The following is a 57,017-nucleotide window of genomic DNA, read 5'->3' on the forward strand; positions in this document are numbered from 1 at the left end:
TTCGCGGCGGAGGTGCGCGACCGTGATCGAGTCGAGAATGCCCGCGAGCGGCGGGGTCACGAGCTCGCCGTCGAGGTCGACGACCACCCCCGACGTCGGCCCTTCCAGGATGTTCCCGCTCGGCGAGACGAAGATCGCGTCATCGGCCCCGTTGGCGGCGGCGTAGCGACCCGCTGCCATGTTGACGCCGTAGCTCAGCGTCTTCGCGCCGGGCAGGAGCCACGGCAGGGGCGCGATCTCGTCGCCCTCGAAACCACGGTCCAGCAAAAGCACCCGCACCCCGGCGCTGCGCTGGCGCACGACCGCGGGGGAGAGTGGAAAGGCCAGTGCCCAGCCGCCCGGCCCGCCGGCGTCGGGCGGGTCGAGCTCGGACCCGGGTCCGCGCCCCACATCGCGACCGCGCGTCTGGACGATGCGCACGAGCGCCTCCTGCGCATCGGCCCACGGCCACGCGCCGAGCACCGCGGCGATGGCGCGGCGATAGCCCGCCGCATCGGGAACGGGGAGCGAGAGCAGCTTCGCCGACGCGGCGAGCCGCTCGAGGTGGGGCTCGAGGTCGCGCGGCTCGCCGTCGATGGCGAGCAGCGTCTCGAAGACCCCGTCGCCCCGCACGACGCCGAGATCGTCGGCGTGAACGATCGGCGTCGCCGGGTCGATCAGCGAGCCGTCGAGGAGGGCGAGCAGCCGGGATGACGTGACCATGCCGCAAGGGTAGGCCGCGTTCCTGCCAGCGCGGCGCCGGTGTGCGGCGAGGGCGCCGCGACAGGGGTACGATGTCGCGCACGGGCGATGATCCGCGATCAACGGGGAGCCTCCGGAAGAACGGCGCACCGCGCCAAGTAGACCCGGACGGGGCAGGCCCGTCACAGCCGGCGAACGAGCGGTCGCGCGCACGGGCAGTGCGCACGGCAATCGGGGTGGTACCGCGTGAGCGGCCCGGAAGCGGGCGGCGAGCGTCCCCGGAAGAGAACTCCCTCTCCCTGAGACCCGTCCCGATCCACCGACCGATTGCGAACGCCATGACCTACCCCCGCGCCACGGGCCCCGCCGACGAGCGCGCCGCCATCGACCGCGCGTCATCGTTCGGCCCGGCCGCCAGCGTGCCGGCCTCGCCCTCGTTTCCCGAACTCGAGCGCGAGGTGCTCGAGTACTGGCGGCACGACGGCACGTTCCAAGCATCCATCGACCAGCGCGACGGCGCCGACGAGTGGGTCTTCTACGACGGCCCTCCGTTCGCGAACGGCCTGCCCCACTACGGCCATCTCCTGACGGGCTACGCGAAGGACGTGTTCCCCCGGTTCTTCACCATGCGGGGAAAGCAGGTGCAGCGCGAGTTCGGGTGGGACACGCACGGCCTGCCCGCCGAGCTCGAGGCCATGCGGCAGCTCGGGATCCAGTCGAAGGACGAGATCGAGCGCATGGGCATCGGCGCCTTCAATGCGGCGGCGCGCGACTCGGTGCTGCGGTACATGGACGAGTGGCAGGATTACGTCACGCGCCAGGCGCGCTGGGTCGACTTCGAGAACGGCTACAAGACCCTCGACCTGACCTACATGGAGTCGGTGATCTGGGCCTTCAAGCGGCTCTACGACGAGGGCCTCGCCTATGAGGGCTTCCGCGTGCTGCCCTACTGCTGGCGCGACGAGACGCCCCTGTCGAATCACGAGCTGCGCATGGACGACGACGTCTACCAGCCGCGACAGGATCAGACCGTCACCGTCACGTTCCCGCTCGAGGGCGAGCGCGCCGTCGAGCTCGGCCTCGAGGGCGTGCACGCCCTCGCATGGACGACGACGCCGTGGACGCTGCCGACGAACGCCGCGCTCGCCGTCGGCCCCGCGATCGAGTACGCCGTCGTGCCGGCGGGCCCGAACGGCGCCGGCGACGGCGCCGATTCCGGCACTCGCGCGTATCTGCTCGCGACCGAGCGTGTCGGCGCACACGCGAGGGAACTCGGCTACGACGACGCCGAGACCGCGCTCGCGGCCGTCGATCGGCGCATCGCGGGTGCCGAGCTCGAGGACGTGCGGTACGCGCCGCTGTGGGACTTCTTCGCCGGTGACGAGTACGGGATGCTCGGGGTCGCGTGGCGCATTCTCGTCGCCGACTACGTCACCACGGCCGACGGCACCGGAATCGTGCATCAGGCTCCGGCCTACGGCGAGGACGACAAGGCGATCTGCGACGCGGCCGGCATCCCGACCGTGCTCTCGGTGAATGACGGCGGCGTCTTCCTCGACGCGGTCGCCCCCGTCGCCGGCCTGCAGGTGTTCGACGCCAACAAGCCGCTCACTCGGCTGCTCAAGACCGACGGGCGCCTCTTCAAGCAAGCAAGCTACGAGCACAGCTACCCGCACTGCTGGCGGTGCCGAAACCCGCTCATCTACAAGGCCGTCTCGAGCTGGTTCGTGCGCGTCACCGACATCAAGGATGACCTGATCCGCCACAACGAGGCGATCGAGTGGGTGCCCGAGAACGTCAAGCACGGCCAGTTCGGCAAGTGGCTCGAGGGTGCGCGCGACTGGTCGGTGAGCCGCAACCGCTACTGGGGCAGCCCGATTCCGGTGTGGAAGAGCGACGATCCGAACCACCCGCGCATCGACGTCTACGGCTCGCTCGACGAGCTGGAGCGCGACTTCGGCGTGCGGCCGAGTGATCTGCACCGGCCCGCGATCGACGAGCTCACGCGCCCGAACCCGGACGACCCGACGGGGCGCTCGACCATGCGCCGCATCGAGGACGTCTTCGACGTCTGGTTCGACTCGGGCTCGATGCCCTACGCGCAGCGGCACTACCCGTTCGAGAACGGCGAGTGGTTCGATGCGCACTCGCCGGCCGACTTCATCGTCGAGTACATCGGGCAGACGCGCGGCTGGTTCTACGTGATGCACGTGCTGTCGGTCGCGCTCTTCGATCGTCCTGCGTTCTCCCGGGTGGTCTCGCACGGCATCGTGCTCGGGAGCGACGGTCGCAAGATGTCGAAGAGCCTGCGCAACTATCCGGACGTGCACGAGGTGTTCGAACGCGACGGGTCCGACGCGATGCGCTGGTTCCTCATGTCGAGCCCCGTGCTGCGCGGCGGCAATCTCGTCGTGACGGAGGAGGGGATCCGCGAGGGCCTGCGGCAGTTCCTGCTGCCGCTGTGGTCGACGTACTACTTCTTCACGACGTACGCGAACGTCGCCCACGCCGGCTCGGAGCCGTACGTGGCGCGGTGGCGCACCGACTCCGCCGATCCGCTCGATCGATACATCCTCGCGAAGACGGGCCGGCTGGTCGACGAGGTCGCGGCCGACCTCGAGTCGCTCGACTCGACCACGGCGACGCAGCGCCTGCGCGACTTCGCCGATGTGCTGACGAACTGGTACGTGCGCCGGTCGCGCGATCGCTTTTGGGGCGGTGTCGAGCCTGCGGGGGCGGATGGTCCCGGTGCGGATGATCCGGGCGCCACCGAATCGGCGTCGGTCGTCTCGAGCGGCACGGCCGCGTTCGACACGCTCTTCACGGTGCTCGAGACGCTCACTCGTGCGGCGGCGCCGCTCGCCCCGCTCGTGACCGAGTCGGTGTGGCGCGGGCTGACGGGCGGCCGGTCCGTCCACCTCGAGGACTGGCCCGACGCGTCGGCATTCCCGGCCGCCGACGACCTCGAGTCGGCGATGGACGGCGTGCGCAGCGTTTCCAGCGCCGCCCTCGCCCTTCGCAAGCAGGCACAGCTGCGCGTTCGGCTGCCGCTTGCGTCGATGACGGTCGTGACACCCGATGTCGAGGGGCTCCGTCCCTTCGCCGACATCCTTCGCGATGAGCTCAACGTGAAGGCCGTCGTCTTCGAACCGCTTTCGGACGCAGTGGTCGCGTCGTACGGCATCGAGCACGTGCTGCAGGTCAATGCGCGCGCGGCCGGCCCTCGGCTCGGCAAGCGGGTGCAGCAGGCGATCAAGGCCTCGAAGACGGGCGACTGGAGCGAGGCCGACGGCGTCGTGACCGCAGGCGGGATTCCGCTCGAGCCCGGGGAGTACGAGGTGAAGCTCATGACCGGCGACGCGGCGGACGACCGCGCGCTCACGCTGCTGGGCGATGGCAGCATCCTCGCCCTCGATACCCGGGTCACGCCGGAGCTCGCCGCCGAGGGCACCGCGCGCGACGTGATCCGCGCCGTGCAGGAGGCGAGGAAAGAGGCCGGTCTCGACGTGTCCGACCGCATTCGCCTCGCGCTGCGCACCGACGATGCGTCGCTCGCGGCGATTACCGCGCACTCGCGCCTGATCGGCGACGAAACGCTTGCGGTAGCGCTCGACATCGCGGGCGGGCTCGAGCCCGAGAACGATGCGGCCGAGCATTCGTTCGGGGCACTGGATGTAGAACTCGAGGTGGCGACGTGAGAGATGAACGTGGGCTCGACGGCGGGGACGGCGCAGCCGGCCACGGCGACGGCGGGGACGATGATGCGCAGCGGGATTTCGACGCCGAACAGGCCGACGCGCTGCTCGCGGCGTTCCGGCGCGAGCTCGGCGATCCTGAGTCGCTGGGGCTGCCCGATCCCGACCTCGGCCTGACCGACGAGTTCGGCGGCGAGCTCGTCGACGCGTTCGGCGATGAGGCCGGCCGGCAGCCCGAGGACCTCAACGAGGAGACCGAGGCCAAGCCCGAGCCGCTGAGCGAGCGCGAGTCGGCAGAGCGGACCGTGCGCGAGCGGACCGACTGGCGAGACGAGGCCGACCGGGTGATGGACGAGCTGATGGAGCGCGTCGGCGAGGCCCAGCCCGAGCCGCGGCTCGGCCCGACGCGGCGGGCCGCGGAGCTGCTCGGCGACGTGCATCGCAGCGCGCCGGTCGTGCACCTCACGGGCACGAACGGCAAGACGTCGACGGCCCGCATCACGGCCGCGCTCCTCGGGGCGCACGGGCTTCGCGTCGGCCTGATGACGAGCCCGCACCTGGAACGGCTGAACGAGCGCATCGAGATCGAGGGCGAGCCCATCAGCGACGAACGCCTCGCCGTGAACTGGGGCGACATCCAGCCGGTCCTGACGATCGTGGATGCCGAGCTCGAGGCGGCGGGCGAAGTGCGGTTGACGTTCTTCGAGGCGCTCACGGTGCTCGCGTTCGCCTGCTTCACCGACGCCCCCGTCGATGTCGTGGTGCTCGAAGTCGGCATGGGCGGCGAGTGGGACTCGACGAACGTCGCCGACGGAGACGTGGCCGTGTTCACGCCGATCGCGCTCGACCATGCGAGTCGGCTCGGCTCGACCATCGCCGAGATCGCACGCACGAAGGCGGGCATCATCAAACCGGCCGCGCGCGTCGTCACAGCGATACAGGCGCCGGAGGCGCTCGCCGAGATCGCCGCCGCCTGCGCCCTGCGCGACGCGACGCTCGCGGTCGAGGGGTCCGAGTTCGAGCTCGTCTCCGACACCCCGGAAGGGCCGGCGGCGCGCGACATCGTGGTTCGGGCACGATCCGGCACCTACGAGGGCGTGCTGCCGCTGCGCGGCGCGTACCAGGCGCACAACGCGTCGCTCGCGATCGCCGCCGTCGAGGCGTTCTTCGGTGGGGAGCAGCAGTTGCGCGCCGAGGTGGTCCAGCAGGGGCTTGCGGCGGTCACCTCGCCCGGGCGGCTGCAGCGCATCGGCCACAGGCCGGCCGTGTTCATCGACGCGGCCCACAACCCGCACGGCGCCCTCGCGCTCGCCGAAGCCGCCCCGCACGCCATGGGGCGGCGCATCATCGTGGTGCTCGGGGTCCTGGACGACAAGGACTATCCCGGCGTGATTCGCGCGCTCGCACCCATCGCCGCCGGATTCATCGCGACCCGGTCGGAATCGCCGCGGGCAGTCGATGCCGAGGTGCTCGCCGAACGCATCGCCGAGCTCACAGGGCACGAGCCGGACGCGTTCGATCGCCTCGAGGAGGCGCTGGAGCACGCGCGCGATCTCGTGTCGGGGGATGAGGGCGGCGCCGTGCTCGTGACCGGATCGGTCACGATGCTGGGCGACGCGATACGGCTCGCCCGCGAGGAGGGCTGGGGAGCGACCGGCACCGACCTCGCCTGACGCGAACCGCGCGACGACGACCCGGTACCCTGGTGGGCGGCGAGACGAGGCCGGCGACGGCAGCAGAGGACGGTGAAATGCCAGTGGCAGTCGCGCGAGACGACCGCACGAGCGACGACGACCGAGCTGACGACGCCGCGCGTGCACCTCGCCCCCGCCGCCGCAGGTCAATGCGCGAGAACCTCGGGAGCATCCTGATCGCCTTCGAGCTCTTCGCGATCTTCTGCAGCACGCTCACGTTCTTCGGTCTTCGCATCCTCCCCGCCCCTCTCGCCCTGGGTGGGGGAGCGGCCGTGTGCGTCGTGCTCATCGCCCTCGTGTTCGCGTTCCGCTACGAGTGGGGCTTCGTCGCCGGCTGGGTCGCTCACATCGCCCTCGTCCTCACCGGCTTCCTGCACCCCGGAATGTTCGTCGTCGCGGGAATCTTCCTCGCCACGTGGGCCTTCATCATGATCAAGGGCGGCGAGATCGACCGCGCCCGAGCCCCCATCATCGCCGAGTACGAGCGCGCTCTCGCCGCGGGCGAGATCAACCCAGACGGCACGCCACGCGATCGAACCGCCTAATCGCCCAACGAAGGGAAGCGCATGACCTCCACGCCCATCGAAGAGACCCTCGTGCTGATCAAGCCCGATGGCGTTGAGCGTCAACTGACGGGTGAAGTCCTCGCCCGCATCGAGCGCAAGGGGTACGAACTCGTCGATCTGCGCATGCTCACACCGAGCCGCGAGCTGCTCACACGTCACTACCTCGAGCATGAGGGCAAGCCCTTCTTCGAGGGGCTGCTCGCGTTCATGTCGTCGGGGCCGGTCGTCGCGGCGCGGGTGCGGGGCATCCGCGTCATCGAGGGCTTCCGCTCGCTCACCGGGCCCACCGACCCGACAACGGCGCCGCCCGGCACGATCCGCGGCGACCTCGGTCGGGCATGGGAGACGCCGACGATCCTGAACATCGTGCACGGCTCCGATTCGCCCGAGTCGGCGGCCCGCGAACTCGCGATCTGGTTCGCCGCGTAACGCCGACCGGCACCTTTCTCACTGCCGCGCGCGCGAGCAAGCACGCGCCAGCCAGAGTTCACGTCGCGTACACCTTACGGCTCGGCTGCGGTTGGTCGCGCCCGCTTCGATGTTCGTGACGCCGGTACCCCTGCCGGTCGATCCCGCATTCGACCAGAAGGTCGGCCGGGCAGTGAAGGGCGAGGTGCCGGAATGACCGACGTCAATGAGAAGGTCGCGGGGCGCGACACCACCGAGCCCGAGGCCCGGGCCGCGACGATCACGAGTCCCCTCTCGTTCATCCCGCTGACCGGCCGAGCCGCGAACATCCGCGACTGGATCGGTGTCGCTGTCGGCGTGTGGCTGCTGATCACCGCCGTGAAGATGATCAGCTCCGGCTTCAAGACCGCGACGGGCGACCAGGCCGGCGAACTGTTCGCCTTCGCCGACAACCCGCTCGTCGCCCTCCTCATCGGCCTGCTCGCGACCGCCCTGACGCAGTCATCGTCGACGACGACCTCGGTGACGGTCGGCCTCGTCGCCGGCGGCATGCCGATGGAGATCGCGATCCCCATGCTCATGGGCGCCAACCTCGGCACGACCATGACGAACACGCTCGTGAGCCTCGGCATGGCCGGCGAGAAGGCGACGTTCCGCCGCGCATTCGCTGCCGCGACGGTGCACGACTTCTTCAACGTGCTCGCCGTGGCGATCATGCTGCCGCTCGAGATGATGTTCGGCATCCTGCAGACGAGCGCCGGCTGGCTCGCCGGGATCACGTCGGGCGACGGCGGCGTCGTCGCCGTCGTCTTCGGCGCTCTCGGTACGGTCGTCAGCTTCATTACCGAGCCGCTCTACGAGGTGGTCAGGTGGGTGCTCGAACTCTTCAGCATGCCGAGCGTCGCGGAGGGCATCATTCTCATCGCCCTCGGCATCGGACTCATCCTTTTCGTGATCAACAAGATCGGCCAGCTGCTCAAGGGGCTCATGGTCGGCAAAGCCAAGCAGGTCCTCCACACCGCGATCGGCCGTGGCCCGATCACGGGCATCTTCTCGGGCATGGTCATGACCGTCATGGTGCAGTCGTCGTCGACCACGACGAGCCTCGCCGTGCCCCTCGCCGGATCCGGCGCATTCACCCTGCGCCAAATTTACCCGTTCACGGTCGGCTCGAACGTCGGCACCACCATCACGGCGCTCATCTCGGCCTTCGCGTTCACGGGGGTCGAGGCCACCCTCGCCATGCAGGCGTCGTACGTGCACTTGCTGTTCAACGTCTTCGCGGCCATCATCATCTTCGGCCTGCCGTTCCTCCGCGTCGTCCCGCCGTGGTGCGCCGAGCTGCTCGCCAAATACTCGGCCGAGCGGAAGTGGATCGCGCTCGTGTGGACCTTCGGAGTCTTCCTGGTGCTGCCGCTCATCATCATCGCCCTCACCAGCTGGGTCTTCTGACCCGCCCCCACCGGAGGACAGCATGAACACGTCACCAGACACCCCGCGCCCTGCACGCGGCTATGCCGATGTCGATCGTGAGATTGAAGAGATGCTCGTCGACGCCGAGCACACCGTCGCCCGGCTGAAGGCGGAGCTCGCCGCCCGCCGTGCCCAGCGCGAGGCGGCCGCCTCGGGAGTCCCGAGTGGTCCCAGCGAGCTTTCGCCCGAAGAGCGCGAGGCGCTCGCGCACGCTGAGATCGATCGACTCGAAGAGCACCTCGCAAACGCCAAGGTGCGCTGGAGCGAGGTGCGGTCGTTCCTCGAAGACGCGCTGAACCAGCTCATTGCCCGGCACCAGACGCCCGACGCCTCCGCCTCCGCTTCCGAGGCGCCAACCGCCACCACGCCCCGCACGGGCACCGATGAGGAGCCCTCGCGATGACCGCTCGCAGCATCCGAATCGCCGCCACGTCGTTCGCCGCGCTTGCGGCGCTGACGGGCTGCGCGACCGCGGCGAACGAGGGCGCCGAGATCACCGTCTCGGGCTCGGCCACGGTCGCGCCGATCACGCAGGCGGTCGCCGATCAGGGACGGTTCGCCATTGACCTCGCCGCCGAGGGAACCATCAATGGGTTCGAGCGATTCTGCGCCGGCGAGACCGACCTCAACAACGCCTCGACGGCGATTCCGGAGGAGTTTGTGGCGTCCTGCGCCGAGAACGGCGTCGACTTCGTCGAGTTGCCGATTGGGCTCGACGCGATGACCCTCGTCCGAAACGAAGCGAACTCGTTCGCGACTGACCTCTCGATGACCGAGCTCGCCGACATCTGGGCACCCGACTCGACGGTCACCACGTGGGCCGACGTGCGGTCGGAGTGGCCCGACGACGAGATCGGGCTCTACGGTCGGCCGGACGGCTCAGGAACGTTCGATTTCTTCACGAACACCGTCAACGGCGAGCCCGGCTCCATCCGCGACGACTACCAGGCCACGAACGACATGGTCGAGTTGACAAGCTGGGTCGCTGACGACGAGAACGCCCTGGCGTTCATGGGCGTCGGCAACTACCTGGAGGCCGATGAAGAGCAGCGCGACCGGATCACGAACATCGCGATCGATGGCGTCATGCCCACGCTCGAGCACGCGCAATCTGGCGAGTACACGCCGTTCTCGCGCCCGCTGTTCATCTACGTGTCGCTCCAGGCGATCGAGGAGAAGGCGGCCGTCGCCGAGTTCGTCGATTACTACGTCGACTACGTGCCGAACGCCCTGCCCTTCACGGGCTTCTACGGCCTCGGCGACGAGGTCACGGAGCTCGTGCAGGCGCGCTGGGAAGCACGCACCCCCGGAGCCATGTTCGACGGCGACGAGTTCCCCACGGGAGACCTTGCGGCGGCGCTTTCGAGCTGACACCAGCCCGGCACCCGCAGCGCGCCAGGAGCGTCGACGACGGTCGGCGCTCTTGGCGTTCCTCCTGCCGGGCGGTCGGATGCCCATGGTGGTGTTCGGCGTGGGTGCAGAGCTCCGTGCGATACTGGGTCTTGGTCCACCCATCGAGTGCGACGAAAAGCTTTGCGCGCGGCGCGGGCGGCGGCCGACACGGTCGTGGTCCGATCGACGCGCCCAACGCCGCAACCGCGGCACCAACACCAACAACCGTCGGCCGAACGGCACGACGTACACAGTTTGAGAGCGAGGCGCGACGAGCGTCTCCACGAGCAACCGGCGGACCGCGCGGACGCAGGGCAACGCCGGGCGAGGAGTGCACCAGGAATGGTGGAATACAACGAGCAGGAGCATGGCGACCCTGCAACTGAGGCGATCGCTCCCACGTCGTCTGACGCTGAGCGATCGGCGACCGGGCCCGACCCGGTCGCCGCCGAGGCGACGACCCCCTCAACTGAAAGCGTCGAGCGGCCAGGCGGGAGAGAATCCGGCCCGGACGGCGATGCTGTCGGCACGGCTTCGACCGATGCCCAAGTCGGCGAGGCAGATGCGGGCGAGGCAGCGGTCGATGGGGATGACCGTGAGGTTCCGGTCGATGCGGATGCCCCCGAGGTCCCGGTCGACCCGGATGATCGCGAGGCCGCGGTCGGCGTGGACGACGGCGACGCCGCGACCGGTGTGGACTCGAGCGTGGCGGCGGAAGCGGCCGTCGAGTCGGGCACCGCGACCGATGTGACCGACACCGCTCAGGCTGAGGCGACCCGGGAACTCGACGCGACGCCCGCATCCGGCACGACCGGCACCGAGCCCGAAACGCCACACGAGCCGGAACCCGAGGAGAAGCAGCGCGCGGCAGCGGAGCCCGCGGACGAGCGGGAGCGCGCGGACGAGAAGCGCGCTGCGTCGTCGAAGCTCAAGGGGTTTCCGGAGGTCATCACGACGACGACGCTCTTCTTTGTCGCTCCGGACCTCCCTCCCGTCGATGACTGGAGCAAGGGTGATGACTGGAGCAAGGCCGATGACTGGGGCAAGGGCGACGACGCCGACCGTGACGACGATCACGGTGACCGAGACGAGGGCCGCTCCGGTCGTCGCCGCGGCCGCAACTCGCGCAAGCACCGGGGTGACCGCGACGATCGCGGCAATGACGGAGCGAACGACCGCGGCGGGAAGAGCGACCGCGGTGACAGGACCGACCGGCACGACAAGACCGACCGCGGTGACAAGAACGACCGGCACGACAAGAACGACCGGCACGACAAGGGCGACAGGCGCGACAAGGACGAAAGGCACGACAGGGGCGACAGGTACGACAAGTCCGACAGGGGGGCGAAGCGAAACGACCCGGAGCCCATCACGGAGCCCCAGAAGATCAAGGGGTCGACCCGCCTCGAGGCCAAGCGTCAGCGCCGCCGGGAGGGCCGCGAGGTCAGCCGCCGCCGCCCCGTTGTGACCGAATCCGAGTTCCTCGCGCGCCGTGAGTCGGTCGACCGCGTCATGCTCGTGCGCGCGAAGGACGGCCGGGTGCAGATCGGTGTGCTCGAAGATCAGGTGCTCGTCGAACACTACGTCGCACGCTCGAGCGAGTCATCGCTGATCGGCAACGTCTACCTCGGGCGCGTGCAGAACGTGCTGCCGAGCATGGAGGCCGCATTCATCGACATCGGCCGCGGTCGCAACGCCGTGCTGTACTCCGGCGAGGTCGACTGGTCCGTGGCCGAGCTGGGCGGCGGCCAGGCACGGCGCATCGAGAACGCCCTCAAGCCGGGCGACCGCGTGCTCGTGCAGGTCACGAAGGATCCTGTCGGACACAAGGGGGCGCGGCTCACGAGCCAGGTGTCGCTGCCCGGCCGCTACCTCGTCTACGTGCCGGGCAATGCCATGAACGGCATCAGTCGCAAGCTGCCGGACACCGAGCGGGCGCGCCTCAAGAAGATCCTGAAAGAGGTGCTGCCGCAGGGCGTCGGCGTGATCGTGCGCACGGCTGCGGAGGGCGCAACGCGCGAGCAGCTCGAGCGCGACGTGAACCGGCTGACGGCGCAGTGGGAGGACATCCGGAAGCGCGTGGCCAACGGGCCCGCGCCCGCCCTGCTCCATTCCGAGCCCGACCTGCTCATCAAGATCATCCGCGATGTCTTCAACGAAGACTTCCAGAAGATCGTGATTCAGGGAGAGGCCGAGCTCGAGACGATCACCGCCTACCTGAATCAGGTGGCCCCCGACCTCGTCGAGCGCATCGAAGCGTTCGACGGCGAAGATGCGTTCCAGGCGTATCGGGCGACGGAGCACATCGAGAAGGCCCTTGAGCGCAAGGTCTGGCTGCCGTCGGGCGGTTCCCTCGTGATCGACCGCACCGAGGCCATGACGGTCGTCGACGTCAACACCGGCAAGTTCGTCGGGTCCGGCGGCAATCTCGAGGAGACCGTCACGAAGAACAACCTCGAGGCCGCCGAAGAGGTCGTGCGCCAGCTGCGTCTGCGCGACATCGGCGGGATCATCGTGATCGACTTCATCGACATGGTCCTCGAATCGAACCGCGATCTCGTGCTGCGCCGGCTCGTCGAGTGCCTGAGCCGTGACCGCACCAAGCATCAGGTCGCCGAGGTCACGAGCCTCGGGCTCATCCAGATGACCAGAAAGAAGCTCGGTCTCGGCCTGCTCGAGACCTTCAGCGAACCGTGCGCGACGTGCGCGGGGAGGGGCGTGGTGGTGCATCACGACCCCGCGGCCAAGCATCGCGCGACCGACGATGCGCCCTCCGGTCGCTCGGGACGGCGCGGACGCGGCGGCCAGGGCGAATCGAATCGCAAGGCCGGCGCATCGACCGGCGACGGGAACAACGGCAACGGCAACGGTGGCACGCACGCCATCACCGACGAGGCCCGCGGGGCGCTATCGCGCATCGCGGCGTCGACGCTGTCCGGCGTCCCGAAGAACGAAGCCGGCAAGGATGAGCCCGACGGCGGTGCGCCGAGTGACGCGCAGGCCGCGGGCGGCACCGCACCGACGTCCGGTGGCGATTCTGCGGTCGAGGGAACGGAAGCGTCGCCCGCCGACAGCGCTGAGCGACGTGACGCGCCCGACCAGCAGGGTGAGGGCCGAAGCCGTCGATCGCGTCGCGGCCGCCGACGCGGACGCGGCAACAACGGCGGCTCGGAACAGCAGTCAGACGCGGCGACGGCAGACCCGCAGGACGGCGGTGGCCGAGCGTCCCGGAGTGACGAAAGCGGCGCGATCGGCGCAGCGTCACCGGACGGGGACGCGGGCTCGGTGCTCCCCGACCTCGCGATCGACCTGCCCGCGCCCCGCGGCGAGGAGCCGGCCGTCTCGAGCCCCGACCGTGCGGCGCTCGACGCGCTCAGCAGCGCCCTCGATGCGCTCGGGGACGATGAGCGCGGGGATGCGGGCGCCGATGCGGCCGCGGACTCCACGCCCAGCGGCGCCCCGGATGTGGGGACCGGCGCGGACGAGGCCAAGCCGACCGCTGAGAAGGCGCCCGCGACCGAATCGACCGCGGATGGTTCGGCCGCTGAAGAACCGGTTGCCGAAGAGCCGGTCGAGGCGGCCGCGGTGGCTCCTGTTGCGCCGGCGACGGCCGCCGACCCGGCTCCATCCGCTCCGGACCGCAGCGGAGCATCGGGTCGTCCGAAGCGTCGTCGCGTGACCGTAGCGATGAACGACGACGAGGGCGGGGCGACGCACTGAGCTTGACGGCCCAACGCGGGCCGCGTAAACTTGGTCGCTGTTGCACGTGGGCACGTGGGTGCGATCCCGATCGCCCGTGTCACCGCGTGCTGAGCTTGCGTTGCGGAGGCTCACCGGCTCGGTTCGGGCGCGGGAGGCTGCGAGAACACGATTCGCGAACACCCGTTGGCGAAGACCGGGTTGGCGGCACGAGCGACGACCTCGGCAATGAGAACACATCAGCTCGGCTTCGGCCGGGCACCGAAGAAAAGGACCCAGAAGTGGTATTCGCAGTTGTGCGCGCCGGTGGCCGGCAGGAAAAGGTCGAGGTGGGCGACGAGATCAGCGTGAACCGCGTCGTCGCCGATGAAGACGGCAACATCACGTTCCCCGCGCTGCTGCTCGTCGACGGCGAGACCGTCACGAGCGACGCGGCGAAGCTTGCCGGCGTCACGGTGACCGGCGAAGTCCTCGAAGACTTCCGCGGCCCCAAGATCGTCATCCAGAAGTTCAAGAACAAGACCGGGTACAAGAAGCGCCAGGGCCACCGCCAGGAGCTCACCCGCGTCAAGATCACCGACATCACCGAGAAGTAAGCCTGGGAGGCGTACGAAATGGCACACAAGAAGGGTGCGAGCTCATCTCGCAACGGTCGTGACTCGAACGCCCAGTACCTGGGCGTCAAGCGCTACGCGGGCCAAGAGGTCAACGCCGGCGAGATCCTCGTCCGCCAGCGCGGTACGCACTTCCACCCCGGCGCCGGTGTCGGTCGCGGCGGTGACGACACGCTGTTCGCCCTCGAGGCGGGTGTCGTGAAGTTCGGCGCGAAGGGCCGCCGCAAGGTGGTCAACATCGTCACGGCGGACGCGTAGTCCGCAGCCAAGACGAGCCCACGGTGGCTCGCGAACACGTTTCACGATGAGGGGTGGCACACGCCACCCCTCATCGTCGTTTCGGCCGCAGGTGCCGAAACACCCGGCAGCAAACCAAGTGAGGATCGGAGGAGTCATGGCGACGTTCGTCGACGAGGTCACCCTGTATCTGCGCGCGGGCGCGGGGGGCAACGGTTGCGCCTCGATCAAGCGCGAGAAGTTCAAGCCGCTCGCCGGCCCCGATGGCGGGAACGGCGGCGACGGCGGCGACATCGTGCTCGTCGCCGATCCTCAGGTCACGACGCTGCTGAGCTACCACCATTCGCCGCATCGCTCAAGCGAGAAGGGCGGCTTCGGCATGGGCGACTTTCGCAACGGCGTGACGGGTGGCGACCTCGAGCTCCCGGTACCGGTCGGCACGGTCGTGCGCGACGCCGAGGGCGTCGAACTCGCCGACCTCTCCGAGACCGGAATGCGCTTCGTGGCCGCCGAGGGCGGTCAGGGCGGGCTCGGGAACGCGGCGTTGTCGTCCACCAAGCGCAAGGCCCCGGGCTTCGCCCTGCTCGGCACGCCCGGCGAAGAGGTCTCGCTCCTGCTCGAGCTCAAGACCGTCGCCGATGTCGCGCTCGTCGGCTACCCGTCGGCGGGCAAGTCGAGCCTCATCGCCGCGATGTCGGCCGCGAAGCCGAAGATCGCCGACTACCCGTTCACGACGCTCCACCCGAACCTCGGCGTCGTCGAAGCGGGGCAGACGCGTTTCACGGTCGCCGACGTGCCGGGGCTGATCGAGGGCGCGAGCGAGGGGCGCGGGCTCGGTCACGAGTTCCTGCGCCACGTCGAGCGTTGCTCGGCGCTTCTGCACGTTCTCGACTGCGCCACGCTCGACCCGGGGCGCGACCCCGTCTCCGACCTCGGCGTGATCCTGCGCGAGCTCGAGGCCTACGAGGTGCCCGAGGGGCAGGTGCCCTTGCTGGAGCGGCCCCAACTCGTTGCGCTGAACAAGATCGATGTGCCGGATGCCCGTGAGCTCGCGGAGTTCGTTCGCGGAGATCTCGAGGAGCGCGGCTACCGCGTGTTCCTGATTTCCGCGGCGAGCCACGAGGGGCTGCGCGAGCTCGGCTTCGCCCTCGGCGAGCTCGTCGAGGCCGATCGGTCGGTCCGCGCGGACGCGGAAGCGACGAAGCCGCGCATCGTGCTGCGTCCGAGGGCGGTCGACGCGAAGGAGTTCGAGGTGCGCGTCGAGGGCGGAACGTACGGCAACCTCTACCGCGTGCTCGGCCGCAAGCCGGAGCGCTGGGTTGCCCAGACTGACTTCCAGAACGACGAGGCGGTCGGCTACCTCGCGGATCGCCTCAACCGGCTCGGCGTGGAGGACGCGCTCTTCAAGGCCGGGGCGGTCGCGGGCTCGACCGTCGTGATCGGGCCCGGCGACGGCATGGTGTTCGACTGGGAGCCGACGCTCACCTCGGCCGCCGAGGTCCTGGTGGGGCCCCGCGGCAGCGACCTGCGGCTGGACGAAAACCAGCGCTCGACGCGTCGCGAGCGGCGCGACGCGTACTTCGAGCGCATGGATGCCAAGGCCGAGGCTCGTGCTGAACTGGAGCGCGAGCGTGAGGCCGGGATCTGGACGGCCGACCAGGGCGCTGACGAGGGCAGCGAGGCACCCGGCCGTGCAGGGGATGACTAAGATGTTCCTCATGATCGAGCTCATCGCTGCCGCCGAAGAGGGGCACCACGTCGTCAACGAACTCTTCATGCCCCCATTCATGTTTGGCGTGCTCGCCTTCGCGATCTTGATGCTGCTCACGGTCCTGACCTTCCTCTTCCGCAATACTCAGCATTCGCACCCCGAGGCCTCCGCGGTGTCGCCCTACACGCCGTACGTGCATCCCGGCCACGACACGGATGAGTAGCGCGCGAGCGGGCACGACGCGGGTATGACCGACCGTTCCACTGCATCCACGCCGGCCAAGCGCCGGGTCGGGATCATGGGCGGCACGTTCGACCCCATTCACCACGGGCACCTCGTGGCGGCGAGCGAGGTGGCGAAGAGCTTCGACCTCGACGAGGTGGTGTTCGTTCCCACCGGCAATCCCTACATGAAGCGCAACGTGTCGCCGAGCGAGGACCGCTATCTCATGACGGTCATCGCGACGGCGTCGAACCCGCGTTTCACCGTCAGTCGCGTCGACATCGATCGCGACGGCCCCACCTACACCGTCGACACGCTTCGCGACGTGATGCGGTTGCGTCCCGACTCTGAGCTCTTCTTCATCACCGGCGCCGACGCGATCGCTCAGATCCTCGAATGGAAAGACTCGGACGACATGTTCGAGTACGCCCACTTCGTCGCGGTCTCGCGGCCGGGCCACGAGCTCGTGCTCGACGACAGCCTGCCTCGGGAGTCGGTCAGCGTCCTCGAAGTCCCCGCCCTTGCGATCTCGTCGACCGACTGCCGGGATCGGGCTCGCCGCGGTTACCCGGTCTGGTATCTCGTGCCGGATGGGGTCGTGCAGTACATCGCGAAGCACCGGCTCTACACCGATTCCGATCATGACGAGGAGCGTGCTTCAGCGCCCGAGGGGTCGGCCGTCTTCTCGTCCGACCGGGCGCACGAGGTCGCCACATGACCGCCGATCGCCCCCTGACCCGGCGCGAGATACGCGAGCGCGAACGTGCCGCGGCCGAGTCGCCCGCACACGGGCCCGGCGTGGAAGCGGCGGCGCGTGCAGCCGCGCCGGCAGCGCCGCCGCAAGAGCCCAGGGCGATCACGCCCCAGCAGGAGCCCCAGCGGCGCCCGCGTCAGCATCGCTCATCGCTCGATCCCGTCGAGTGGCGGCTGAGCACGAGCGACATGAGCTCGGTGCGCGATGAGTTGGATGCTCGCTTCTCCGGCCAGGAGGGCGGCGGCGACGGTCTCGATGACGACGTGTCGCGTGCGGCCGAACGGGCTGCGTCGCCCGCGGAGCAGCCGGCGCCCGCGACCCGCCGGAGCCGCCGCGACGAGCAGGTGCCAGCGGGCGAACGGCTGGCCATGCCCGAGACGCCGGTGCAGCACGCGCCGCCGGTGCCGCGAGCAACCGTGTCGCCAGGTGAGCGCAGTGCGCCGCATGAGCCCGAGGCGCCCGCACGTGCTGCCGACGCGCCCTCCGAGGACTGGGCGGCCGCCACCTGGGCGTCGTCGCCGTCGTCGCCGCTCGGCGACCTGCCCGATACCGCGCCGACCGCGACGGCATCCGGCACGACGGCATCCGGAAACACGGCATCCGGCAACACGGCTTCCCGGCCCCTGGCGCCGGAAGCGGCAGCAGCGCCTCGCGTTCGCGACCAGGCCGCGCACCGCGACGAGGTCGAGACGGGGCCAGATGGCTACTTCGAGCGGCTCGCGACGGCGAGCGTCGGCGATGCGCCGACGGGCATGATCGTGATGCCCGAGGTCATCAACCCAGACATCACCGGCGCACTTTCGGGTTCCGGCGACGTCATGGTGACGGGGTCGATGCGCATCTCGCGCGACCTTTCGAGCTTCGGTGCCTACCGTGACGGTCTCGATCAGTTCGATGCCGAGACCGGCATTGTGACCGACGAGAGGCGGAGTGAGCACTCGCCGGTGCCTGCCCGCGATGCCGTCTCGCTGAGCAGGGCCCCGGGTGTTCGTGTGGCGCCGGAGCCCCACCGGCACCTCGGCGTGTGGATCTGGGTTGTCGTTGGCGCGATCGGCGTCGCCGTCGTCGGGGGCGGGGGAGTGCTGCTGTACGGGGTGGTGAGCGGATGGTTCTAGCTCCCCGATCGGGCGTCGACGCCGCGCCCGCCATGAAACGTTTTTGCCAACCGAGAGGAACCGAATGACAGCCTCCGAGCGAGCCGTCGAGCTTGCCAAGATCGCGGCCAAGGCCGCTGACGACAAGCAGGGAGACGAACTCGTCGGCCTCGATGTCTCGGCGAACATGCCGCTGACCGACGTATTCCTCATCGCCTCCGGGCGCAACGAGCGCCTCGTGCTCGCGATCGCGGAGGAGATCGAAGACCAGCTGCTTGAGCAAGCGCGCCAGAAGGCCATCCGCCGGGAGGGGCGCGACGAGGGGCGCTGGGTACTGCTCGATTTCGGCGATCTCATCGTGCACGTGTTCCACGAAGAAGACCGTGCGTACTACGGGCTCGAACGGCTGTGGCGCGATGCGCCGGTCGTCGATCTCGGGCTTCACGCGGCCGGAACATCCGGCGACTCGCGACAGGAGTAGGTTCGACGGGTTGGGCGCGTCCGCACGATCGGGCGCGCAACGTTCGGCTGCGAGGAAGAAACGTATGATGAGCACGCCAACCAGGCGGCCTTGGCTGTGGTTGATCGCGATCGGCCTGGTGGCCGGATTCATGTCGGGCATGTTCGGCGTGGGCGGCGGCATCCTGATCGTGCCCGCCCTTATCTACCTGGCCCGCCTCGAGCCGAGGCTGGCCGCCGGCACGTCGCTGCTCGCGATCTTCCCGGTGGCGATCGTCGGCGTCACGACATACGGCATCGGCGGGCACGTGGACGTGCTGCTCGCGCTCCTCCTCGCCGTCGGCTCGATCCTCGGGGCGCCGCTCGGCTCATGGTTGCTGTCGAAGGTATCGCGCACCGCGCTGCAACTCGCGTTCATCGCGTTCATGCTCGTCGTGATCGTCTCGCTGTTCATCGTGATCCCCTCGCGAGACGCCGAAGTCGACATCACCTGGGTCACGGGCCCGCTCATCTTCCTGCTCGGCTTCATCGTCGGCATCATGTCGGGCCTGCTCGGCATCGGCGGGGGCGTCGTCATCGTCCCCATGCTGGTGCTGCTCTTCGGGTCGAGCGACCTCATCGCCAAGGGTTCGTCGCTGCTCATGATGATCGGCACGAGCATCTCGGGCACGATCAGCAACATCCTGCGCAAGAACGTCGACGTGCCGTCGGCCATCGTGGTGGGGGTGTGCGCGTGTTTCACGACGACCCTCGGCGCGATCGTCGCGGCGGCCGTGTCACCGCTCGCCGCAAACATCGCCTTCGCGGTGTTCCTCGTACTCATCGTGATCCGGATGCTCGTCGACGTGATCAACCAGAACCGCCGCACCAAGCCCGGCGCCTAGCGCCACCGTCCTCGCCTCGGCGTTTTGCGTCGTCGGAGCCGGATGGGCTATATTCGTCTGGTTGCTTTCAAGTAGCTGAATTGCCTCGGTAACGGGGCCTGGGTCTGTGGCGCAGCTGGTAGCGCACCTGCATGGCATGCAGGGGGTCAGGGGTTCGAGTCCCCTCAGATCCACCACGATGCTCGTACTCGAACCCTCGACATGAGCAAATCATCGGACAGTGAGTCCAGGAAGAGCCCGCCGGTTTCGGCGGGCTTTTTGTTTGCCCCATAGTCGCGGGGGCCGCGGCTGTGTGAGCGCGTCGGGCGTCAGTGACGATGGCGCGGGTGGTGACGTCGAAGACGAGGTCGGTACCTGGTGGCTCGCGTTGACGTGGTGCTGTCCGTCCTCGTCGATGGTAATGAGGTGAACCGTCACGGGTTTGATGTCGCTTCCTTGTGAGTCAAGGAGGATGAGCACATGCGGACCCCGCCCTGAAGGATCGGGCGCTTCGGATGGTCGCTGAGCACAGGTCGGACTACCCGTCGATGACCGCGGACTCGAAGGCTGTCGCGGATCAGCTCGGTATCGGTAAGGAGACGGTGCGTCGGTGGGTCGTCCAGGCCGACGTCGATGCCGGGGACCGGCCAGGGACCTCGAGCGAGGAAAGCGCTGATATCCGCAGGCTGAAGGCCGAGAACCGCGGGTTGCGCGAGGACAACGAGATCCTGCGGAGGGCCTCGATTTTCTCGTGCCTGGCGGCAGGCCAACAGGCTGGTCGCGGTCAGGATCGTGTCCGGCGCTGTCGTCATCGACGCCATGCTCGCAACTCGCGGCACCCCCGAGGGGCTTGACGGCCTTCGGAAGATGACCGCGCACCTGCGACGCCAGGGCCCCGTCGTGGCGCACTGCACGGTGGACCGATTGATGCGCGACGTGGGCATGAACGGTGTGCGCCGCGGCAAGGAAGCTGCGCGCCACCATCCCAGGCCGGGCCGGGCACCGGGCCGGTGACCTGCTGGACCGCGACTTCACCGCCGCTGCGCTCAACACCCGGTGGGTCGCGGACCACCTTCGTGCGGACGTGGGCGGAATTCGTCTACGTCGCCTTCGTCGTGGCGCTTGGCTCAGCGGATCGTGGGCTGGCACGCCGCGACGACGAAGGTCACCGACCTGGTCCTGACCTCGTTGCGGATCGCGATGTGGGACCGCGACCGACACGGCCATCCCGTCGCGCCCGGCACCGGTCGCGTCATGCACGGCAGTCCCCCCCCAATGCCTCTTCGCATGCTGGTCCTGGCATAGCGTGCAAGCCCAACCAGGACACGGTGAGCGGGGTCATTATCGAGACGGCGGTCCCCATGTCGGCGCAGGTCATGAGATTCAGCATCACTCGTCGAGGAGGTTCGAGGCTTGCTGCCACGCCTCTTCATTCCAATCCTCCTTCCCTCAGTGTGGCCAGTCGACGATGAGCGTCCGCTCGGGCGCCGGCTCGAGTTCGTGCATGAACTGATCGCGAAGTACGGTGCGGTTCTTGCTGACATGATCGGCACACCGTCGAGTAAAAAGCTGCGTTCTGCGAAGATATGCGCGTTCCCGTGTAGACGCGGCGCTCGACGGACTGATCCATCACGCGGACCACGGCTCGAACAATATGTCGATGGTCTACACCGACCGCGTCGTCGAACTCGGCCGCGTCCCCGTCGACCGGGACCGCCGGCGACAGCAACGACAACGCCCTCGCCGAGGCGGTCAACAACCTCTACAAGACCGAGCTGATCCGTCAACAAGGACCCTGGAGGACGGTCGAGCAGGTCAAACTCGAGACGATCGAATGGGTGTGGTGGTGGACCCACCAGCGCCGCCACGGCGAGCTCGACATGCGAAGCCAGGCCGATTCAGTCCCGAGTGGGTTTGTCAGGATCGTCAGGGCTGGGGCGGTTCGTCCTCACCGGCGGCTTCGGCAGCGTCGGCCTCCTCGCGGGTTGCGAACGCGGCGCCGGCAGCATGCTCCGGTGGACTGTAGATGGTGTAGAGCACCAGCGACTCCTCGCCGGTGTTGCGGAAGTTGTGCTGGGCGCCGGCAGGAACTGCGCACTGGTCGCCTGCCTCAATGGGGTGGGTGTGGCCGTTGAGGTCGGCTTCTCCGGTTCCGGAGACGAAGGTCAGGATCTGGTCGGTGTATTCGTGGACCTCGTCGCCGATCTCACCACCGGGCGGAATCGTCATGATGACGATCTGGGCGTGTTCGCCGGTCCACAGCACCTTCCGGAAGTCGGGGTTATCCCGGGCGACGTCCGCGATAGTGAAGTGCTCGACGTTGTCTCCCAGGGTGAAGTTTTTTTCGGTCATGGCTGATCTCCTCTGCTTCCTGTGTAGCTGTCTGTGTGGGTCGTGTCGCTGCCTGAGTTTTCATGACTATCCGCGTCCGGGGCAGCCGGGGCGAGGGGCTCCGGACCGCCACGCGGATTTGACGTCAGGCGGTCACCTGCTTCGCCCCTTTCTCGGTGGTCCTCTCGCGCTTGGGCATCTCGGTGGAACCCTGGGCGTTGCGCAGCAGTCGCATGGCGTTGGCGATGACCACCAGCACGGAGGCTTCGTGGACCAGCATGCCGATCGACATGGTCACCCCTCCGGCGAAGATTCCTGCCAGCAGCAGCACCACGGTGATCAGGGCGATCGCGATGTTCTGCCGCATCACGGACACGGTCCGCTTAGCCAGGCCGATAGCCTCCGGCAGCTTGAGCAGGTTGTCGCCCATCAGTGCGATGTCCGCGGTCTCCACGGCAACGGCCGAGCCAGCTGCCCCCATCGCCACGCCGATGTTTGCGGTGGCCAAGGCCGGGGCGTCGTTGACGCCGTCGCCGACCATGGCGATGATGTGGCCCTCTTGCTGCAGTTGCACGACCGCGTCCAGCTTGTCCTCGGGGAGCAGGGAGGCGTGGATCTCGTCGATCCCGGTGGCTGTCCCGATGGCCTCGGCCACCAGCCGGGTGTCGCCTGTGAGCATGACCACCTTCTCCACGCCGGCCTGGTGCAGGCGGGCGACCATCTCGGGCGCATCCTGTCGGATCTGGTCTGCGACGGCGACGACGCCGATCACCTTGTCGTCGACGGCCACGATCATGGGCGTCTTGCCGTCGGCGGCTAGCGCTTTCGCCGCCTGGGCGGCGCTGCCATCGTCGGGAACGTTGTACTGCTCCAGCAACGGCGGGTTACCGATCAGCACCTGCCGGCCGTCAACATCGGAAACGATGCCCTTGCCGGGTACCGGGGTGACAGTACCGGGAATACCGTGCGGGCCTACTCCGTCGGCCTGGGCCGTTTCCAGGATGGGACGGGCCAAAGGATGTTCGGAGCCGGCCTCCGCGGCGGCAGCCCAGCGCAGCACTTCGGTGCGGTCTAGCGCCGAATCCAGGAGCACGATATCGGTCAGCTGCGGACGGCCCTCGGTGAGGGTGCCGGTCTTGTCTACAGCGACCGCCGAGATTCTCGCCGAGGTCTCCAAGAACTCCCCACCCTTGATCAGGATGCCGTTGCGGGCCGCGCGGCCAATGCCGGCCACGATCGCGACCGGGATGGAGATCACCAGGGCGCCAGGGCAGCCGATGACCAGCAAGGTCAGGGCGAGCACCACGTCGCCGGAGATCAGCCCGGCCACCAGTGCCAGCACCATCACCGCAGGGGTGTACCAGCGGGAGAAGCGGTCGATGAACGCCTGGGTCTTCGCCTTGGCGTCTTGGGCCTCTTCTACCCGGTGGACGATGCGGGCCAAGGTGGTGTCCGCGCCGATGCCGGTGGCCAGCACCTGTAGGAATCCACCGCGAGAAACGGTGCCGGCGAAGACCTGGCTGCCTTTGATTTTCTCCACCGGGATCGCCTCGCCCGTGATGGAGGCCTCGTCGATGGCCCCGGTGCCGGAGACAACCTGGCCGTCCACGGGCACCTTCGCGCCGTTCTTGACCAGGACGATCTCGCCCATTCTCACCTGCCCGGCAGGGATCTCCTGTTGCTCGCCGTTGCGCACGACGATCGCGGAATCTGGGGCGACGGCGACGAGTTCGGCCAGTGCCGAGCGCGTCTTGTTCAGGGTCGCAGCTTCGAGGGCGTGGCCGATCGCGAATAGGAACGTCACTGCCGCGGCCTCCCAGAAGTTACCGATGATGACCGCGCCGATCGCCGCAACCGACACGAGCAGGTCGATGCCGATGACATTGGCGATCAGCGCACGAACCGCCTTCGCCACAATCCCGTAGCCGGCGACCACGGCCGCGGCGAGCATAAAGCCGTCCCCGAGGGTGAAGACCGCGCCGGCGTGGGTGGCGTGGGCGCCGGCCTCGAGCCACCACTGGGGGCTCACGGTGAGGTCGGCCACACCCCCGGCCAGCCATTGGATGGCGAACGAGAGGATGATGAGCATGCCGGACACGATGGGAACCGACCAGTTCCCATAGACCCATTTCTGGAGTCTGTTCATTTTCGGGTACGACCTTTCTGGGTCTCGTGCCATCGGACCGGCCCAGTGGAATGAGGGAAGGACGTTCCGCGGGCGTTGGTCTTTAGAAAGTCGAGGGGACGGCCTTGTAGCCGGCCTTGGCAACGGCGGCGACGAGGTCATCGGCGGAGATGCGCTCGGCGTCGTAGTTGATCTCGATGCGAGCGGAGGCGAAGTGGACCTTCACGTTCTCAACACCCTTAAGGTGGCCGACCTGCTTCTCGATCTTCGCGACGCAGGACGGGCAGGAGAATCCCTCGGCCCTCAGGACGGTGCGTGTCGTGGTCGAGGTGCTCATTGTGGGTTTCCTTTCGACATGTATTCCTTGCTGACAGCTTCAATGTAGGTCCGCAGCGCCCGGTACTCCTTGACACAGATCAAGTTCGGACGAACACTTTCCGAGGCGTCTCTTGCGCCTCCGGCACGGGCGCCGCGCACGCCGATTTCGGTAGGCTTGCGCCATGGCCGAGGAGGATTTGTGTGTCACCCGCGTCCCGATCTTCCAAGGACTCACGCATGAGGAGCAGTTGCGCGTTGCGGAGTTCGTCCGCCCGATGTGCGTCCACAAGGGGCAGACGGTCGATGCTCCCGGACAGTCGGTGTCGCGTTTGCTGGTGATGCACAGTGGCCAGCTCAAGGTCAGCCACGCGGCGGCCAATGGCCAAGAACAGATCTTGCGCACGGTGACCGACGGTGATGTCGTGGGCGAACGGGCCTTTCTGACCGGCTACCGCCCGAATGACCTCGTGGTCGCGCTGGAAGACAGCCGGATGTGCGTCTTCGATCACGCCGACCTTGCGGCCCTACTACGCGACTTCCCCGACATTAGCCAGCGAATGCTGCGGACACTCTCCGACCGGCTCTTTTCCGTCGAGAGGCGGCTGGCCGCCGTCACTTCCAGCGATGTCAGCGCCCGCGTCGCAGCTTACCTACTGGATCTGCCCGGCAGCATGCGAGACGGCGTGCCCACCGTGCAGATGCCTATGGCAAAGCAAGAAATCGCCGCCTACCTCGGCACGACGCCAGAAACCCTGAGCCGACGTCTCGCCGCGCTCACTGCCTCCGGCATCATCGAACTCCGTGGGCGCCGTGACGTCACGATTCGTGACATTGATGCACTTGAACGCGTGGCCACACCTCGGTAGACCCGATATCGTGTCGGATTGGCGCCGGGTCTCCAGGACCGGTGACGAGCCGAGCACCGTCGTCCGGTTGGATTCTGCTGGATTGATCTGTTGCTGCCGTCAGCATTCCAGCAGGCGGCGCAGGACGCAGGGCAGGATGCCACCGTGGAGGTGGTGCCCGAGCGCTTCCGGATGGCCGCTCACCGGCGATCCTTCAAGACAACCGCGTGCCAATGAGATCCAGTTTGCGCTGTCCCCAGGCGCTCGGGCTCGGCTTCGCGGGGGCCGAGTCGCGATCAGCCGAGTTCGTCCCGGCGGATGACGGTGGTCTCGGCGTCGAGACTGCCGCCGCATGCGTCGAGGAATTTCTGCAGCAGGTCTAGGAACCGCGCACGGTCGGGGCCGAGGGCGTTGAGCGCGTGCCGGTAGGTGTCGAGCGTGGCGTGCAGGTTCCGTTCGAACTCGCGGGCGCCCCTGGGCGTCGCGGTGAAGCGATAGGGCGCGGCGGAGTGGTCACGCTCTCGGACGAGGAGCCCCGCCGTGACCGCGGCGTTGACCTGGCGATTGGCGGTGGACTGTTCGAGCCCGAGCCGCTCGGCGATCTGCTTAAGCGTCCGCGGCTCGTCGTCGGAGAGCAGCCACAGCAGTCGCATATCGGCGGTGCCCAGAGTCGCGCGTTGACTCAGGGTGCGCCGGTGCCGGTCGAGCTCGGTGAACATGCCCGCGAGCGTCCGCGCCTCGTCGCGCGCGTGTTCGGTTCGTGCGCTGATGGTCTCGTCACCTCCGAATGGCGACCTCACGTGGATGTGGAGTCTACACAGCCATGCGCGCCGTGCATCCAAACGCCCACCGAGGCGGGCCGGGCAGCCCCGCTCACCTGGTCGGCGTCAGTTGTTCAGCAGCCGAGTCGGCCGTCCCGGGGGTGTCGACCACCTCCCCGTCGTGGTGCTTCGGGATGCGGGGGATGAGGAACGTGAGCGCGACGGCGAGGAGCGCCGCGCCGGCCCCGATCGCGAAGCAGGTCAGGAACGCGCCGTGCGTCGGGATGGGAGTATTGAGGGGACCGTGGGCGGTGGTTTGGCTGGTGAGGACGGTGGCCATGACCGCTCCGGCGATCGTGGAGCCCATGGAGCGCATCAGGGTGTTGACGCCGACGCTGGAGGAGGCCTCGCTGCGGGGGACGTTCTTCATGATGAGGCTCGGCATGGCCGCGTAGCCGATGCCGATTCCGGCGGAGGAGATGCAGATCGCCAGCGTGAGCGTCCACGGAGTGCCGGTCAAGAAGAGCGCCGTCAAATACCCGGCGGCAAGGACGCCGCCGCCGATCGCGAGCGTCAGCCGTCCGCCGAGACGAGTGAGCATCCGGGAGGACACGGGGGAGAACAGCAGCATCATCACGCCCGCGGGCGCCATCCAAAGTCCCGTCTGCATGATCGTCTGCCCGAGGCCGTGCCCCGTCTCGCTGGGCAGCTGAAGGAGCTGAGGGACGACGATGGATTGGGCCATCATCCCGAACCCCATCGCCAAGGCCGCGAGGTTGGTGAACAGCACCGGGAGCCGGGCAGTGGTGCGCAGGTCGACGAGCGGGTCGCGGTGTTTGAACTCGTAGAAGGCCCAGGCGACGAGCACGGCCGCGCCACCAACGATGAGCCCCAGCGTCGGTGCTGTGACCCAGCCCCAGTCGTTTCCCTTGGTGACGCCGACGAGGACTGCCACCAGTCCGATCGCGAGCCCGAGCGCACCGATCCAGTCCACACGTGCGGGGTGATCGCGTTGAGTGTGGGGCAGGACGATGGCGGAGAGCGTGATCATCACCACGGCCAACCCGGCGGACATCCAGAACAGCACGCTCCAGTGGAAGCTCTCCACGATCCACGCTGCGAGTGGAAGGCCGAGTGCACCGCCCACACCCAGGGTGGCGCTGACGGCCGAGAGGGCGGTGTTCGTCATCTTGGGCGGCGTGACCTCACGGACCATGCTGATCGCGACCGGGATGTAGCCCATCGCCATGCCCTGCAGGACACGGCCGGCCACAACCAGTAGAAAGACGCTCGACACGGCACACAGCAGCGATCCGACGAGCAGAACGATCGCAGAGATCACCATGACGGGTTTCTTGCCGTAGATGTCGGCCAGCCTGCCCGCCACGGGCATGGCGACCGAGCCACCCAAGAGCGTCGCAGTCACCACCCAGGAGGTATTGCTCGGCGTGGTGCTGAGCAGGTCTGGGAGTTCGGCCTGGATCGGGATTACCAGCGACTGCATCAACGCCGCGCACATACTGGAGAAGCCGAGTACCACGACCACCAGCAGGGGACGAGCGACGGGCGCGTCCGGCACGCGCTGAGGGACGGCGGATGAAGCCATTGAAACCCTTCCAAGAGAGACCACCAGGCACTGCGGTCCAGGCACTGCGGTCGATATGTAACCTACACAAGAGGCCTATGTAGAATACACACGGCCACAGTCTCGTGCCAGTTGCGAGCGGAGACGGGGCATGGCCGGCCTCGAGTCGTCATTCATCCCGTGTCGGCACCCCATCACCCAGCGACGCTCGCGCGAGAGCGCCACGAACCGAGGAGAACCCAATGACTGCTCATGGTCTGACTGCGAACAACACGATCTCCGAATGGCTCGACCACCCCGTCGGCGGGGAGCTGGTTCGCGGCCTCCTGGCCCAATCGGGCGTCGATGAAGACAAACTCGCCCCGGTGCGGGGGCTCCCGTTGCAGCAGCTCGTCGCGCTGAGCCAGGGAAGGCTCGCGCAGGACGTCATCGACGACCTCGTGCTCCGGGCGAATGACGGAGTGGCGCCCGTCGGGGAGTCCGCGGCGGGGTGGGTTGAGTTCCCGGTCCCAGGGAGGTTCACGGGAAGGACCGTCATCGTCACGGGTGCCGCTTCCGGTATCGGGCGGGCTGCGAGCAGCCGGCTCGTGCGAGAGGGTGCGACCGTTGTCGCCGTGGACGTGAACGCGGACCGTCTCAGCGAGCTGGCCGCCGAGATCGGCGAGCGCGTGGTGACGGTCGCCGGGGACATCACCCGGCAGGAATCGGTCGACGAGATCGTCGCCGCGGCAGGCGAGCGCATCGACGGTCTGGCGAACGTGGCGGGCATCAACGATGACTTCTCCCCGCTGCACGAAACCAGTGACGAGATGTGGGACCGGGTTATCGGGGTCAACCTCACCGGTGCGTTCAAACTCACACGCGCCGTCTTGCCAATCATGCTCGCCCGCAAGTCGGGGTCGATCGTGAACGTCACGTCCGAGGCGGGGCTCCGCGGCAACGCTTCGGGCAACGCCTATACGGCCTCGAAGCACGGCGTCGTGGGCCTTACTCGCTCGGCCGCGTTCATGTACGGCCCGGATGGTATTCGCGTGAATGCAGTTGCGCCCGGCGGTGTCGCCACGGGCATTCCATTCCCGGAGAACGTCTCTGAATCGGGTTCCGCGCGCTTGCGCCCCTTCCAGTCGCAGATTCCCACCGTCGCGACCGCGGAGCAGCTTGCCGCGTCCATCACCTTCCTCCTCAGCGACGACGGGGTGAACATCAACGGGGCGATCCTTCCCTCCGATGGAGGCTGGTCAGTGCAGTAGCGCCCCAGGGTGCACGCGTGCTCGTTCACTGGGTGTCGGGCTCATTGCCGTCCTCGCGCTGTGCGACGGCGCGGCGGAGCGCGTAGACGCCCTGGACGAGGGCCTCGAGATCGTCGAGAGCAAGTGAGGTGAGGATCTCGTCAGGGGCTTCGCGCTTGTTCAGGAACTGGTCGTAGAGGTCGGCTGACTTGGGGGTCACCGTCAGCCGCTTCACTCGCCGGTCGGCACTCACCTCGTCACGGACCAGGTATCCCATCTCGACGAGCCTCTCGATGCTCACCGAGATCGTCGCGGGCGAGACGTGCAGGTGGTCCGCGAGGGCCCTCCCCGAGGTCGCCTCTCCGGTTGCTACGAGGAGCACGATCTTCAGCTGCTGGAGCGACAACTCGAGCTCCAGCACCGGCTTCAGGCGCGTGCGGGCGAGCAGACGCGTCAGTTCCCTCGTCTCACGCGTGAAGCGCTCGACGAGCTCGGCTTTGGGTTCCCTGGGCATTTCACTCGGCACCTTGCGACCGTAGCACGAGGCTAATAGTTTGATAAGAACTAATAGTTCGGATGCGGCTAACCCTGGGTTGGCTCACCGTCCGTGCCCCCCTGAGAGCCAAGGAGCGACATTGACTGTCACCAACCAAGCGACGCTGACCGACAACTTGGAAGCAGTGCTATATGCCCGTGAGCTCATCGAACGCAACCAGTCGGTTCTCGTCCTCGCGGAAGACGTCGCGCCGTTCGCGATGCTGGTCAATGAGTACGGAGACCTCGTCCATACCGTTGAGATCGGTGAAGGCGCCGATGCGGAAAGGGCTGCCATCATCCTGTACGCGCACGAAGCGACGGATGCTGTCGATGCGATCATCGTGATCGACCGAGCGGCGCCGCAATCGACTCGGCAGCACCAGTCGGGAACGCCGGTTCCGAACTAGATTTGGGCGGGCGGGTCGCCGTGGTTGTCAACCCGGGCCGCAATCCACCGTGAGGGAGGGTGCGCGTGTCGGTCGTCGCCGGGCGAGTGCTCATCGTCCTTTCCGGACTGCTGCTGCTGCTGGGCGCCATCTGGACGGCCGCGGGCTTCCACGCCGCGGGGTGGACGTTTCGAGGTTTCCCGCAAGATGGCTTCTTCGGGGCCACCATGGGATTCGCCTTGGCCCTCCTCGTGTTGGGCGGCGTCGTTTTGGTGGTGAGCGTGCCCCTTGTGGGCATGTATGTAGAGGCGGATATGCGTGCAGACGGGGTGGTGCTCCGGCGCGTGTTCGGGCGGCCGTTGTCGATACCTGTCGGCGCGATCGACGAGATCGTGCTGCTGACCAACCTCCGGGTGCCCTCACGGTCGGGACCGGTGAGGACGCCACGGGTCATCCTCCGAGGCGGGGAACGGACGCTGGCTGCCTACACTCCGCGTACGCGGTTCGGGGTTGCCCAGTACCTGGAGCCGTTGGGTGTCGAGCCGACCGTGGTGACGGATGCGCTGACGCCGGAGGCTGCCCACCGGCTGTGTCGCGGATCCGTCTCGCTCATGGAGCGGTTACTCACGCCACTGGCGTTGGGTGCGGTCGTCGTCGGGTTCATCGCGCTCGTCTGGGTGCTGGTCACGGCGTTCTGAGGCGGTGCGGCGCGCCCGTGGCGCCGAAGCGGCCCCCGGGTGATCGTGGCGCGTCTCGGCGCTGCCGGCGTGTAGCGTGCGCGGCATGACTCGATTTCTGGAAGCCGCCGAGACCGCAGTCGACGGCAAGCCGGCCCTGTCCGACGCCGCAGAATACGCCTACGTCGCAATCACCCCGCCCGGCCAAACGCTCATCCATATCGCCGGTGCGTGTCCGCTCGCGCCGGACGGCGCGACCATGTCGGTTGGAAACGTTCGCGGCCAGGCGGCGCTCTGCGTCGAGAACCTCGTGCAGTCGCTGGCCGCCGCGGGGGCGGGCCTGGCTGATGTCGTGAAGACTACCGTCTACGTCGCTTCGGCGGAGCAGGCCGATCTCGTGGCAGCTTGGGAGGTCACCCGCGACGCCTTCGCTCCGCACCGGCCCCCGAGCACCCTTCTGGGGGTCGCCGCGCTGGGTTATGACAACCAGCTCGTTGAGATCGAGGCTGTCGCAGCCCTCAAAGGCTGACCCCAGCCCGAGGGTGACCGTGCGCGAATGCCGCGCGGGTCCCGGAAGGGCCGCGGATCTCATCCTGGGCCAACATCGGCCAGTCGCGCTCGCTGGACCGCCAGATCAGAGGCGTCGGTCGTCTGCGAGGTGGACGTTGAGATCTGTTCGACCGGGCGCAAGGTCTGCTCGCAGTGCCCGAGTGCCGCGGTACTCGCCGTCACGGAGATTCCGGAACAACCTCGCGGGCTCCTCGGCGATGCCCGAGAGCCGGCGGCGGAGTCGCCGCAACTCACGAGCGACGGCGTCGTCGTCAAGGCCGTCGGCGTCGGTGATGACGTGGAGGTCGTAGGACGCTACTCCCGAATACCAGAGCACGCCGTGGGTGAGGGGGAACAGGAGCGTGTCGAGGTCGCCGCTGATCCCGCGGGATCCGAGCGAGCGGCCGTCTTCGCCCGCCGTGACGATGATGAGGGCCTTGCGGCCGACCAGTCCGCCGTCGCCGTACCGCCTCGGCAGGCCCGTCTCGTCAAGATCTCCGAAGGCGAATCCTGCTGTGAGGACACGGTCGATCCAGCCCTTGAGGATGGCGGGCATTCCGTACCACCAGAGCGGGAACTGGATGATGAGGAGTTCCGCCTCGGCGACCTTTCGCTGCTCGGCACGCACGTCGAGTGCCAACTGGCCCTGGGTGTACGCGTCACCGAGCAACTCGGCGAAGTTGCCGTGGGTGCCGGAGAGCTGGCCGAGATCGCTCTCACGCAAGACCGGATCGAAGCCCTGGGCGTAGAGGTCGGAGGTCAGCACGTTGCGTTGCCCAGCGAGGGTGTCGACGCCTTCTCGGAAGATGCGACCATTCAGCGAATCCGGGCGGGGATGCGCGTACAGCCAGAGCGCGGTGCCCGGTGTGGGCGGATGCGAGATCGTCACGATGCCTGCTCCCTGGGTACCGTTCTGGCCTCCTGCGCTATCACAACGATGACCGCGGCGAGAGCCCTGCCGGCGTCATCTGCGTCGATCTTGCCCGCGACCGTTTCCCGGGCGAGGGCGTCACCGGCTGCCGTTACTGCTTGCAGGAAGACCGGGTTCATCGGGCCAATGAGCGGGGTAAGGGCGTTTTCGCAGACACGGAGGTAGTCGTGCTCGGCTTCGCGCCGAAGCTTGTCCAGGTCCGGGGATCCGGAAAGGGCGGCGACGACGCCGGCCATCTCGCGGCCTTCCGTCAGCCAGCATTCGAGGTACGCGCGGGCCACGGTGGAGCACACTTCGAGCATCCCGCCGTCCGTGTTCCGAAGGGCCTCGGTGAGGATGTGGAGCTGCCGCGCCTCGAAGTCGCGATAGAGCTCGACGAGGACCGCCGACCGATCCGGGAAGTGATCGTAGGCGACAGGCTTGGAGACACCGGCCCGTGCAGCCAGCCGCCCCAGTGAGAACTCGTCCGTTCCCCGCTCGTCGAGCAGCTGCCGCGCGACGTCGAGAAGTTGGGCGTGGCGATCCGTCCGTGACAGTCGTCGTTTCGCGGATGCGATCTCTTGTTCAGCTTCAGCCATGACGTTACCCCCTTGACTACCAATAGTAGCCTACTCCGGGTAGGTAGCGTGGTGGGCTGGATGCTGACGGTGCGGTGGCAGGGCGAACGGCCTCCCGCATCCGCTAATGCGGCCCGGGCACGCCCGACGTGATCGCGACGCCGAGCTCGGCCTGACGTGTGTCGAGGTGTCGGAGTTGAACGATGAGCGGCACGTCGCTCACGACGGTCATCCCGTACGGCGCCCCGAGCGGGATCGCCTCCGGGTCGATGAGGTCGTTGATCCTCGTGTGCTTCACCCGTGACGCGGGCACGGCGATCCGATAGGGGCCTACGGGATCGCGATCCTCGTGGAAGATCGTGAGCTCGGCGCAGGCTTCGGTATCGGTCACGTTGAGCAGGCACAGCTCGTCGCGACTCGTGAACTCCGGTTCATGACCGGTCGACCCATCGGGCATGTGGCCCGCCGCAAAGGCCCACGTCGTGCGCCCGAGTGCGGCGATCTCATTGGTCATCGCGGGCTCCTTCCTCGCCCAGAACGGAACGCAGGTAGTCGTTCAGGAAGACGCCATCGGGGTCGAGCTCGCGGCGCAGCTGCAGGAATCGATCCCAGTGCGGGTACATGCGGCCCAGCTCCTCGGCCGCGCGGGTGTGCTTCTTGCCCCAGTGGGGCCGGCCGCCATGGCGGAGGAAGATCGGCTCGACATCCTCGAAGTACGCGCGGTAGTCGAGCGTCGTGTTCTGCAGCAGGGCGATCGTGAGGGTCTCGCGCTCGAACGCGGTCGAGAGCATTCCCCGGTCCGGTGCGATGGTGCGGACGAGGAGGCGCCATGCAACGTTCGCACGATGCTTGGTCTTGACCCGGTCACGGACTTCACGGAACGCTGCGAGCCCCGCCTCGCGCGGCAGCATGTACTCCATCTCGTCGAACTCGATCTCCCTGGCGTTGGGGATGATCTCGTAGGACGGCCCCCGCTCCTCGCGCTTCAGTCGGCCGTTCATCCGCAGGTCGTCAAGGCTGCCGCCCCGCTCAAGCCCGCCAGGCTCATCGAGCACACGCACCTGCGCGCGGTCGCTGCGGGGATACCAGTAGAAGTCGACGTGGCGGTACGACGCCGCGAGCTCGTCGAAATGATCAAGTACCCAGTCGATGTGCGTCATGACGTTATGTCGATGCAGCTCGTAGGCCGGGCGCACGCGGAGGGTCAGGGAGGTCAGGACGCCGAGCGCGCCGAGCGAAACCTGGGCCGCGCGGGTGAGCTCCGAATCATGGGCCTCTCCCGCATCGACGCCGAATGGCACGATCTCACCGGTGCCCGTGACGAGGCGACCGCCCACCAGCGTCGACGAGAGGTTGCCGAGACGTTCGCCCGTTCCATGCGTTCCCGTGCCGATCGCTCCGGCGATCGCCTGGTAGTCGACGTCGCCGAGGTTCTCCATCGCCAGTCCGGCGTCTGCGAGCGCCTCGCCGAGATCGGCGAGTCCCGTGCCCGGCAGCACCGTCACCTGTCGGGCATCCTTGTCGACGGCAACGACGCCACGCATGTTGTCGAGTGAAAGCAGCTCGTCAGACGTCTCGACGAGCGGCGTCGACGAGTGGCCGGACCCGACGGGGCGAACGACGGCGCCGCGCTGGGCGGCTCGCCGCACGAGGCTCGCCACCTCTTCTTCTGTCTGGGGCGCGTGCTGGCGAGAAGCCGTGAACGACAGGCTCCCGGACCAGTTCGTGAATCGAACATTGCGTTCTTCGGTCATGCATCTCCTCAGCACGGGTTACCTGGCCGCCGATGGCCACGCCTTGCGCCTGAGCGAATCTCGCGGACCCCCGGCGGCCGCCCTGGCAAGCGGAGGGGCCGCCCACCGAGAACGGGGGCGGCCCCTCACGGGGTGAGAGGTGCATTGGCCTCTCGCCGATGGTGACTACGGGCGCGGGTCTGTCCGGCCCACGTCAGTCGAGCGTCTGCGCGGCAGGAAAGAGAGCCCGATCATCGTGACACCGAGCACCAGGTGCAGCCAGTTGTCGGCATCGTTGAGGGGAACGAAGTTGGCCGATGAGTCGTGGTCGATGAAGAGGCCGTAAAGCCACAGCACCAGATAGATCACGCCACCCCAGAGGAGGTAGTGCCGCGCGGAACCGGGCCGTCTCGCGAGGAGGAGTCCGACGATGCCGTAAAGAAGGTGCACGATGTTGTGGAGGATCGAGACCTGGAAGATGCCCATGAGCATGGCTTCGGAGTGGTGCCCGCCGAACTGCATGGTGTCGTAGTTCGTGGTTATGCCGGGAATGAACCCGGCAACGCCGACGATCAGGAAGACGATTCCGTAGATGAGTGCCGCGATCTGCACTGGCGTGCGACGCATGCCAGCCGTGTCGGGGTGTCGTGTCGTTGAGTCAGACATGCAGGTGACCTTTCGTTCCGTGCGGCGCTGGTCGATTCCGAGTCTGGATTTCCGCGACCGGTCGGGCGTCGCTGGTGTTCTCGGCTTGTTCACCATATGCATCAATAGCCACTCGCTCCTCCTTCTCGCGCAGACGCACAGCCGACATACATGGAATGTGACCAGAGCGTGACCTTGGGGCCGTCGCCGACCGGGCACCCGACCTGACCACCGTCGGCGCACACCTGTGAGACGCCGCACTTCGGCCGTGCGCGCTTTGCCGTTACCCAGCGGAACGCAGGCAATGGGCAGGGTGAATTCCACGGGGCGGCGTAGCGTCGAAGACACAGGCGGCGCGGCCTGCGCACCGGCGTCGCAAACGGACGAGAGGAGCGCACGTCATGAGTACATTCGAAATGTTGAACACGCATCCGGCCGAGATCGACCTCGACCGAGATCTGCTCGCCCGCACCATCGACTCGCTGGTCGCCTGTGCCCAGGCGTGCACGGTCTGCGCCGACGCCTGCCTGAGCGAGGAGTCGGTGGCCGAACTGCGCCGGTGCATCCGCACGGACCTCGACTGCGCCGACATCTGCGCGGCAACCGCGCGCGTGCTGTCCCGGCAAACGGGCGACGCCGCTGTCCTGCGCGCCCAGCTGCAGGCGTGCGTGCAGGCCTGCAGCTCCTGCGGTGACGAATGCGAAGCGCACGCCGGCCACCACGAGCACTGCCGCATCTGCGCCGAGGCCTGTCGCGCCTGCGAGCAAGCGTGCACTGAGCTGCTCGCGGCAATCGGGTAGCCAGAGGACCCGGTACCCGCCACCAACGAGACCATGGCCGCGCAGGAACCGCATCCGCCGGTAGACTCTCGCGGGTGTCAAAGGTATTGAGTGCTCTTCCCGTCGGCGAGCGAGTCGGCATCGCGTTCTCCGGAGGTCTCGACACCTCCACAGCAGTGGCCTGGATGCGCGAGAACGGCGCGATTCCCTGCACCTACACCGCTGACATCGGTCAGTACGACGAGCCCGACATCGAGTCGGTGCCCGGCCGCGCCGGCGAGTACGGCGCCGAGCTCGCGCGACTCATCGACGCGAAGGCGGCGCTCGTCGAAGAGGGGCTCGTCGCGCTGCAGTGCGGCGCGTTCCACATCCGCTCCGGCGGCAAGACCTACTTCAACACGACGCCGCTCGGCCGGGCCGTCACGGGCACGATGCTCGTCCGGGCCATGAAGGACGACGGCGTCGACATCTGGGGCGACGGGTCGACCTACAAGGGCAACGACATCGAGCGGTTCTATCGCTACGGCCTCATGGCCAACCCCGACCTGCGCATCTACAAGCCCTGGCTCGACGCGAAGTTCGTGAGCGAGCTTGGCGGCCGACAGGAGATGAGCGAGTGGCTGGTGGCCCGCGGCTTCCCCTACCGCGACTCGGCCGAGAAGGCGTATTCGACCGACGCCAACATCTGGGGAGCGACGCACGAGGCGAAGAAGCTAGAAGACCTCGACGCCTCGGTCGAGCTCGTCACACCCATCATGGGGATCGCCGCATGGCGCGACGACGTCGAGGTGAAAACCGAAGACGTCGCGGTGCGCTTCGAGGGCGGGCGGCCCGTCGCGATCAACGGCGTCGAGTACGCGGATGCCGTCGCGCTCGTCTACGAAGCCAACGAGATCGGCGGCCGCCACGGGCTCGGCGTCTCCGACCAGCTCGAGAACCGCATCATCGAGGCGAAGTCACGGGGCATCTACGAGGCGCCGGGCATGGCGCTGCTGCACATCGCCTACGAGCGATTGCTCAACGCGATCCACAACGAGGACACGGTCGCCAACTACCACAACGAGGGTCGCCGTCTCGGCCGCCTCATGTACGAGGGGCGCTGGCTCGACCCGCAGTCGCTCATGCTGCGCGAGTCGCTGCAGCGGTGGGTCGGCTCGGCCGTCACCGGAGAGGTCACGTTGCGGCTGCGTCGCGGTGACGACTACACGATCCTCGACACGACCGGCCCCGCGCTCAGCTATGCGGCCGAGAAGCTCTCGATGGAGCGGGTCGGCAACGCCGCCTTCGGCCCGGACGACCGCATCGGCCAGCTCACGATGCGCAATCTCGACATCGCCGACTCGCGTCAGCGGCTCGAGCAGTACGCCGCGCAGGGCATCATCGGCGGGCCCACCGCCGAGCTCGTTGGTCGCCTCGAGCCGGGGCACGCGGCCCACATCCTCGGCGCCGTCGAAACCTCGAGCGCTGCCGACGAGGCCCTCGACCGGGCGACCGACGCGGTGTCCGAGGCCGCGGCGTTCGACTCGGGGACCGACTAGGGGAGCACCGGCGGGTCCGCTCGCGGACGACCGGGGCCGAAGATGCGCGAGCCCATGGCCTGGATGGAACGCCACCAGGCGGGGCTGTATCTCGCGGCGCTCGCCGCCGGCGCCGGCGTCGGGCTCACGGCGCCACAGGTGGCGCGGCCCGCCGAGGTCGCCGTCACCCCGGTGCTCGGGCTGCTGCTGTACGCCACGTTCGTCGGGGTGCCGTTCGCGAGGCTCGGCGGGGCGCTGCGCGATTGGCGCTTTCTCGCGACCACGCTGCTCGTCAACTTCGTGGCCGCGCCCGTCATCGTGTTCGCGCTCTCGCGGTTCGTCGCGCACGACCGGGCGCTGCTGATCGGCGTGCTGTTCGTGCTGCTGACCCCGTGCATCGACTACGTCATCGTCTTCTCAGGGCTCGCGGGCGGTGCGAGTGACCGGTTGCTGGCCGCCGCGCCCGTGCTGCTGCTCGGGCAGATGGCGCTGTTGCCGCTCTATCTGTGGATGTTCGCCGGGGCGGACGTCGTCGCCGGCATCGATCCCGCGCCGTTCCTCGAGGCGCTCGTGCTGCTCATCGTGCTGCCCCTGGCGGCGGCCGTCGCGACACAGCTGGTCGCGGCCCGCAGCCGACCGGGCGCACTCGTGCGAAGCGGCGCGACCGCGGCGATGGTGCCGCTCATGATGCTGACGCTCGCGGTGGTGGTCGCCTCGCAGGTCCGCGGCGTCGGCGAACGGTTCGGAGCGCTGCTCGTCGTCGTGCCGATCTTCGTCGCATTCGCGGCGATCATGGTCGTCATCGGCGCGGGAGCATCCCGATTGGCGACGCTCGACACCGCGGGTCGTCGTGCGACCGTCTTCAGCGGGGCCACGCGCAACTCGCTCGTGATCTTGCCGCTCGCGCTCGCGCTGCCGCACGAGTACGACCTGGCGCCCCTCGTCGTCGTGACGCAGACGCTCGTCGAACTCGTCATCATAGTCGCGCTCGTGCGGCTCGTGCCGCGCGTCATCCGATGACGCACGGCGCACGGCCCGCCGGGAGGCGGCGCGAGCTCCGGCGACGGCGTGGCGGCCGCGGTTCTCGCAGGTGCCGGCCTGCAGAATGGGCCGAATGAGGGGAAAAGGACGGACAGGGCTCGCACTCGGTCTCGCGACGGCGATAGGCGGAGTCGGAATCTTCGCGGCGGTCGGGCTCTTCTCATTCGTGAACGCGCTGCCCGACGCCGATGCGGCCGACTGGTCGGAGCCTCAGTCGCGGCCGAGTGTCGAGTTCGCGACACCGGCCCACGCGCCGCGCCCGGCTGAGCCGGCCGAGCATCCATACCTCGCCGACCCCGGCTGGCTCGCGCAAACCGCCGCCGTGACCGGCATTCCCGAGCGCGCGCTGGCGGCGTACGCGGCCGCCGACCTTCGCGTCGCCGACGAGCTCGGCTGCGCCGTCGGTTGGAACACGCTCGCCGGAATCGGCTGGGTCGAGAGCTATCACGGCACGATCCATGGCAGCGCGATCGACGCCGACGGCGTGGCCCGCCCGAGCATCGTCGGCATCCCGCTCGACGGCACGAACGGCACCATGGCGATCCCCGACACCGACGGCGGCGAGCTCGACGGCGACACCGAATGGGATCGGGCGGTCGGACCCATGCAGTTCATCCCGGAGACCTGGTACCTGTGGGGCGCGGATGCGACGGGCGACGGGCACGCGAGCCCCCACAGCATCGATGACGCGGCGCTGACCGCCGCCCACTACCTCTGCCGGCTCGACGGCACGCTCGAGACCGAGAACGCCTGGATCGCGGCGATCCGCTCGTACAACAACACGCTCGAGTATCAGCAGCGCGTCGCATCGGCCGCCGAGCGCTATGCAGAGGACGCGACGGCGGTCGGATCCTGATCCCGCGCCGCCCCACCTCCGACACGCCCGCCGCGAACCCCGGCGTGGTCGATGGTCAGGTGCCGCTCATGCCCTTCAGAGCAACTTCAAGACTGGGGCATACCTCAATACCCGAGGATGAGGTCGTCGCGCACGGTGCCCGCGGCGGAGCATCCCACGACGTACGGCACCTCGGTGCACGGCACACACTCGCGAAAGGCTCGACATGACCCGCTTCGACGACGCCTACCCCTTCGACCTCGACAACCAGATCGAACGCACGACCGTTCGCTTCCCCGATCGACTCGGCCGCGACGTGACCGCCGAGCTCTACCGGCCCAAGGCGATCGACGAGTCGGTGCCGCACAGGGGCCTCGTGGTCGGCGCGCCCGACGCGATTCCCGGGGCGCCGGCGCCCCGACGCGATGCGCACCGGCTCGCGCGGCGCGGCGTCGTGGCCCTCCTGATCGTGCCGGATGCGTCGCTCGATGCGACCGCGCTCAACGCCGGCGCCAGGTATCTCAGGACGCTGCCGTACGTCGACGGCGGCCGTGTCGGCACCGTCGGCATGCTGACCCCCGTCGCGATGGCCTGAGTCGCGACCGTTCGACCTCCCACATCCGCGTCCGCGCCTCACTCCATGACGATGACCGCCCGCCCCGTGATCTCGCCGTTCGCGAGCGCTCGGTAAGCGGCGTCGGCGTCGTCGAGCGGGTAGTGGCGCGTCACGACGCCCGTCGCGTCGAAGGCGCCGGAAGCGGCGAGGTCGACGACCGCCGGTAAGTCGCGGCGGGTGCGCGCGCCGAACGAGCCGGTGATGGTGTAGCCGCGTCGCACGATCGGCGTGATCTCGAGCTCGGCCGTCGCCCGGCCGGCGGCGATCCCGATGGCGACCATCCGGCCGCCGTCGGCGAGCATGTCGACAGCCTGACGGAAGGTCGCCGGCCAGCCCAACGCCTCGAACGCCACGTCGACCCCGCGCCCGTCCGTGATCTCTCGAACGCGAGCCGGAGCATCCGTCGTCATGGAGTTGATCGTGTGTGTCGCGCCGAGGCGCATCGCCGCCTGCAGCTTGTCATCGGCAACGTCGATCGCGATGATCGGGTCTGCGCCCGCCGCCCTGGCGACCTGCAGCACGCCACTGCCGACGCCGCCGACCGCGACGACGGCGACGGCATCGCCCGGCTCGACGTGCCCGGCACGGTGGACGGCGCCGTACGAGGTGAAGGCGGCGCAGCCGAGGATCGCCGAGGCGATCGGGTCGAGCGCGGGCGGGAGCTTCGTGAGGGCAGCGAGCGGCACGACCGCGTACTCGGCCAGCCCGCCCATGGAGTACATGGCGAGAAACGAGCCGTCAGGCATCGATAACCGGCTCTCGCCGTCGTAGAGCGTGCCGCGCAGGCGGTTCTGGCCGAAGAAGTTCGCGCAGAGGTCGTCGCGGCCGCGGCGGCAGGCGTCGCACTCGGTGCAGGGCATGATGAAGGCGCCGACGACGTCGTCGCCGATCGCGAGGGTGGTGTCGGCATGCTCCGCGTCGCCGAACGCGACGATCGTGCCGCTGATCTCGTGGCCGAGGACGGCGGGCCGCGGAAACGCGACCTCGCGCTTGATGACGTGCAGGTCGGTGTGGCACACGCCGCACGCCCGCACCTTGACGAGGGCCTCACCGGTCCGCGGCGCGGGCATGGGCACCTGCACCACCTCGAGCGAGGACTCGTCGCCGAGCAACACCGCGGCCCGCATCGTCTCCGTCATGGCACGCTCCTCGTCGATCGCACTCCGCATCCCGCTCAACTGTCTCCGACGACGCACGCCGCGGCAAGGCCGAATCCGGAGGACGAAAAGCCGCGTGGGGCGCGCGGACGCCGTGCGAGATCTGGCCGATCGGCCGAAGTGGAGCATCCGGCGCGCGCGTCAAGATCGATTCCATGCGGAAATCGAAGAATGCCCGTCCACCTCAGATCGGCCGTCGCCCCGCGGCGACCGGGTCCGGGCCGCGCGGTCAGTGGACAATACTGGCCGGGCTGCTCGTGTTGTCCATCATCCCCTCGGTGGCAGGCGGGATGCGCGTCGGCGAAATCACCTCGGACACTCCTGTGACCCCCGAGAACGCCAGGTTCATAACGCTGCCGCTGCCCGTGCTGCTGCACATCGTCGCCGCCGTCGTCTTCTCGTTCCTTGGCGCGTTCCAATTCGTCCCGGCGCTGCGGCACAGGGCGCCCCGCTGGCATCGGTTCGCCGGTCGCTTCCTGGTCGTGCCGTCAGGCGTGATCGTCGGGGTAACCGGCATCTGGATGACGGCCGTGTACGACTTCCCGCCCTTCGACGGCCCGTGGCTCGCGGTGACGCGTCATATCGTCGGTGCGCTCATGCTGGCATTCCTTGCGCTCAGCGTCGTCGCCGTTTCCCGACGAAACGTGTTCACGCACGGCAACTGGATGATCCGCGCCTACGCTCTCGGAATGGGCGCGGGCACCCAGGTGCTCACCTCGGGCCCGCCCGCCATCCTGTTCGGTGCCCCTGACGAGTTCTGGCGCACCGTGCAGATGGCCGCGGGCTGGGCCATCAACGCGGTCGCGGCTGAGCTCATCATCGCCTGGCGCAAGCGGCGCCGGGCCGATCGGCAGCGTTTCAACGTCGAGATCGGTGGTGCGGCGCACTCCCTCGAGCCGTCGGATGCGCGGACGCCGGCGCGGCCGAGCGACCCCGAACCGGTGGCGCCTTCGGGCCGTGGCGCGCCCGAACGGAGTGCCGCGACCCGAACGCGATAGGGCATGGTGAGCGGTATGCCGAGCGTGCGCGCAACCCTGTCGTCTTTGTGGCAGCGTCCTGCCGCCGCGGGTGCGACGGGCCCGCGGGTGCGCGACGGCGTCCTCACTGGAGTGCTGGCGGTGCTCGCGGTCGTCGAGGGTGCGCTGCGCACGGATCTCGCGTGGCCCGTGGCGACGACGGCAGTCGCGCTCGCCTCGCTCGCCGGCTTGCCGTGGCGCCGGTCGCGCCCGCTCGTGGTCGTCGCGTGGCTGACCTCGGTGTCGGCCGGTTTCGGCATCGCGCGGTGGGCAGCGGGCGGCGAGCAGAACGCACTCGCTGTGATGCTCGTGCTCGTCGCCGTGCCGTACGCGCTGTTCCGATGGGGAGCGGGGAGGTCGCAGGTCGTCGGGGCCTGCGTCCTTACGGCGGGACTCGCGTTCTCCCTGGCTCTGGGCACCGAGGGACTCGACGGAGCGATTGCCGGGGTCGCGGCGATCGGGGGCGCCTGCCTCATCGGCGCGATGCGCCGCCAGCGCGTTGAGGCGCGGGCGCGGGAGCTGGAGCACGCGAGGATGCGGGAGCGCGAGGCGCTCGCCCGCGACCTGCACGACACGGTTGCGCATCGCGTTTCGGCGATCGCGATCAGGGCACAGGTGGCGAGGGCGGTCGGGCTGGGAAGCCGGACGGCGTCGGACGGGGGAGCGCATGCACCGGCCGCGACAGCGGTCCTGACGGAATCGCTCGAGGTGATCGAGCGCGAGGCTCAGGCCGTGCTCGAGGAGACGCGCGCGCTCGTGCGGGTGCTGCGCAGCACCGACGGCGCTGACGCGTCCATCGCTCGCAGCGCGCTCGCCGCAGCGGACCTCTACGGGCCGACACCCGGACTCGCCGAGCTCGAGGCGCTCGCGACCGATGGCCCGCCGCTCGTGCTGGTGCGGGTCGATGCGCCCGGTGAGGTGCCGGCGCTCGTCGCGACGACGCTCTTCCGCGTCGCCCAGGAGGGGGTCACGAACGCCAGACGCCACGCGCGGGGCGCGACCCGTGTCGAGGTCGACGTCCGGGCGCGCGGCGACGACGTCTGCATCACCGTGGGCGATGACGGCGCCGTCTCCCGCCCGGGGTCAGGGCGGGGCTACGGGCTGCGCGGCATGCGCGAGCGGGTTGCGCTGCTCGGTGGCACTTTCTCGGCCGGCTTCGCGCACCCGGGATCGCTGGGCGGGGACGGGCCCGCGCCTGTTGGGGGTGACGGCCCAGCTCCGGGAGGCTGGGTCGTATCGGCGTCGATTCCGCGTCGCTCGTCCGAGGCCACGGTATGAGGGCCGCAGCGGGCGACGGGGCGAGCGGCACGATCCGCGTGCTCGTCGCTGACGACCACGAATCCGTGCGCACGGGCCTGCGTCTACTGCTCGAGTCGACGCCGGGCATCCAGGTGGTTGGCGAGGCCGCCGACGGTGAGCAGGCGGTCGCGAAAGCGCGTGCGACGCGCCCCGACGTGGTGCTCATGGACATCCGGATGCCCCGCCTCGACGGCATCGAGGCCACGCGCATGCTTGCGGGCCCGGACGTCGACGAGCCGATCGCGGTCGTTGTCATCACCACCTTCGACCTCGACGAATATGTCTACGGTGCGCTTCGCGCCGGGGCCAGGGGGTTCCTGCTGAAGGATGCCGGCCCTGTGCTGCTCGCCGAGGCAGTGCGGGCCGCTGCGGACGGCGAGGCACTCATCTCCCCGAGGATTACCGTGCGCCTGCTCACCGAGTTCGCCTCCCCGCACGGGCGCTCGGCGGGCGGCCCCGCCGGCACGCGGCACGGCCCCTCTCGCCCCCGCCCCGTCGACCCAGTCGAGCCGTTGACCGATCGTGAGGAGGACGTGCTCCGCCTGCTCGCCGAGGGGCTCACGAACACGGAGATCGGCGCGAGGCTGCACGTGTCGCTCGGCACCGTCAAGACGCACATCGGCGGTCTGCTCGCGAAGCTCGGCCTGCGTAACCGCGTCGAGGCCGCGATGTGGGCGCACGAGACGGGGCGCGTCGGCGGCTGAGCCGCCCCGCCTCAGCGCCCGCGCGCCGCCTGCGCCGCCATGAGCGTCACGAGCTCGTAGACGGTGTGGCTCGCGGCGATGCCCGTGGTCTGCGCGTGGTCGTAGGCAGGGGCGACCTCGACGACGTCGGCGCCGACGACTCGGCGGTCAGTGAGACTGCGTAGCATGCGCAGCAGCTCGCGGCTCGTGAGCCCGCCCGCCTCCGGCGTACCCGTGCCGGGCGCGTGGGCCGGGTCGAGCACGTCGATGTCAACCGACACATAGACGGGCGCGCCGCCGATCCGCGTGCGGATTCGCTCGATTGCGGCCGCGACGCCGTGCTCCTCGATGAACTCGCTCGTGACGATCGAGAACCCGAGCCGCTCGTCGTCCTCCAGGTCTCCCTTCGAGTACAGCGGACCGCGCGTGCCGACGTGGCAGCTCGCCGTCAAGTCGATGAGACCCTCCTCGCTGGCGCGGCGGAAGGGCGTGCCGTGCGTGATCGGCGCGCCGAAGTACGTGTCCCACGTGTCGAGGTGCGCGTCGAAGTGCAGCACCGCGACGGGGCCGTGCTGTTTCGCAACGGCCCGCAGCAGCGGCAGCGCGATCGTGTGGTCGCCGCCGATCGTGATGATGCCCGAGACTCGCTCCGCGAGCCGCAGCACCGCCTGTTCGAGGTCGGTGACCGCCTGGTCGATGTCGAACGGGTTCACGGCGATGTCGCCCGCGTCGACCACCTGGGCGGCCGCGAACGGCGAGACGTCCTGCGCGGGGTTGTAGGGGCGCAGCAGGCGCGACGACTCGCGCACGTGCGACGGGCCGAACCTCGCGCCCGGCCGGTAGCTCACGCCCGTGTCGAACGGCACGCCGACGACGGCGAGGTCGGCCCGCTCGACGTCCTCGAGGCGCGGCAGTCTCGCGAAGGTGGCGATGCCGGCGTAGCGGGGCACCACCGACGAGTCGACGGGGCCGATCGGCTCGGGGAACCCGTTTCGATCGGCGGCCGCCGGAGCGGCGGTGGGGTCGGTCGCTTCGGTCACGGCATGCTCCTCTCATCGGCGCCCGCCCACGCGGGTACCACCTGGTCATGCGGAATGTGCACGAGCTGCACACCGCCCGCGGCCACGGCGGCAGCGATCTGCGGGCCGATGTCGTCCCAGTCCTCGGCCCGGCGCCCCGTGGCGCCGAAGGCGTCAGCGAGCGCGACCCAGTCTGGCTGCGCGAGCTCGACGCCGATCGGCGGGATGCCGCGATCGGACTGGTTCTCGCCGATCTCGCCGTAGCCGCCGTTGTCGACGCACACGACCGTGAGATCGAGGCCCTGCTCGATTGCCGTTGCGAGCTCGTTCACGCAGAACATGAGCGCGCCGTCGCCGATCACGGTGATGACCGGCCGCCGCTCCCCGCGCTCGTCGAGGGCGACCCGGGCGCCGATCGCTGCTGGCAGGCCGTAGCCGAGCGTCGCGTACGTCGGCGTGTAGAGCAGCGAGTGCGGCCGCGATTGCCGCAGCACGTTCGCGAGGCCGAGGTAGACGATCTGCGACGAGTCGCCCGCCACGACCGCGTCGGCGGGCATCGTGCGTGCGATCTCCTCCGCGAGGGCGACGGTCGAAGGGTGGATGCCCCTGGTCTCGCCGGCGATGGCGGCGCGGAGGTCGACCAGGTCGGGCAGTGCGCGCGCGCCCTCGGTCGCGGTGCCGTCCGCCGCCACGGGGAGCGGGACCAGTGAGCCGAGCAGCGCCTCGAGGACGTCCCGGCTGTCGCCCGCGATGCCGATCTCGGCATCCAGGTTCTTATGAAGCTGCGACGCCTCGAGGTCGACACGGATCACGCGACCACGCGCGTCGAGTCGTGGCACCCACAGCTCGGCCTCGCCGAGCTTCGAGCCGACGACGAGCAGCACGTCGGCGGTCTCCGCGACCTCGCGGGCGGCGGCGAGCCGCAGGTTCGCGCCGAGCGCGAGGGGATGGTGCTCGTCGAGAGTGCCCTTGCCGTTGATGGTCGTGAGCACGGGCGCGCCGAGCCGCTCCGCAAGCGCGCGCAGCTCGGCGGCGGTCCCCGTGGCGCCGCCGCCGGCGACGATGACGGGGGAGTCGGCCTCTGCGAGGAGCGCGGCGGCGGCGGCAACGGCATCCGCGTCGATCGCGGGGCGCTCCGGCGCCGGCCGCGCGGCCCTGGCGGAGGCTGGTACCTCCTCACTCGCCGGCGCCTCGAGCACGTCGAGGGGGATCTCGAGGTGCACGGGCCGTGGGCGACGCGTCGCGAATAGGGCGAACGCGTCGTGCACCGCCTCGACGGCCTCGGCGGCCGTGTGCGCGCGCCGCGACCACTCGGCGACGGCGCCGGCCATCGCCGTCGCGTCCTTCGTCTCGTGCAGGGTGCCGCGGTCGGCGAACTCGTCGCCGATCGCGGCACCGGGCGAGATGACGAGCAGGGGTCGCGATTCGCAGAACGCGGTGCCGACCGCGCTCATCGCGTTCTGCAGCCCGGGCCCGGACGTCGTGATGACCACGCCAGGCAGTCCGCGCTGCTGGGCCCAGCCGTCGGCGCCGTACCCGGAGCCCTGCTCGTGCCGGTTGGTGACCGCGCGGATGCCGAGCTCGGCGAGCGGTCGGTACAGCTCGAGGTTGTGCGTGCCCGGAATGCCGAACACGGTCGTCACCCCGTACGCCCGGATCGTCTCGAGCACAGCCCGGCCCGTCGTGTCGCGGTAGCGCTCGGCGACCGCGGCGTGCGGCTGCTCGGCCGTCACGCGTCGCCCCTCCGCTGAACGCCGCCGACCCAGGTCTGCCGCACCTCGATCGCGCTGATGCGGTCGGGCGCCACCTCGAGCGGGTCGTCGCCGAGCACGGCGAAATCGGCGTACTTTCCTGGCTCGAGCGACCCGAGATCGTCTTCGCGGCCGAGCGAAACGGCGCCCTCGTACGTGTGCGCTCGAAGCGCCGCGCGCGCCGAGATGCGGAGCGCATCCGGCCCCAGGCGGTGACCCGCGCGCGTCACGCGCGTGACGGCCGTCTGGATCGCCTCGAGCGGGTTCGGGTCGGCGACGGGCGCGTCCGACGAGATCGTCGTCGGCACGCCGGCGGCCTCGAACTCGCCGAGCGGGTTGAAGCGTTCACCCGGCGTGCCGATGGCCTGCTCGACGCCCTCGCCCCAGTTGTAGTAGTGCTGGGGCTGGTTGACCGGCCGGATGCCGGCCCTCGCGAAGCGCTCGATCTGCTCGGGCGTCGGCAGCCCGCAGTGCTCGATGCGGTGGCGCGCGTCGGGCTCCGGACGCTCGGCCAGTGCCGCCTCGATCGCCTGGGTCACCATCTCAATGGCGGTCGGCGACTGCGCGTGCGTCGCGGTCTGCAGCCCGGCGGCGTGCGCCCGGCGAATGAGCTCGGCGTAGTCGGCGGGCTCGTGGTAGAGCTGGCCTGTCCGGCACGGGTCGCCGACGTAGCCGTCCGGGAAGTACGCGGTCCACCCGCCGAGCGTGCCGTCGGCGTAGAACTTGATGCCGGCGAAGCTCAGGTACGCATTGCCGAACTGGCCGACGAGCCCCATCTCCAGGGCCTCGTCGAGCAGGTGCGACAGCAGGTACATCGACACGCGCACGTCGAGGCGATCGGTCTCGGCGAGGCGGAGGTACATGTCGAACTCACGGCGCGTGACCTGCAGGTCGCCGATCGTCGTGACGCCCGCCGCGAGGAACCGTTCGGTCGCGGCGTCGAGCTGCCGCAGGTGCTCGTCCGGCTCATCGGCCAGGTGGAAGTTCGGACCGTGGTGGCCGATCTTCACGCCGTGCATGCCCGTGAGGATGTTGCAGGCCGCATCGGACAGCTCGCCCGTGAGCTCGCCGTCCCCGTCGCGGAAGAACACGCCACCTTCCGGGTCCGGGGTCTCCCGGCCGACACCGTTCGCCTCCAGGGTGTACGAGTTCACGACGCCCCCGTGGCCGGAGGCGTTCATGAGGTACACCTCCCGGTCGGTTGCGACCTCGTCGAGCTCGAATCGGGTCGGGTGGCGCTGCTCGGCGAGGTTGCGGTGCTCGTAGCCGTAGCCGCGAACGGGCCGGCCCTCGGGGACGCGACCGGCGGCATCCCGCAACCGCGAAACGATCTCGGGGATGCTCGCGGCCTTGCTCGGGCCGCAGTCGACCCACGTCATCATCTGCCCGAACATGAGGGGATGCGCGTGGGCGTCGACGAAGCCGGGGACCACGACGGCGTCGCCGAGGTCGGCGCGCTCCGGCGCCAGCCCCGACGCGGCTGCCGCGGCCTCGCACGCGTCGAGGTCGCCGACCGCGACGATGAGGCCCCGGTCGATGAGCATGGCCGTCGCCGTCGAGTCGGTGCGGTCGAGGGTGTGGATGCGCCTGGCCGTCACGAGGCGCGCCTCGGTCTGCCGTGGGCGGTCGAAGGGCGCGAGCTTCCTCATGCGGGCCGTCCCCGCGTCGCGTCGGGCGATGCAGCCTGGTGTTCGGGCTCGACGTCGTCCTCCAGCTGCGGCGCGAAGTAGGTGCAGATCGCTCCGACCACGGCCATGCCGGCAATCATGAAGATGACCGACCAGATCGTCCCGGTCCAGCCGAGCAGCTGCGTCGCGAACCATGGCGAGAACCCGGCCCAGATGGCGGCGCCGATGCCATAGGCGAGCGCGATCGACGTGTAGCGCGCCTGCGGCGGGAACATCTGGGCGAGGAGCGCCGCGATCGGCGCGTAGGTGGCGCTCATGGCGATGCGCACGAGCGAGGCGAGCAGGAACACGAGTGCTTCGATCCCGGTTGGCATGATGAGCATGAAGACCGCGAACACCACCGCCGATGAGGCGAGACCGAGGTACATGATCGTCTTCCTGCCCCACTTGTCCCCGAGCCAGGCGATCGGGAGGGTCACGAGGAACTCGACGAACGAAGCGATCGTCATGGCGTCGAGGATCAGCTGTTCGCTCAGGAGCACCGGTTCGCCGGTCGCGTAGGCCGTCGCGAAGGTCGTCGCGAGGTAGTAGCCGCCCGTCGAGATGGGGATGAGTCCGATGCCGAGCAGGATCGGCAGCCAGTTCGAGCGCACTGCCACGAAGAGGGGCGTCGACTGTGGTGCGCCCTTCGCCTTCTCGGCGCCCACCTGCTGTTCGAAGACGGGCGACTCCTCGACGCGGTAGCGCACCCAGAAGCCGACGGCGACGAGCAGGATGGAGACGATGAAGGGGATGCGCCAGCCGCCGTCGATGATGAACGTGTCGCCGGCGCGGGACATGATTGCGAAGATCCCCGAGGCGAGCAGCGCGCCGGCCGGGTTGCCGAGCTGCGTGAAGCCGCCGTAGAACGTCTTCGACTTGGCGGGGGCGTGCTCGACGCTCATGAGCACGGCGCCGCCCCACTCGCCGCCGACCGCGAGGCCCTGCAGGGCGCGCAGCAGCACGAGCATGATGGGGGCGAAGACGCCGACGTCGGCGTAGGTGGGCAGGAAGCCGACGAGCACGGTCGCGACCCCCATGAGCAGCAGCGTCATGACGAGCGAGACTCGGCGGCCCAACCGGTCGCCGATGTGGCCGAACAGGATGCCGCCGATCGGACGCACGAGGAACGCGACGGCGAACGTCGCGAACGACGAGGCCGTCTCGGCCAGCGGGTCGTCGCTCGGGAAGAACAGCGGGCCGAAGACGAGGGCCGCTGCGGTCGCGTAGACGTAGAAGTCGTACCACTCGATCGTGGTCCCCACGAAGGCGGCGATGCCGGCTCGGCGGGCTCTCGCGGGGTGCGCGGACGCGGGTCGGGGTGACGCGGGGCTGGTAGACATTGCCGCTCCTTCGCGGGTTGCGTTGTGCGAAGGATGCTAGGTCGGAGAAACGGCGCCGGCAACGGCAAATCATGCGCGAACCGTTCTCGCGAGCGAAGAAGTGCACGGGCGCGCCAGCGAAATCGCGGACACCGTCACGAGTAGCGTGTGTTGCACGCGGATTCTGCTGGCCTCGCCCGGCAATCGCGGGTATCTCGCGAGATTCCCGGATGCCCGCGGGATCCGACCCGCCGAGAAGCCGGCGGAGGGAGCCACGCTCGCGTGTCCGCCTTCACGAGAGAGATGGGGTGAGCGGTGGACGTTGATGCCGCGGTGATTCGCGTGCTGCAGGAAGATGGCCGGGCGAGCATCCGGTCGATCGCCGAGCGCGTCGGCCAGCCGCGCGGCGCCGTCGCCGACCGGGTGAGGCGGATGCTCACGGACGGCACCGTCCGCGTCGTCGCGGCCGTCGATCCTGCCTTCTTCGGGCAGCACGTGCTCGCGCACGTCTCGATCCGAGCGGACGGGCCCGCGTGGCCGATCGGTGAACGGCTGCGCGCGCTGCCGGAGACCGTCTTCGTCTCGGCGATCGGCGGGGTCTTCGACCTCGTCGCCGAGGTGCGCGTCGGCACGATGCCGGCGCTGCACGATCTGCTCGCCCGACTTCGCGCCCTTGCGGGCGTCGCCAGCATCCGCACCCTCGTGTATTCGAGGGTCGTCAAGGGATTTTTCGTCTCCGACTACCAGGGCGACCTCTCGGTTGACGCCATCGACGAGGCGCTCATCGAACGCCTGCAGTACGACGGGCGCATGAGCTACCGAGCGCTCGGTGAGGCGGTGCGGCTCTCGCCCTCCGCCGTGACAGCGCGCGTGCAGCGGCTCATCGACGGCGGAGTCATCAAGATCAGCGCGGTCGAGGCGCGAGGGCTCGCGCAGCGACAGCTGTCGATGGGGGTCGGACTCAACCTCGCGACCGGAGGCGTTCACGATGGCGACGGGGCCGTGCTCGATGCCCTGCGCGCATCGCGCGGCGTCGACTTCGCGGCGCGAACCGTGGGCAACGTCGACCTGGTCGCAACGCTCGTCGAGCCGACTCCGGGCGCGCTGTTCGAGACACTCGAGCACCTCCGGTCCCTTCCGGGCGTCGCGCAGCTCGACGCCTGGGTCCACCTCTCGGTGCTCAAGGAGGACTACGCGCGGACACTGCGCGTCGGTGGCGCGGACGAGGGCGCGCCAGAGGCCGGTGAGGCGCTCGCGGGGCGAGTGCGACAGGATGGGGGCTCGGGCCCCGCCCCGCGCATCCGGCCGACGGGGGCGTGACGGCGGATGCGGCGCGCGCACGACGACAGGGAGACACACGTGACGAACCCGGCGACGACCCTCTTCAGCGGGCTGAGCGCGTTTCCGCTGACCCCGCTCACCGACGACGGCGTCGACGAGCGGGCGTTCGCGAACCTCGTCGGGCGGCTCGCCGTGCACGGCGTCGACTCGATCACGGCGCTCGGGTCGACGGGGTCGTACGTCTACCTCACGCGCGAGGAACGGGCGGCGGTCGCCCGCCGGGCCGTCCAGCACGCGCGTGATGTGCCGGTGATCGTCGGCGTCGGGGCCCTGCGCACGCAGCAGGTGCTCGCGTGCGTCGAGGACGCGCAGGCGGCGGGCGCGGCGGGCGTGCTGCTCGCGCCGGTGTCGTACCAGCCGCTCTCGGCCGACGAGGTGCTCGGCCTCTACGCCGACGTCGACCGGGCCGTTTCGGTGCCCATCGTCGTCTACGACAACCCCCGGACCACTGGCTTCACCTTCACCGATGAGCTCTACCGGGCGGTGGCCGAATTACCCAATGTCGCCGCGATCAAGATCCCGGGCGTGCCCGCCGCCGTCGACGAAGCGGCGGCCCGCGTCGCGCACCTGCGCGAGCTCCTGCCCGAAGGGGTCGCGATCGGCGTTTCGGGCGATCCGGCGGCCGCGAGGGGGCTCGCTGCCGGATGCGATGCCTGGTTCTCGGTCATCGGCGGCACCCTTCCCGAGCACGCGCTCGCGATCGCCCAGCTCGCCGCGACCGGCCGCCACGATGACGCACTGGCGTTCTCCGAGCGCCTCCAGCCGATCTGGGAGCTGTTCGAGAAGCACGGCAGCCTGCGCGTCACCGCCGCGATCGCCGAGTACCTGGGGCTGGTGCCGCCCATGAGCCTGCCCCTGCCGATCCGCGGGCTCGACGACGCGGCCAGGGCCGAAGTCGCCCGGGTGGTCGAAGTGCTCGTGCTCCCGGCCTAGCCGACCCGCGCCCGCACCCTGTCGTTTCTCGGGAGCGGCGTTTACTATTGCTCAGTTGCCGGATGCGCCGCGCGCGCTCCCGGCGCGATCGGGTGGTGCACGAGTTTTGGGCCGGAGGCCCCGTCTCCGCCCGGCACCGCACGCGGTCGCGATCGCGCGCCCGGACCCCCTCGGGCAGCCGCCATGACTGAAGACGAAGGGACACCCCTGTGACGCAAGAGGCTGAAGCGCCGCACCACCACGTGGCGCCGCAGCACGCCGCCGTGCCCAAGAAGTCGGGCGCCGGCTCGCGAATCGGCCGGGCGCTGCTCGGCATCGTCGGAGTGCTGTGCCTCGTGCTCGGCGTCATCGTGCTCGGCGGGCTCGTCCTCGCCCCCAACCAGACGGCATCCGTGCTCGGTGACATGAAGGTGGGCGCCCAGTCCGCCGTGCAAGACGCGAGCGGCCGCGCCCCCGAGGTCCAGCTCGGCGAGACCGGGCCTGTCAGCCTGCTCGACGTCTGCGACGGCCTGTTCTACGGCATGGCCTCGTATGAGGACGTCAACCAGATCATTCCCGTCTACGCGGCCCACAACAACTGCGGCGGCGACGTCGTCCTCGCCTGGGATGTCGGCGATCGCATCCAGATCGAGGGCGATGGCCGCTCCGGGCTGTTCGAGGTCGTCGACGTGCGCATCACCCCCAAGACGTGGGCGACGACCTCCGACCTGATCGGCCTCGGCGGCGAGTTCGCACTGCAGTCGTGCTACTACGGCATCAACGAGATGCGGTTCCTCGGTCTGGAGCCCGTGACCGACCCGAGCGCGCCGCCGGCGACGGCGCCCGCCACCGGCGCGCCCATCGAGGTGCCCGAGCACGCCCCGCCGCCCGACTACGAGCCGGAACCCACGAACCCCGGCCTCGGCGGCTAGCGCGCCCTGCCCCACCGCGCGGCCGCGTGCATCCCCCGCACCGCGTGCATGCGCACCCCGCCGCGTGCATGCACCCCGGCCGCGTGCATGCACTCCCGCCGCGTGTATTCTGAGTGCACCAAATGCGTGACTCGCCGCGCATTTCTCCGGCCTGTGGCGCCACGTGCACTCGATTCGCCAACAGCGGTCAGCGGCATTGGGGTTCGGCGCGAGCGGTTGACGGTTCACGGCGTGCCGCGCTCTGCCGCCCGCCGCGTGCATTCTGAGTGCACCAGATGCGCGACACGCCGTGCATTTCGCCGACCCGTGGCGTCAGGTGCACCCGTTTCGCAAGCAACGGTCAGCAGCGCGGCCCGGCGGCACGATTCCCGTATGACGTTGCGTGACCGGCCATGACGCCTGTGACGTAACCCAGTAGACCTCGGACCGGCCGAGCGAGCACGCTGAGAGATGGCGCAAGTCGCCGCCGACCACGCACCCGAGGAGCGCACGTATGACCCTGTCGTCCGGCCACGATGCCCCGCCGAAGCTCGACCGTGCGCAGTTCGGGCGCGAGTGGGAGGAGTGGCACCGGGGGCGCGAGCGCAGCCTCGTCAGCCCGGCCGGCTTCCTCGCCATCACGGGCCTGTACTGGCTCGGTGACGAGCCGATCACGCTCGACGGTGCGCCGGGCGCCTGGACATCGCGGGATGACGTCGTGCGCGTGGACTTGGCCGACGGTGAGCGACTCGAGCTCCACGGCGAGGCGATCACCGGTCATCGCGAGTTCGAGCCGGTGCCCGAGCGCGGCGGATTCGTCGTCACGTTCCCGGGCGGGCGCATCGAGATCGCGAAGCGCGGCGGCCGCGACATCGCGCGGCCGCGCCGCGACGACGCCGCGTTCCTCCGCGACTACTCCGGCACGCCGACGTATCTGCCGAACCCCCGCTGGCGCGCCGACGCGACCTACCTGCCCTTCGACGAGCCGCGGCCCACCGAGGTCGGCGCCGCGATCGACGGCATCACGCACGTGTACGACGCGCCGGGCGAGCTCGAGTTCACCCTGCGCGGCGAGACCTTCCGCCTCACCGCGTTCCCCGGCTTCGCCGACGGCCAACTGCTCGTGCTGTTCACCGACGCGACGAGTGGCCTCACGACCTATCCGGCGGTCCGCTCGCTCGTCGTCCCGGCCCCCGATGCCGACGGCCGCACCGTGCTCGACTTCAACCGCGCAAGCAACCTGCCCTGCGCCTACACCGACTTCGCGACCTGCCCCCTGCCGCCGGCCGGAAACCGCCTCCCCGTCGGCATCGAGGCCGGTGAGAAGACGCCGCTCGAGCGCGTACGCGGGATCGCGGTCGACACCGGCCTCGTGCTCGAACGTGCGACCCACCGCGAGGGCGGGGCGCCTGGCGGGGGTGCGCACGCGGCATGAGATTCCAACTGCTCGACATCATCCCCTACCGTGCCGACCCGGCCACGGGCCACCAGGTCTCGCCGGCCGATCGCCTCGACCAGGTCATCGAGACCGCGAGGCGCGCCGAGCGGCTCGGCTTCGACGCGTTCAGCGTCGGCGAACGCCACGCGGGCGCATTCCTCTCGTCGTCACCGACCGCCGTGCTGGCCGCCATCGCGGCCGTGACCACGCGCATCCGTCTGCACACCGGGGTCACGGTGCTCTCGGTACTCGACCCGGTGCGCGTCGCCGAGGACTTCGCCACCATCGACCAGCTGTCGCGCGGCCGGCTCGAGCTGACCATCGGCAAGGGCAATGAGGTGGCGCAGTTTCCCCTCTTCGGACTCGAGATCGACGACCAGTGGGAGCTGCTCGCCGAGAAGTACGAGCTGCTGCGGCTGCTGTGGCGCGAGGAGCACGTGGACTGGCCCGGTGGCGAGTTCACGCGAGTGCTGCGCGACACCACGACCGTGCCGCGCCCGTACGCGGGACCGCCGCGCGTGTGGCACGGCTCGGCCACGACGCTCTTCTCGGCCGCCGTCGCGGCCCGACACGGCGACCCCGTCTTCAGCGCCAACGCGATCCAGCCCCTGCAGAACTATGGCGTGCTGATCGACCACTACCGCTCGGAGTACGCGCGCCACGGCCACGACCCCCGCTTCGCGTTCGTCGGCGCCGGGTCCGGAGCCGGCGGCGTCTTCATCGCCGACACGGAACGGCAGGCCATCGACGAGTACGGCCCCACCTACGAGGGCCTCGTCGCCGCGACGAACGTGCCGGGCAACAACACGATCTACCGCGACATCCGTCACGCGATCGCGGACGGTCCCATGCTCGTCGGTACCGCCGAGCAGGTCGCCGAGAAGATCGCGCGGTTCCACGCGCGCCTCGGCCACGACCTGCAGTCGATCAGCCTGCCGACGACCGTGCCGTTCGAGCGCCAGCTCGAGATCCTCGAGCGCTTCGCGACCGACGTCATCCCGCTGCTGCGGCGAGAGTTCCCCACCACATTGTGGGGGGAGGGCGACCCGCACGCCGATCGCGCCGAGGCGTGGGGCGGTGCGCCGGATGCGCTGGTCGCGTCGGGAACCGAAGCCGGGTCCGGCGCGACCGCGGTGCCCGTCGCCGTCTCGACGTAGCACGTAACTGCCCCAGTGACGCCGCCGGAGCGTCCGCACGGCACAGCACGCAGCATCCAGGAAAGGACCACGATGCCCCGCAAGCTCACACTCGGCCTCGCGCTCGAGGGCGCCGGCTGGCACCCGTCCGCATGGCGCGAGCCAAGCGCCCGCCCTGACGAACTCTTCACGCCCGGGTACTGGGTCGAGCGGGTCCGCGACGCCGAGGCCGCGGGGGCCGACTACGTCACCATCGAGGACTCGCTCGCCCTGCAGGGCGCGAGCGCCCACGTCAGCGAGGCCCGCACCGACGAGGTGCGAGGCCGGCTCGACGCGCTCCTCATCGCCGCCAGGGTCGCGCCGGCGACCGAGCGCATCGGGCTCGTGCCGACCGTCACGACGACGCACACCGAGCCGTTCCACGTGTCGAAGGGCATCGCGACGCTCGATTTCGTGAGCGACGGCCGCGCGGGCTGGCAGCCGAAGTTGTCGATCAACGCCGCCGAGGCCGCGAATTTCGGGCGCCGCGAGTGGCCCGAGCTCGTGTTCGATCGCGACGACCCGGCGCTGCGGGCATTCGTCGCCGAGCTCTTCGACGAGGCTGACGACGCCGTGGAGGTCGTGCGCCGACTCTGGGACAGCTGGGAGGACGACGCCGAGATCCGTGACGTCGCGACCGACCGCTTCCTCGACGCCGACAAACTGCACACGATCGACTTCGAGGGTCGCTTTTTCAGCGTGCGCGGGCCGTCGATCACGCCGCGGTCGCCGCAGGGGCAGCCCGTCGTCGCGGTGCTCGCGCACCAGCAGCGTCCGTACGAATTCGCGGCGAGCCAGGCCGATGTCGTCTTCACCACTCCCCTCGACGCCGATAGTGGCACGCAGGTGCTCCGCGACGTCGCGGCGGCGGCGGAGCGCGTTGGCCGCGGCGAGCGCGCAGGCACCCCGGGGGCCGCCGGTGAGGCGCTGCACGTCGTGGCGGATCTTGTCGTGCTGCTGGATGCCGCGGGCGCGTCGGGTGCCGACCGTCTCGCGCGCCTCGACTCGCGCGGGCGCGCCCTCACGAGCGACGCCCGCGTCGTGACCGGCTCGGCCGCGCGGGTCGCCGACGAGATCGCCGCGCTCGCGGAGGCCGGCTACGACGGGGTCCGGCTGCGTCCGGGCGTGCTGACCGACGACGTGCCCGCGATCGGCGAGACCCTCGTGCCCGAGCTTCGCCGCCGGGGACTCGTGCCCGAAACGCCCGCCGGGGGCAGCCTCCGCGCTCGGTTCGGGCTCGCGACCGACGTGCCGAGCCGGTACGCGCGCGAGACCGCCGGCGCCGCCACCACACCCACCGCATCCACGAACGCGTGAACGGAGTAACCATGAGCACGACGCCACGCAAGCGCATGATCCTCGCTACGGCGATTATCGGCGTCAACGAGCACACGCTCTGGGAGCACCCCGACGCCGGGAGCCAGACCGCGTTCTCGAGCTTCAGGCACGTTGCCCAGACCGCGGAGCGGGGCATGTTCGACTACTTCTTCCTCGCCGAGGGCCTCGCGATTCGTGAGCGGGCACGGCGCCCGTTCGACCACGACATCGCCGGCCGGCCCGACACGCTCCCGGTGCTCGCCGCGCTCGCAGCCGTGACGGAGCACATCGGCCTCGTCGGTACCCTCAACGCCACGTTCAACGAGCCGTACGAGCTCGCGCGCCAACTCGCCACGCTCGACCATCTGTCGGGGGGACGGGCCGGCTGGAACGTCGTGACCTCGTTCGACGCGTTCACGGGCCAGAACTTCCGCCGCGGCGGGTTCCTGC

54 protein-coding genes, 1 tRNA gene and 1 pseudogene (2 of these 56 cut by a window edge) are annotated in these 57,017 nt (G+C 69.3%); 39 read left to right on the forward strand and 17 right to left on the reverse strand.

The annotated features are described in order from the left end of the window. Positions 1-702 carry the 5' portion of an aminotransferase class IV gene (locus tag F8O04_RS13730; protein ID WP_188726498.1) on the reverse strand. 207 nt of this gene lie to the left of the window's left edge, so only the first 702 of its 909 coding nucleotides appear in the window; its start codon is at positions 700-702; the stop codon falls past the left edge of the window. 317 nt (positions 703-1,019) lie between these two features. On the opposite strand from F8O04_RS13730, the gene ileS reads away from it, so the two are divergent. The 19 genes and pseudogenes from ileS to F8O04_RS15310 form a co-directional block, all read left to right on the forward strand. Then, entirely contained in the window at positions 1,020-4,379 is a 3,360-nt protein-coding gene (ileS, locus tag F8O04_RS13735; protein WP_158029960.1) for an isoleucine--tRNA ligase, read from the forward strand. Next, a complete protein-coding gene (locus F8O04_RS13740) occupies positions 4,376-6,049 on the forward strand; it encodes a bifunctional folylpolyglutamate synthase/dihydrofolate synthase (protein ID WP_308420217.1) in 1,674 nt (557 codons plus the stop codon). Before ileS ends, F8O04_RS13740 begins: the two co-directional genes overlap by 4 nt. A 77-nt stretch (positions 6,050-6,126) precedes the next feature. After that, positions 6,127-6,615, forward strand: coding sequence for a DUF4233 domain-containing protein (locus tag F8O04_RS13745; protein WP_158029961.1), 489 nt, complete (start codon positions 6,127-6,129; stop codon positions 6,613-6,615). Positions 6,616-6,636: 21 nt separating this feature from the next. Beyond that, positions 6,637-7,065 (forward strand): nucleoside-diphosphate kinase, encoded by a 429-nt coding sequence (ndk, locus tag F8O04_RS13750; protein WP_158029962.1) that lies wholly within the window; start codon positions 6,637-6,639, stop codon positions 7,063-7,065. 192 nt (positions 7,066-7,257) lie between these two features. Continuing rightward, complete coding sequence (locus F8O04_RS13755; RefSeq protein ID WP_158029963.1) at positions 7,258-8,496, forward strand: Na/Pi symporter; 1,239 nt, start codon at positions 7,258-7,260, stop codon at positions 8,494-8,496. A gap of 22 nt (positions 8,497-8,518) precedes the next feature. Continuing rightward, positions 8,519-8,920, forward strand: coding sequence for a hypothetical protein (locus tag F8O04_RS13760; RefSeq protein ID WP_188726497.1), 402 nt, complete (start codon positions 8,519-8,521; stop codon positions 8,918-8,920). After that, positions 8,917-9,888, forward strand: coding sequence for a PstS family phosphate ABC transporter substrate-binding protein (locus tag F8O04_RS13765; protein WP_158029964.1), 972 nt, complete (start codon positions 8,917-8,919; stop codon positions 9,886-9,888). The genes F8O04_RS13760 and F8O04_RS13765 overlap by 4 nt, the downstream gene beginning before the upstream one ends. Before the next feature lie 363 nt (positions 9,889-10,251). Further along, complete coding sequence (locus tag F8O04_RS15140; protein WP_225735088.1) at positions 10,252-13,629, forward strand: Rne/Rng family ribonuclease; 3,378 nt, start codon at positions 10,252-10,254, stop codon at positions 13,627-13,629. Positions 13,630-13,889: 260 nt separating this feature from the next. After that, positions 13,890-14,204, forward strand: a complete 315-nt coding sequence (gene rplU, locus F8O04_RS13775; RefSeq protein WP_158029965.1) for a 50S ribosomal protein L21 — start codon at positions 13,890-13,892, stop codon at positions 14,202-14,204. Between the two features lie 18 nt (positions 14,205-14,222). Next, entirely contained in the window at positions 14,223-14,480 is a 258-nt protein-coding gene (rpmA, locus tag F8O04_RS13780; protein WP_158029966.1) for a 50S ribosomal protein L27, read from the forward strand. A 136-nt stretch (positions 14,481-14,616) separates the two neighbouring features. Next, positions 14,617-16,167, forward strand: coding sequence for a GTPase ObgE (obgE, locus tag F8O04_RS13785; RefSeq protein ID WP_158029967.1), 1,551 nt, complete (start codon positions 14,617-14,619; stop codon positions 16,165-16,167). Positions 16,168-16,177: 10 nt separating this feature from the next. Further along, entirely contained in the window at positions 16,178-16,393 is a 216-nt protein-coding gene (locus F8O04_RS13790) for a hypothetical protein (protein ID WP_158029968.1), read from the forward strand. A 24-nt stretch (positions 16,394-16,417) separates the two neighbouring features. Further along, the gene (gene nadD, locus F8O04_RS13795) at positions 16,418-17,110 is read left to right on the forward strand and encodes a nicotinate-nucleotide adenylyltransferase (RefSeq protein ID WP_158029969.1); all 693 of its coding nucleotides are present in this window, start codon (positions 16,418-16,420) and stop codon (positions 17,108-17,110) included. After that, positions 17,107-18,261: a flagellar biosynthesis protein FlhF gene (locus tag F8O04_RS13800; protein ID WP_158029970.1), complete on the forward strand. Its 1,155-nt coding sequence runs from the start codon at positions 17,107-17,109 to the stop codon at positions 18,259-18,261. The genes nadD and F8O04_RS13800 overlap by 4 nt, the downstream gene beginning before the upstream one ends. A gap of 64 nt (positions 18,262-18,325) precedes the next feature. After that, entirely contained in the window at positions 18,326-18,721 is a 396-nt protein-coding gene (gene rsfS, locus F8O04_RS13805; protein WP_158029971.1) for a ribosome silencing factor, read from the forward strand. A gap of 67 nt (positions 18,722-18,788) precedes the next feature. Next, positions 18,789-19,583, forward strand: coding sequence for a sulfite exporter TauE/SafE family protein (locus F8O04_RS13810; protein WP_308420216.1), 795 nt, complete (start codon positions 18,789-18,791; stop codon positions 19,581-19,583). A 100-nt stretch (positions 19,584-19,683) separates the two neighbouring features. After that, positions 19,684-19,759, forward strand: a tRNA-Ala gene (locus tag F8O04_RS13815). 670 nt (positions 19,760-20,429) lie between these two features. Beyond that, positions 20,430-20,576, forward strand: coding sequence for an IS3 family transposase (locus F8O04_RS15145; RefSeq protein ID WP_404821159.1), 147 nt, complete (start codon positions 20,430-20,432; stop codon positions 20,574-20,576). Positions 20,577-21,214: 638 nt separating this feature from the next. Then, a pseudogene (locus F8O04_RS15310) lies at positions 21,215-21,436 on the forward strand (integrase core domain-containing protein); the annotation flags it as partial. A 52-nt stretch (positions 21,437-21,488) separates the two neighbouring features. Here F8O04_RS15310 and F8O04_RS13830 read toward each other — a convergent pair. The 3 genes from F8O04_RS13830 to F8O04_RS13840 form a co-directional block, all read right to left on the reverse strand. Continuing rightward, positions 21,489-21,914, reverse strand: coding sequence for a cupin domain-containing protein (locus tag F8O04_RS13830; protein ID WP_158029974.1), 426 nt, complete (start codon positions 21,912-21,914; stop codon positions 21,489-21,491). Positions 21,915-22,038: 124 nt separating this feature from the next. Beyond that, positions 22,039-24,039 (reverse strand): heavy metal translocating P-type ATPase, encoded by a 2,001-nt coding sequence (locus F8O04_RS13835; protein ID WP_158029975.1) that lies wholly within the window; start codon positions 24,037-24,039, stop codon positions 22,039-22,041. An 82-nt stretch (positions 24,040-24,121) separates the two neighbouring features. Next, positions 24,122-24,355 (reverse strand): heavy-metal-associated domain-containing protein, encoded by a 234-nt coding sequence (locus F8O04_RS13840; RefSeq protein WP_158029976.1) that lies wholly within the window; start codon positions 24,353-24,355, stop codon positions 24,122-24,124. A 163-nt stretch (positions 24,356-24,518) separates the two neighbouring features. On the opposite strand from F8O04_RS13840, the gene F8O04_RS13845 reads away from it, so the two are divergent. Then, positions 24,519-25,202, forward strand: a complete 684-nt coding sequence (locus F8O04_RS13845; RefSeq protein ID WP_158029977.1) for a Crp/Fnr family transcriptional regulator — start codon at positions 24,519-24,521, stop codon at positions 25,200-25,202. Positions 25,203-25,477: 275 nt separating this feature from the next. On the opposite strand, the gene F8O04_RS13850 is transcribed toward F8O04_RS13845, so the two are convergent. Beyond that, positions 25,478-25,900, reverse strand: a complete 423-nt coding sequence (locus F8O04_RS13850; RefSeq protein ID WP_158029978.1) for a MarR family winged helix-turn-helix transcriptional regulator — start codon at positions 25,898-25,900, stop codon at positions 25,478-25,480. Between the two features lie 154 nt (positions 25,901-26,054). Further along, the gene (locus F8O04_RS13855; RefSeq protein ID WP_158029979.1) at positions 26,055-27,548 is read right to left on the reverse strand and encodes an MFS transporter; all 1,494 of its coding nucleotides are present in this window, start codon (positions 27,546-27,548) and stop codon (positions 26,055-26,057) included. Positions 27,549-27,769: 221 nt separating this feature from the next. Between F8O04_RS13855 and F8O04_RS13860 the strand changes: the two genes are divergently transcribed. Further along, positions 27,770-28,777: an SDR family NAD(P)-dependent oxidoreductase gene (locus F8O04_RS13860; protein ID WP_158029980.1), complete on the forward strand. Its 1,008-nt coding sequence runs from the start codon at positions 27,770-27,772 to the stop codon at positions 28,775-28,777. 25 nt (positions 28,778-28,802) lie between these two features. Here F8O04_RS13860 and F8O04_RS13865 read toward each other — a convergent pair whose 3' ends face one another. After that, positions 28,803-29,270, reverse strand: coding sequence for a MarR family winged helix-turn-helix transcriptional regulator (locus tag F8O04_RS13865; RefSeq protein WP_158029981.1), 468 nt, complete (start codon positions 29,268-29,270; stop codon positions 28,803-28,805). A gap of 121 nt (positions 29,271-29,391) precedes the next feature. Between F8O04_RS13865 and F8O04_RS13870 the strand changes: the two genes are divergently transcribed. The 3 genes from F8O04_RS13870 to F8O04_RS13880 all read left to right on the forward strand — a co-directional run bounded on the left by F8O04_RS13870 (position 29,392) and on the right by F8O04_RS13880 (position 30,885). Continuing rightward, complete coding sequence (locus tag F8O04_RS13870; protein WP_158029982.1) at positions 29,392-29,700, forward strand: hypothetical protein; 309 nt, start codon at positions 29,392-29,394, stop codon at positions 29,698-29,700. A gap of 65 nt (positions 29,701-29,765) precedes the next feature. Further along, on the forward strand, positions 29,766-30,377 hold the full coding sequence (locus F8O04_RS13875; protein ID WP_158029983.1) for a hypothetical protein: 612 nt from the start codon (positions 29,766-29,768) through the stop codon (positions 30,375-30,377). A gap of 85 nt (positions 30,378-30,462) precedes the next feature. Beyond that, positions 30,463-30,885 (forward strand): RidA family protein, encoded by a 423-nt coding sequence (locus F8O04_RS13880; RefSeq protein ID WP_158029984.1) that lies wholly within the window; start codon positions 30,463-30,465, stop codon positions 30,883-30,885. A gap of 105 nt (positions 30,886-30,990) precedes the next feature. Here the strand turns inward: F8O04_RS13880 and F8O04_RS13885 are convergent, their stop codons facing one another. From F8O04_RS13885 to F8O04_RS13905, 5 genes are all read right to left on the reverse strand, one after another. Continuing rightward, positions 30,991-31,794 (reverse strand): NAD(P)H-dependent oxidoreductase, encoded by an 804-nt coding sequence (locus F8O04_RS13885; RefSeq protein ID WP_158029985.1) that lies wholly within the window; start codon positions 31,792-31,794, stop codon positions 30,991-30,993. After that, entirely contained in the window at positions 31,791-32,414 is a 624-nt protein-coding gene (locus F8O04_RS13890) for a TetR/AcrR family transcriptional regulator (RefSeq protein WP_158029986.1), read from the reverse strand. The genes F8O04_RS13885 and F8O04_RS13890 overlap by 4 nt, the downstream gene beginning before the upstream one ends. 103 nt (positions 32,415-32,517) lie before the next feature. After that, on the reverse strand, positions 32,518-32,907 hold the full coding sequence (locus tag F8O04_RS13895) for a sensory rhodopsin transducer (RefSeq protein WP_158029987.1): 390 nt from the start codon (positions 32,905-32,907) through the stop codon (positions 32,518-32,520). Then, positions 32,897-34,147, reverse strand: coding sequence for a D-arabinono-1,4-lactone oxidase (locus tag F8O04_RS13900; RefSeq protein WP_158029988.1), 1,251 nt, complete (start codon positions 34,145-34,147; stop codon positions 32,897-32,899). Before F8O04_RS13900 ends, F8O04_RS13895 begins: the two co-directional genes overlap by 11 nt. A gap of 165 nt (positions 34,148-34,312) precedes the next feature. Then, positions 34,313-34,792 carry a DUF4383 domain-containing protein gene (locus F8O04_RS13905; RefSeq protein WP_225735089.1) on the reverse strand — a complete coding sequence of 160 codons (480 nt, stop codon included), beginning with the start codon at positions 34,790-34,792 and terminating at the stop codon, positions 34,313-34,315. A gap of 380 nt (positions 34,793-35,172) precedes the next feature. On the opposite strand from F8O04_RS13905, the gene F8O04_RS13910 reads away from it, so the two are divergent. The 5 genes from F8O04_RS13910 (at position 35,173) to F8O04_RS13930 (ending at position 39,538) form a co-directional block, all read left to right on the forward strand. Continuing rightward, positions 35,173-35,571, forward strand: coding sequence for a four-helix bundle copper-binding protein (locus F8O04_RS13910; protein WP_158029989.1), 399 nt, complete (start codon positions 35,173-35,175; stop codon positions 35,569-35,571). A gap of 74 nt (positions 35,572-35,645) precedes the next feature. Continuing rightward, positions 35,646-37,088 carry an argininosuccinate synthase gene (gene argG / locus F8O04_RS13915; protein WP_158029990.1) on the forward strand — a complete coding sequence of 481 codons (1,443 nt, stop codon included), beginning with the start codon at positions 35,646-35,648 and terminating at the stop codon, positions 37,086-37,088. Between the two features lie 63 nt (positions 37,089-37,151). Next, the gene (locus F8O04_RS13920) at positions 37,152-38,087 is read left to right on the forward strand and encodes an arsenic resistance protein (RefSeq protein ID WP_225735091.1); all 936 of its coding nucleotides are present in this window, start codon (positions 37,152-37,154) and stop codon (positions 38,085-38,087) included. Positions 38,088-38,181: 94 nt separating this feature from the next. Then, entirely contained in the window at positions 38,182-38,964 is a 783-nt protein-coding gene (locus F8O04_RS13925; RefSeq protein ID WP_225735092.1) for a lytic murein transglycosylase, read from the forward strand. A 205-nt stretch (positions 38,965-39,169) separates the two neighbouring features. Then, positions 39,170-39,538, forward strand: a complete 369-nt coding sequence (locus F8O04_RS13930) for a dienelactone hydrolase family protein (protein WP_158029993.1) — start codon at positions 39,170-39,172, stop codon at positions 39,536-39,538. A gap of 38 nt (positions 39,539-39,576) precedes the next feature. On the opposite strand, the gene F8O04_RS13935 is transcribed toward F8O04_RS13930, so the two are convergent. Next, the gene (locus F8O04_RS13935) at positions 39,577-40,698 is read right to left on the reverse strand and encodes a zinc-binding dehydrogenase (RefSeq protein WP_158029994.1); all 1,122 of its coding nucleotides are present in this window, start codon (positions 40,696-40,698) and stop codon (positions 39,577-39,579) included. Positions 40,699-40,871: 173 nt separating this feature from the next. On the opposite strand from F8O04_RS13935, the gene F8O04_RS13940 reads away from it, so the two are divergent. The 3 genes from F8O04_RS13940 to F8O04_RS13950 are packed head-to-tail and all read left to right on the forward strand — an operon-like array spanning position 40,872 to position 43,735. Beyond that, on the forward strand, positions 40,872-41,714 hold the full coding sequence (locus tag F8O04_RS13940; protein ID WP_158029995.1) for a DUF2306 domain-containing protein: 843 nt from the start codon (positions 40,872-40,874) through the stop codon (positions 41,712-41,714). Positions 41,715-41,759: 45 nt separating this feature from the next. Next, positions 41,760-43,010 (forward strand): sensor histidine kinase, encoded by a 1,251-nt coding sequence (locus F8O04_RS13945; RefSeq protein WP_192497430.1) that lies wholly within the window; start codon positions 41,760-41,762, stop codon positions 43,008-43,010. Then, a complete protein-coding gene (locus tag F8O04_RS13950) occupies positions 43,007-43,735 on the forward strand; it encodes a response regulator (RefSeq protein WP_158029997.1) in 729 nt (242 codons plus the stop codon). Before F8O04_RS13945 ends, F8O04_RS13950 begins: the two co-directional genes overlap by 4 nt. A gap of 11 nt (positions 43,736-43,746) precedes the next feature. Here the strand turns inward: F8O04_RS13950 and speB are convergent, their stop codons facing one another. The 4 genes from speB to F8O04_RS13970 all read right to left on the reverse strand — a co-directional run bounded on the left by speB (position 43,747) and on the right by F8O04_RS13970 (position 49,494). Then, complete coding sequence (gene speB / locus F8O04_RS13955) at positions 43,747-44,688, reverse strand: agmatinase (protein WP_158030133.1); 942 nt, start codon at positions 44,686-44,688, stop codon at positions 43,747-43,749. Between the two features lie 62 nt (positions 44,689-44,750). Then, positions 44,751-46,466 (reverse strand): thiamine pyrophosphate-dependent enzyme, encoded by a 1,716-nt coding sequence (locus F8O04_RS13960; protein ID WP_158029998.1) that lies wholly within the window; start codon positions 46,464-46,466, stop codon positions 44,751-44,753. Further along, the gene (locus F8O04_RS13965) at positions 46,463-48,133 is read right to left on the reverse strand and encodes an amidohydrolase (protein WP_158029999.1); all 1,671 of its coding nucleotides are present in this window, start codon (positions 48,131-48,133) and stop codon (positions 46,463-46,465) included. Before F8O04_RS13965 ends, F8O04_RS13960 begins: the two co-directional genes overlap by 4 nt. Further along, complete coding sequence (locus tag F8O04_RS13970; protein ID WP_158030000.1) at positions 48,130-49,494, reverse strand: MFS transporter; 1,365 nt, start codon at positions 49,492-49,494, stop codon at positions 48,130-48,132. Before F8O04_RS13970 ends, F8O04_RS13965 begins: the two co-directional genes overlap by 4 nt. 294 nt (positions 49,495-49,788) lie before the next feature. Between F8O04_RS13970 and F8O04_RS13975 the strand changes: the two genes are divergently transcribed. From F8O04_RS13975 to F8O04_RS14005, 7 genes are all read left to right on the forward strand, one after another. After that, on the forward strand, positions 49,789-50,793 hold the full coding sequence (locus F8O04_RS13975) for an Lrp/AsnC family transcriptional regulator (protein ID WP_158030001.1): 1,005 nt from the start codon (positions 49,789-49,791) through the stop codon (positions 50,791-50,793). A 39-nt stretch (positions 50,794-50,832) separates the two neighbouring features. After that, the gene (locus F8O04_RS13980; RefSeq protein ID WP_225735094.1) at positions 50,833-51,747 is read left to right on the forward strand and encodes a dihydrodipicolinate synthase family protein; all 915 of its coding nucleotides are present in this window, start codon (positions 50,833-50,835) and stop codon (positions 51,745-51,747) included. Between the two features lie 209 nt (positions 51,748-51,956). Beyond that, a complete protein-coding gene (locus tag F8O04_RS13985; protein WP_158030003.1) occupies positions 51,957-52,658 on the forward strand; it encodes a hypothetical protein in 702 nt (233 codons plus the stop codon). Positions 52,659-53,151: 493 nt separating this feature from the next. Then, positions 53,152-54,072, forward strand: coding sequence for a DUF1684 domain-containing protein (locus F8O04_RS13990; protein WP_158030004.1), 921 nt, complete (start codon positions 53,152-53,154; stop codon positions 54,070-54,072). Beyond that, entirely contained in the window at positions 54,069-55,232 is a 1,164-nt protein-coding gene (locus F8O04_RS13995; RefSeq protein WP_158030005.1) for an LLM class flavin-dependent oxidoreductase, read from the forward strand. The genes F8O04_RS13990 and F8O04_RS13995 overlap by 4 nt, the downstream gene beginning before the upstream one ends. A gap of 72 nt (positions 55,233-55,304) precedes the next feature. After that, positions 55,305-56,567, forward strand: coding sequence for an LLM class flavin-dependent oxidoreductase (locus tag F8O04_RS14000; RefSeq protein ID WP_158030006.1), 1,263 nt, complete (start codon positions 55,305-55,307; stop codon positions 56,565-56,567). A gap of 11 nt (positions 56,568-56,578) precedes the next feature. After that, a protein-coding gene (locus tag F8O04_RS14005) for an NtaA/DmoA family FMN-dependent monooxygenase (protein WP_158030007.1) crosses the window boundary here: on the forward strand, positions 56,579-57,017 show its 5' portion. The gene runs 935 nt beyond the window's last position; the window shows 439 of its 1,374 coding nt (coding positions 1-439); its start codon is at positions 56,579-56,581; its stop codon lies off the right edge, out of view.

The sequence above is a fragment of the Pseudoclavibacter endophyticus genome (assembly GCF_008831085.1).
GTDB classification, from domain to species: Bacteria; Actinomycetota; Actinomycetes; order Actinomycetales; family Microbacteriaceae; genus Pseudoclavibacter; species Pseudoclavibacter endophyticus.

Coding starts and splice junctions, on each gene's coding strand:
- rpmA (WP_158029966.1), top strand. CDS start 14,223: ATGGCACACAAGAAGGGTGCGAGCTCATCTCGCAACGGTCGTGACTCG.
- F8O04_RS13910 (WP_158029989.1), top strand. CDS start 35,173: ATGAGTACATTCGAAATGTTGAACACGCATCCGGCCGAGATCGACCTC.
- F8O04_RS13935 (WP_158029994.1), bottom strand. CDS start 40,698: ATGACGGAGACGATGCGGGCCGCGGTGTTGCTCGGCGACGAGTCCTCG.
- F8O04_RS13970 (WP_158030000.1), bottom strand. CDS start 49,494: ATGTCTACCAGCCCCGCGTCACCCCGACCCGCGTCCGCGCACCCCGCG.
- F8O04_RS13860 (WP_158029980.1), top strand. CDS start 27,770: ATGACTGCTCATGGTCTGACTGCGAACAACACGATCTCCGAATGGCTC.
- F8O04_RS13950 (WP_158029997.1), top strand. CDS start 43,007: ATGAGGGCCGCAGCGGGCGACGGGGCGAGCGGCACGATCCGCGTGCTC.
- F8O04_RS13830 (WP_158029974.1), bottom strand. CDS start 21,914: ATGACCGAAAAAAACTTCACCCTGGGAGACAACGTCGAGCACTTCACT.
- F8O04_RS13905 (WP_225735089.1), bottom strand. CDS start 34,792: ATGTCTGACTCAACGACACGACACCCCGACACGGCTGGCATGCGTCGC.
- ndk (WP_158029962.1), top strand. CDS start 6,637: ATGACCTCCACGCCCATCGAAGAGACCCTCGTGCTGATCAAGCCCGAT.
- F8O04_RS13880 (WP_158029984.1), top strand. CDS start 30,463: ATGACTCGATTTCTGGAAGCCGCCGAGACCGCAGTCGACGGCAAGCCG.
- F8O04_RS13865 (WP_158029981.1), bottom strand. CDS start 29,270: ATGCCCAGGGAACCCAAAGCCGAGCTCGTCGAGCGCTTCACGCGTGAG.
- F8O04_RS13755 (WP_158029963.1), top strand. CDS start 7,258: ATGACCGACGTCAATGAGAAGGTCGCGGGGCGCGACACCACCGAGCCC.
- F8O04_RS13790 (WP_158029968.1), top strand. CDS start 16,178: ATGATCGAGCTCATCGCTGCCGCCGAAGAGGGGCACCACGTCGTCAAC.
- F8O04_RS15145 (WP_404821159.1), top strand. CDS start 20,430: ATGACCGCGCACCTGCGACGCCAGGGCCCCGTCGTGGCGCACTGCACG.
- nadD (WP_158029969.1), top strand. CDS start 16,418: ATGACCGACCGTTCCACTGCATCCACGCCGGCCAAGCGCCGGGTCGGG.
- F8O04_RS14000 (WP_158030006.1), top strand. CDS start 55,305: ATGCCCCGCAAGCTCACACTCGGCCTCGCGCTCGAGGGCGCCGGCTGG.
- F8O04_RS13840 (WP_158029976.1), bottom strand. CDS start 24,355: ATGAGCACCTCGACCACGACACGCACCGTCCTGAGGGCCGAGGGATTC.
- F8O04_RS13930 (WP_158029993.1), top strand. CDS start 39,170: ATGACCCGCTTCGACGACGCCTACCCCTTCGACCTCGACAACCAGATC.
- obgE (WP_158029967.1), top strand. CDS start 14,617: ATGGCGACGTTCGTCGACGAGGTCACCCTGTATCTGCGCGCGGGCGCG.
- F8O04_RS13765 (WP_158029964.1), top strand. CDS start 8,917: ATGACCGCTCGCAGCATCCGAATCGCCGCCACGTCGTTCGCCGCGCTT.
- F8O04_RS13925 (WP_225735092.1), top strand. CDS start 38,182: ATGAGGGGAAAAGGACGGACAGGGCTCGCACTCGGTCTCGCGACGGCG.
- F8O04_RS13940 (WP_158029995.1), top strand. CDS start 40,872: ATGCGGAAATCGAAGAATGCCCGTCCACCTCAGATCGGCCGTCGCCCC.
- F8O04_RS13845 (WP_158029977.1), top strand. CDS start 24,519: ATGGCCGAGGAGGATTTGTGTGTCACCCGCGTCCCGATCTTCCAAGGA.
- F8O04_RS15140 (WP_225735088.1), top strand. CDS start 10,252: ATGGTGGAATACAACGAGCAGGAGCATGGCGACCCTGCAACTGAGGCG.
- F8O04_RS13965 (WP_158029999.1), bottom strand. CDS start 48,133: ATGAGGAAGCTCGCGCCCTTCGACCGCCCACGGCAGACCGAGGCGCGC.
- F8O04_RS13810 (WP_308420216.1), top strand. CDS start 18,789: ATGAGCACGCCAACCAGGCGGCCTTGGCTGTGGTTGATCGCGATCGGC.
- F8O04_RS13745 (WP_158029961.1), top strand. CDS start 6,127: ATGCCAGTGGCAGTCGCGCGAGACGACCGCACGAGCGACGACGACCGA.
- ileS (WP_158029960.1), top strand. CDS start 1,020: ATGACCTACCCCCGCGCCACGGGCCCCGCCGACGAGCGCGCCGCCATC.
- F8O04_RS13760 (WP_188726497.1), top strand. CDS start 8,519: ATGAACACGTCACCAGACACCCCGCGCCCTGCACGCGGCTATGCCGAT.
- F8O04_RS13850 (WP_158029978.1), bottom strand. CDS start 25,900: ATGTTCACCGAGCTCGACCGGCACCGGCGCACCCTGAGTCAACGCGCG.
- F8O04_RS13900 (WP_158029988.1), bottom strand. CDS start 34,147: ATGACCGAAGAACGCAATGTTCGATTCACGAACTGGTCCGGGAGCCTG.
- rsfS (WP_158029971.1), top strand. CDS start 18,326: ATGACAGCCTCCGAGCGAGCCGTCGAGCTTGCCAAGATCGCGGCCAAG.
- F8O04_RS13995 (WP_158030005.1), top strand. CDS start 54,069: ATGAGATTCCAACTGCTCGACATCATCCCCTACCGTGCCGACCCGGCC.
- F8O04_RS13800 (WP_158029970.1), top strand. CDS start 17,107: ATGACCGCCGATCGCCCCCTGACCCGGCGCGAGATACGCGAGCGCGAA.
- F8O04_RS13895 (WP_158029987.1), bottom strand. CDS start 32,907: ATGACCAATGAGATCGCCGCACTCGGGCGCACGACGTGGGCCTTTGCG.
- F8O04_RS13855 (WP_158029979.1), bottom strand. CDS start 27,548: ATGGCTTCATCCGCCGTCCCTCAGCGCGTGCCGGACGCGCCCGTCGCT.
- F8O04_RS13990 (WP_158030004.1), top strand. CDS start 53,152: ATGACCCTGTCGTCCGGCCACGATGCCCCGCCGAAGCTCGACCGTGCG.
- F8O04_RS13890 (WP_158029986.1), bottom strand. CDS start 32,414: ATGGCTGAAGCTGAACAAGAGATCGCATCCGCGAAACGACGACTGTCA.
- F8O04_RS13835 (WP_158029975.1), bottom strand. CDS start 24,039: ATGAACAGACTCCAGAAATGGGTCTATGGGAACTGGTCGGTTCCCATC.
- F8O04_RS13920 (WP_225735091.1), top strand. CDS start 37,152: ATGGAACGCCACCAGGCGGGGCTGTATCTCGCGGCGCTCGCCGCCGGC.